Origin of the sequence: Anaeromyxobacter terrae (assembly GCF_022690685.1) — a bacterium.
Lineage (GTDB): Bacteria > Myxococcota > Myxococcia > Myxococcales > Anaeromyxobacteraceae > Anaeromyxobacter > Anaeromyxobacter terrae.
The window spans coordinates 56,084-103,162 of the sequence record NZ_JALCYY010000015.1; the positions used below are offsets into that span (position 1 = coordinate 56,084).

The 47,079-nt window shown below is 73.5% G+C and carries 38 protein-coding genes (1 of these 38 running past the window's edge); 24 read left to right on the top strand and 14 right to left on the bottom strand.

Translation table 11 applies throughout. From position 1 onward, the window contains the following. Positions 1-266 carry the 3' portion of a TetR/AcrR family transcriptional regulator gene (locus MNY62_RS09045; RefSeq protein ID WP_242343826.1) on the top strand. 448 nt of this gene lie to the left of the window's left edge, so only the last 266 of its 714 coding nucleotides appear in the window; its start codon lies beyond the left edge, outside the window; its stop codon occupies positions 264-266. Between the two features lie 55 nt (positions 267-321). On the opposite strand, the gene MNY62_RS09050 is transcribed toward MNY62_RS09045, so the two are convergent. After that, positions 322-1,365 (bottom strand): AraC family transcriptional regulator, encoded by a 1,044-nt coding sequence (locus MNY62_RS09050; protein WP_242343827.1) that lies wholly within the window; start codon positions 1,363-1,365, stop codon positions 322-324. 169 nt (positions 1,366-1,534) lie between these two features. Between MNY62_RS09050 and MNY62_RS09055 the strand changes: the two genes are divergently transcribed. Beyond that, entirely contained in the window at positions 1,535-2,395 is an 861-nt protein-coding gene (locus MNY62_RS09055; RefSeq protein WP_242343828.1) for a class I SAM-dependent methyltransferase, read from the top strand. Positions 2,396-2,406: 11 nt separating this feature from the next. Here MNY62_RS09055 and MNY62_RS09060 read toward each other — a convergent pair whose 3' ends face one another. Beyond that, positions 2,407-3,348 (bottom strand): class I SAM-dependent methyltransferase, encoded by a 942-nt coding sequence (locus MNY62_RS09060; protein ID WP_242343829.1) that lies wholly within the window; start codon positions 3,346-3,348, stop codon positions 2,407-2,409. Positions 3,349-3,636: 288 nt separating this feature from the next. Between MNY62_RS09060 and MNY62_RS09065 the strand changes: the two genes are divergently transcribed. Further along, the gene (locus tag MNY62_RS09065) at positions 3,637-4,173 is read left to right on the top strand and encodes a DUF4142 domain-containing protein (protein WP_242343830.1); all 537 of its coding nucleotides are present in this window, start codon (positions 3,637-3,639) and stop codon (positions 4,171-4,173) included. A gap of 112 nt (positions 4,174-4,285) precedes the next feature. On the opposite strand, the gene MNY62_RS09070 is transcribed toward MNY62_RS09065, so the two are convergent. Further along, a complete protein-coding gene (locus tag MNY62_RS09070; protein WP_242343831.1) occupies positions 4,286-4,792 on the bottom strand; it encodes a helix-turn-helix domain-containing protein in 507 nt (168 codons plus the stop codon). 384 nt (positions 4,793-5,176) lie between these two features. On the opposite strand from MNY62_RS09070, the gene MNY62_RS09075 reads away from it, so the two are divergent. Further along, positions 5,177-6,049, top strand: coding sequence for an alpha/beta fold hydrolase (locus MNY62_RS09075; RefSeq protein ID WP_242343832.1), 873 nt, complete (start codon positions 5,177-5,179; stop codon positions 6,047-6,049). A gap of 455 nt (positions 6,050-6,504) precedes the next feature. Further along, positions 6,505-6,819, top strand: coding sequence for a TIGR04563 family protein (locus MNY62_RS09080; protein ID WP_242343833.1), 315 nt, complete (start codon positions 6,505-6,507; stop codon positions 6,817-6,819). 45 nt (positions 6,820-6,864) lie between these two features. On the opposite strand, the gene pgaD is transcribed toward MNY62_RS09080, so the two are convergent. The 3 genes from pgaD to pgaB are packed head-to-tail and all read right to left on the bottom strand — an operon-like array spanning position 6,865 to position 10,561. Then, entirely contained in the window at positions 6,865-7,296 is a 432-nt protein-coding gene (pgaD, locus tag MNY62_RS09085; protein ID WP_242343834.1) for a poly-beta-1,6-N-acetyl-D-glucosamine biosynthesis protein PgaD, read from the bottom strand. Between the two features lie 19 nt (positions 7,297-7,315). Continuing rightward, positions 7,316-8,578: a poly-beta-1,6-N-acetyl-D-glucosamine synthase gene (pgaC, locus tag MNY62_RS09090; protein WP_242343835.1), complete on the bottom strand. Its 1,263-nt coding sequence runs from the start codon at positions 8,576-8,578 to the stop codon at positions 7,316-7,318. Between the two features lie 12 nt (positions 8,579-8,590). Beyond that, positions 8,591-10,561 (bottom strand): poly-beta-1,6-N-acetyl-D-glucosamine N-deacetylase PgaB, encoded by a 1,971-nt coding sequence (gene pgaB / locus MNY62_RS09095; RefSeq protein ID WP_242343836.1) that lies wholly within the window; start codon positions 10,559-10,561, stop codon positions 8,591-8,593. Positions 10,562-11,036: 475 nt separating this feature from the next. Here pgaB and MNY62_RS09100 point away from each other — a divergent pair, with 475 nt between their 5' ends. Continuing rightward, complete coding sequence (locus MNY62_RS09100; protein WP_242343837.1) at positions 11,037-12,383, top strand: M48 family metalloprotease; 1,347 nt, start codon at positions 11,037-11,039, stop codon at positions 12,381-12,383. 310 nt (positions 12,384-12,693) lie between these two features. Here MNY62_RS09100 and MNY62_RS09105 read toward each other — a convergent pair whose 3' ends face one another. After that, entirely contained in the window at positions 12,694-13,560 is an 867-nt protein-coding gene (locus tag MNY62_RS09105; protein WP_242343838.1) for a ChaN family lipoprotein, read from the bottom strand. Between the two features lie 309 nt (positions 13,561-13,869). Between MNY62_RS09105 and MNY62_RS09110 the strand changes: the two genes are divergently transcribed. The 3 genes from MNY62_RS09110 to MNY62_RS09120 all read left to right on the top strand — a co-directional run bounded on the left by MNY62_RS09110 (position 13,870) and on the right by MNY62_RS09120 (position 18,557). Further along, positions 13,870-14,523 carry an SOS response-associated peptidase gene (locus MNY62_RS09110; protein ID WP_242343839.1) on the top strand — a complete coding sequence of 218 codons (654 nt, stop codon included), beginning with the start codon at positions 13,870-13,872 and terminating at the stop codon, positions 14,521-14,523. A gap of 172 nt (positions 14,524-14,695) precedes the next feature. Then, entirely contained in the window at positions 14,696-17,335 is a 2,640-nt protein-coding gene (locus MNY62_RS09115; protein WP_242343840.1) for a DUF5916 domain-containing protein, read from the top strand. A 76-nt stretch (positions 17,336-17,411) separates the two neighbouring features. Then, positions 17,412-18,557, top strand: a complete 1,146-nt coding sequence (locus MNY62_RS09120; RefSeq protein ID WP_242343841.1) for a glycosyltransferase — start codon at positions 17,412-17,414, stop codon at positions 18,555-18,557. On the opposite strand, the gene MNY62_RS09125 is transcribed toward MNY62_RS09120, so the two are convergent. Further along, positions 18,518-20,830: an efflux RND transporter permease subunit gene (locus MNY62_RS09125; protein ID WP_242343842.1), complete on the bottom strand. Its 2,313-nt coding sequence runs from the start codon at positions 20,828-20,830 to the stop codon at positions 18,518-18,520. The two genes, MNY62_RS09120 and MNY62_RS09125, sit on opposite strands and share 40 nt — an antisense overlap. Positions 20,831-20,969: 139 nt before the next feature. Here MNY62_RS09125 and MNY62_RS09130 point away from each other — a divergent pair, with 139 nt between their 5' ends. From MNY62_RS09130 to MNY62_RS09155, 6 genes are all read left to right on the top strand, one after another. Then, positions 20,970-21,827: a phosphate/phosphite/phosphonate ABC transporter substrate-binding protein gene (locus MNY62_RS09130; protein WP_242343843.1), complete on the top strand. Its 858-nt coding sequence runs from the start codon at positions 20,970-20,972 to the stop codon at positions 21,825-21,827. After that, on the top strand, positions 21,824-22,486 hold the full coding sequence (locus tag MNY62_RS09135; protein WP_242343844.1) for a hypothetical protein: 663 nt from the start codon (positions 21,824-21,826) through the stop codon (positions 22,484-22,486). Before MNY62_RS09130 ends, MNY62_RS09135 begins: the two co-directional genes overlap by 4 nt. Further along, a complete protein-coding gene (locus tag MNY62_RS09140; RefSeq protein ID WP_242343845.1) occupies positions 22,483-23,496 on the top strand; it encodes a hypothetical protein in 1,014 nt (337 codons plus the stop codon). The genes MNY62_RS09135 and MNY62_RS09140 overlap by 4 nt, the downstream gene beginning before the upstream one ends. An 86-nt stretch (positions 23,497-23,582) precedes the next feature. After that, positions 23,583-24,236 (top strand): hypothetical protein, encoded by a 654-nt coding sequence (locus MNY62_RS09145; RefSeq protein WP_242343846.1) that lies wholly within the window; start codon positions 23,583-23,585, stop codon positions 24,234-24,236. A 137-nt stretch (positions 24,237-24,373) separates the two neighbouring features. Then, the gene (locus MNY62_RS09150; RefSeq protein ID WP_242343847.1) at positions 24,374-24,727 is read left to right on the top strand and encodes a DUF2277 domain-containing protein; all 354 of its coding nucleotides are present in this window, start codon (positions 24,374-24,376) and stop codon (positions 24,725-24,727) included. 9 nt (positions 24,728-24,736) lie between these two features. Beyond that, the gene (locus MNY62_RS09155; protein ID WP_242343848.1) at positions 24,737-25,972 is read left to right on the top strand and encodes a DNA glycosylase AlkZ-like family protein; all 1,236 of its coding nucleotides are present in this window, start codon (positions 24,737-24,739) and stop codon (positions 25,970-25,972) included. 149 nt (positions 25,973-26,121) lie between these two features. Here MNY62_RS09155 and MNY62_RS09160 read toward each other — a convergent pair whose 3' ends face one another. After that, positions 26,122-28,017: a L,D-transpeptidase family protein gene (locus MNY62_RS09160; RefSeq protein WP_242343849.1), complete on the bottom strand. Its 1,896-nt coding sequence runs from the start codon at positions 28,015-28,017 to the stop codon at positions 26,122-26,124. A 211-nt stretch (positions 28,018-28,228) separates the two neighbouring features. Here MNY62_RS09160 and MNY62_RS09165 point away from each other — a divergent pair, with 211 nt between their 5' ends. From MNY62_RS09165 to MNY62_RS09175, 3 genes are read left to right on the top strand one after another with little or no spacing between them, the layout of a single operon-like run. Next, positions 28,229-29,842 (top strand): vitamin K epoxide reductase/DsbA family protein, encoded by a 1,614-nt coding sequence (locus tag MNY62_RS09165; protein WP_242343850.1) that lies wholly within the window; start codon positions 28,229-28,231, stop codon positions 29,840-29,842. Then, complete coding sequence (locus tag MNY62_RS09170) at positions 29,839-30,531, top strand: OmpA family protein (protein WP_242343851.1); 693 nt, start codon at positions 29,839-29,841, stop codon at positions 30,529-30,531. Before MNY62_RS09165 ends, MNY62_RS09170 begins: the two co-directional genes overlap by 4 nt. Further along, positions 30,521-31,165: a TlpA family protein disulfide reductase gene (locus MNY62_RS09175; RefSeq protein ID WP_242343852.1), complete on the top strand. Its 645-nt coding sequence runs from the start codon at positions 30,521-30,523 to the stop codon at positions 31,163-31,165. Before MNY62_RS09170 ends, MNY62_RS09175 begins: the two co-directional genes overlap by 11 nt. A 99-nt stretch (positions 31,166-31,264) precedes the next feature. On the opposite strand, the gene MNY62_RS09180 is transcribed toward MNY62_RS09175, so the two are convergent. Continuing rightward, complete coding sequence (locus tag MNY62_RS09180; RefSeq protein WP_242343853.1) at positions 31,265-34,336, bottom strand: Ig-like domain-containing protein; 3,072 nt, start codon at positions 34,334-34,336, stop codon at positions 31,265-31,267. Between the two features lie 102 nt (positions 34,337-34,438). Next, positions 34,439-35,593, bottom strand: a complete 1,155-nt coding sequence (locus tag MNY62_RS09185; protein ID WP_242343854.1) for a TIGR03118 family protein — start codon at positions 35,591-35,593, stop codon at positions 34,439-34,441. A gap of 378 nt (positions 35,594-35,971) precedes the next feature. Here MNY62_RS09185 and MNY62_RS09190 point away from each other — a divergent pair, with 378 nt between their 5' ends. Next, positions 35,972-38,200 carry a hypothetical protein gene (locus MNY62_RS09190; RefSeq protein WP_242343855.1) on the top strand — a complete coding sequence of 743 codons (2,229 nt, stop codon included), beginning with the start codon at positions 35,972-35,974 and terminating at the stop codon, positions 38,198-38,200. Between the two features lie 27 nt (positions 38,201-38,227). Here MNY62_RS09190 and MNY62_RS09195 read toward each other — a convergent pair whose 3' ends face one another. Continuing rightward, positions 38,228-40,153 (bottom strand): hybrid sensor histidine kinase/response regulator, encoded by a 1,926-nt coding sequence (locus MNY62_RS09195; RefSeq protein WP_242343856.1) that lies wholly within the window; start codon positions 40,151-40,153, stop codon positions 38,228-38,230. A gap of 251 nt (positions 40,154-40,404) precedes the next feature. Here MNY62_RS09195 and MNY62_RS09200 point away from each other — a divergent pair, with 251 nt between their 5' ends. Continuing rightward, complete coding sequence (locus tag MNY62_RS09200; protein WP_242343857.1) at positions 40,405-41,181, top strand: OmpA family protein; 777 nt, start codon at positions 40,405-40,407, stop codon at positions 41,179-41,181. 224 nt (positions 41,182-41,405) lie between these two features. Next, positions 41,406-41,939 carry a hypothetical protein gene (locus tag MNY62_RS09205; protein WP_242343858.1) on the top strand — a complete coding sequence of 178 codons (534 nt, stop codon included), beginning with the start codon at positions 41,406-41,408 and terminating at the stop codon, positions 41,937-41,939. Between the two features lie 127 nt (positions 41,940-42,066). Here the strand turns inward: MNY62_RS09205 and MNY62_RS09210 are convergent, their stop codons facing one another. Then, positions 42,067-43,386 (bottom strand): WS/DGAT domain-containing protein, encoded by a 1,320-nt coding sequence (locus MNY62_RS09210; RefSeq protein WP_242343859.1) that lies wholly within the window; start codon positions 43,384-43,386, stop codon positions 42,067-42,069. A gap of 324 nt (positions 43,387-43,710) precedes the next feature. Here MNY62_RS09210 and MNY62_RS09215 point away from each other — a divergent pair, with 324 nt between their 5' ends. After that, positions 43,711-44,181, top strand: coding sequence for a phosphate-starvation-inducible PsiE family protein (locus MNY62_RS09215; protein WP_242343860.1), 471 nt, complete (start codon positions 43,711-43,713; stop codon positions 44,179-44,181). 18 nt (positions 44,182-44,199) lie between these two features. Here the strand turns inward: MNY62_RS09215 and MNY62_RS09220 are convergent, their stop codons facing one another. Continuing rightward, complete coding sequence (locus tag MNY62_RS09220; RefSeq protein ID WP_242343861.1) at positions 44,200-45,021, bottom strand: SAM-dependent methyltransferase; 822 nt, start codon at positions 45,019-45,021, stop codon at positions 44,200-44,202. A 135-nt stretch (positions 45,022-45,156) separates the two neighbouring features. On the opposite strand from MNY62_RS09220, the gene MNY62_RS09225 reads away from it, so the two are divergent. Beyond that, positions 45,157-46,317: a M20/M25/M40 family metallo-hydrolase gene (locus tag MNY62_RS09225; protein WP_279426344.1), complete on the top strand. Its 1,161-nt coding sequence runs from the start codon at positions 45,157-45,159 to the stop codon at positions 46,315-46,317. Then, positions 46,311-46,973, top strand: a complete 663-nt coding sequence (locus MNY62_RS25550; RefSeq protein WP_279426345.1) for a M28 family peptidase — start codon at positions 46,311-46,313, stop codon at positions 46,971-46,973. The genes MNY62_RS09225 and MNY62_RS25550 overlap by 7 nt, the downstream gene beginning before the upstream one ends. Positions 46,974-47,079 lie beyond the last annotated feature (106 nt).

Consider the following 47,079-nt stretch of genomic DNA (forward strand, 5'->3'; position numbering starts at 1 on the left):
GTCAGCTCGACGCGCAAGGGCGCGGCACGGTCTCATCCGCGCTCACGGGCTGGATCACCCTGGCGGCGGACCGAGGGGCTCTGCCGGTCCCGGACGTGCAGCGCGCCGCGGGAAGCTTCATGGCGTTGCTCATGGGCGAGCTTCCGACACGCCTCATGCTCGGTGCGGTCGCCACGCCCCCGGACGGCGAGATACGACGGCGCGCGGCGCTCGCGACGGCGGCCTTCACGCGCCTCTGGCTCTCGTCCGCGCAGCCTGCGGACTGATGCTCCCGCGACTCATGCAACCCTCCCTGCCAGCGAAGTCCCCCGGCCCTTCACCCTAGGTTCCTATGGGGCTGGCTGCAGCCTGAGGGCCAGGGGTCACCACTCGGGCGGCCGGGGCCGGTTGGCGCTCCGCAGCGCGTCGCCTCCGCCACCTCGCAGGCGGCACCCCCACGAGCTTCTTGAACGCGCGGTTGAAAGCGGCCTCCGAGGCATAGCCGACCCGCGCCGCGATCCCCGCCACGCCGTCGTGGCTCGTCGCGATCAGGCCCGCGGCCACCTGCATCCGCCAGCGCGTCAGGTACTGCATGGGCGGCTCGCCGATGAGCGCGGCGAAGCGCTCCGCCAGCGACGAGCGGGCGAGGCCGGCCGCCCGCGCGAGCTGCTCCACGGTCCAGGGATCACCCGGGCTCGCGTGCAGCGCCGCCAGGGCCCGCCCGACGTGCGGGTCGCACAGGCCGGCGAGCCATCCGGAGCGGTTCGGCGCGAGGCCCTCCACGTGGCGACGCACCAGCTCGACGAACATGAGCTCCGAGACCCGGCTCAGCACGCTCTCGCCCCCGAGTCCCGGGGTTCGCGACTCCGCCTCGGCCACCTCGACGAACCGGGACAGCCAGCCGCGACGCGGGCCGTCGCGGTCGCTCGCCCGCAGCACGCGCGGGAGCGCGGCGAGGAGCGGGTTGAAGGGCCGCGCGTCGCATCCGAGGAATCCGCACACCAGCTCCACGTCCGCCGGCCCGGTTCCCCACTTCACCCGGAACGGCAACGCCGAATCGGCGGTCCTCGCGTAGGCGGCGAGATCGGGGGGCGCGGCCCGCAGGCCGGGAGCGCTCGCGAGGACATGAGGATCGCCATGCGGGAAGCAGATGACGTCGCCGGCCTCGAGCGCGAGCGGCGGCTCGCCGAGGATGCCACCCAGGCAACGGCCCCGCGTGACCGCATGGAACTCGATGACATGGTCCACGCCGGGCATCACCTGGCCGGCGATGACGCTGGAGGGCGGCGCCTCGGCCACCCAGGGCGCGGCGCACTCCATGCGGAAGAAGACGGAGCCGGTGAGCCGGACCGAGGCGAGCACGTCGGCAAGCGGATCGGCGCTCATCGGACCTCCGGTCCCGGACGGCCGGGCAAGGCTGGCGGACTCCCGGGCAACCGCCACCAGCGCACGGACGGCAGGGCAACGAAGACGGCGCGTCGAGCAGGTCCCGGCCGGCAGCACTCTCCTACATTCGACGCGGCGATCACGCCACCCAACCCGAAGGGGAACGACCATGAGCAGCCTCGACACCGCCACGCTCGCGCCCGAGCCCATCGCCGCTACACCGGCCCAGCTCGATCTCGCAACCATCAAGACCAAGCAGCAGACCACCTGGGGCACCGGCGACTACTCCGTGATCGGCACGACGCTGCAGATCGTCGGCGAGACGCTCTGCGAGACGGCGGACCTCTCCGCAGGCGAGCGCGTGCTCGACGTCGCGTGCGGCAACGGCAACGCCGCCCTGGCGGCGGCCCGCCGCTTCGCGCTCGTGACCGGCGTCGACTACGTGCCGTCGCTGCTCGACCGGGCGCGCGCCCGTGCCGCCGCCGACGGGCTCGCGCTCGAGCTGCGGGATGGCGACGCCGAGGCGTTGCCGTTCGCGGACGGCGCGTTCGACGTCGTGCTCTCCACGTTCGGCGTCATGTTCACGCCCGACCAGCCGCGCGCCGCTCGCGAGCTGCTGCGGGTGTGCCGCCACGGCGGCCGCATCGCGCTCGCGAGCTGGACCGCCGACGGCTTCATCGGAGAGGTCTTCAAGACGATCGGCGCCCACGTGCCGCCGCCGTCGGGCCTACGGTCCCCGATGGCGTGGGGCACGGAGCCGCGTCTCGCCGAGCTGTTCGGAGGCGAGGCACGGGCGATCAGGACGCAGCGGCGCGACTTCCTCTTCCGCTATCGCTCGCCGGCGCACTGGCTCGAGGTGTTCCGCACCTGGTACGGACCGATTCACCGGGCGTTCCTGTCCCTGACTCCCGGCGCCGGGGCGGCGCTGGAGCGCGACCTCACGACGCTGCTCGAGGCGATGAACGTCGCGCGCGACGGCACGCTCACCGTGCCCGGCACGTACCTCGAGGCGGTGATCACCCGCGCCTGAGCGCCGCCCGCTCATGGGCGGAGCGTCAGGACGGCCACGAGCTGGTCTCCGCGGCCTTCCGCGTTCAGCCGGCGCACTCGTCGCCCGAGCGCTGCACGCTCGCGCGCAGGCAGGACGCGCGCGTCCCAGGGGGCGCCGGGGCGAACGAGCGGTATGCCGCGCCTCGCCTGCTCCGAGCCCCAGAACTGGAACTCCGTGGAGTCGTACTCGATGCGCTGCAGAGAGAACCCGGTCGCGTCTGCGAGCGCGCGAAGGCTCTCCACGCTGTGCAGGTACAGGTGACGGGGGGCGTCTATCTGGATCCAATGCTCCCGGTAGTGCTCCCAGGCGGCCGAGGACACGGTCGGGATGCGCAGGAGCAGCACGCCCTCCGGCGACAACCGGTCGCGCGCAGCGTTCAGGGTCCCGTGCTGATCGGGCAAGTGCTCGAGCACGTGATGGAGCATGATCAGCTTGTACGCGCCGGTGACTGCGTCGAGCGTCTTCTTGTGCGCGATGACGCGACCCTCGACGACCACATCCGCCGGCAAGAAGGCGTCGATACCTTCCGCTCGGGTGAACCCCGCTCGGACGAGATCCAGCACACGCTGTCCGTTGCCGCACCCGACATCCAGCACCGGATCGTCGCGCCGGACTCGAAGGTCACGGAACCGGCGGAGATCGGCGTTCGGGTGATGCGCATACAGGAGGCGTCCGATCGGGCCGCCACGGCCTTCGTAAGCCCATCGATCCACGAGGGCTCGACGGATGCTCCGCTTGCGAAGCTTCGGTGCCGCGAAGCTGTAATACGCACCCGTGTAGTGGCGGCTCAGATCCTCCGGGATCTGCCCGATCTGCAGGCACCCGCAGGACCGGCACTGGAAGTAGTCATACGACTCCCGCGTGCCGAACATCACCTCCGGAACACGGTAGACAGCTCCGCCCTCTCCGCTGCAGATCCGGCACACGTTCATCGTCGCGACATCGTAGCCGAGATGAGGCTCCTCTGGCGGCCGGCCTGACCCGGCTCGTCGCCGCCGCAACCCACGGCGGCGGACGTGCTGCCGCGGGGGCGGCGGTCAGGCCCCAGCGGACGCCGGGACCGACGGCGACCTCGCAGCGCTCACGAACGAGGCCGTCGACGATCACCTCCGGGTGCCCGGGGGAACCCTTCGCGCCCGCGGGCGTCGTGGAGGGTGACGATCGCGCGAGCGGTGCGATCGGGGCGGTTGGACGCGGACGCGTCCTCGCGAGGAGAGCACATGCGGATCTCGGGCTGGAGTCATGCGGGAGTCTGCGCCGCGCTGCTGCTGGCCGCGGGCGGCGCACGGGCGCAGGCGTCGGCGCCTCGGCAGGCGGAGCGGACGGATCGGATCTTCCTCGAGCGGGCCCTCGGCGTGAACGAGCTGGAGCTCCGGCTCGGACGCCTCGCCTCCGAGCGGGCGGCGAGCCCCGACGTGAAGGCGATGGGTGAGAAGATGATCGAGAACCATGGCGCGCTGAAGCGGCGGCTGGCCGAGCTCGCGCGGGCTGCCGGCGCCTCGGGCGACGCCACCCTGACCGCGGAGCAGCAGCAGACGTTCGCGCGGGTCGAGGCGCAGACGGGCGCCGCGTTCGACGACGCGTTCCGGAAGACCGTCGACGCCGGCCACGTCGGCGAGCTCGCGATGTACCGGGACGAGGTGACCCGGGCGGCGAGCCCGCAGCTGCGCGCGTTCGCCGAGGAGCGCGTCGGGAAGCTCGAGCAGGCGGTCGCGAAGCAGCAGCAGCCCGCGAGCGCGATGTCGCAGGAGAGGTAGGCGCACGAGCCACGCTTCGGGAGCACCTTCGGCTCCCTGTCCGGGAGCGAGCCTCGGGTCGGCCAGCGACGATTCGACGTGCCCGAGCCCCCCCCGAGCGTCGGCTCCGCGTTCAGCGATCGAGTCCGGCGGAGTGGAGGCCGCCGCCCGGCGCCCCGACGACCTCGAAGAAGGTGCTCTCCGCGGCGCGCCGCCGGCACGCGCGCGCGAAGCCGCTCGGCGAGCTGCCCACGAGTCGCCGGAACGTGCGCGTGAAGTGACTCTGGTCGGCGAAGCCGAGCGCGGCGGCCACACCGCCGATCGTCGTGCCGCCGCCCTCCAGCAGCTGCTTCGCCCGCTCGACTCGCGACCGGAGCACGTACGCCATCGGGCTCTCCCCGGTCCTCAGGCGGAACTGCCGGGCGAAGTGGAACCGGCTGACTCCGGCGACGGCGGCGAGCTGGCCGAGTGACAGGTGCTGCCCGACGTTCTCCTCGATGAAGGCCGTCACTCGCCCGAACGCAGGCTCGCCGAGGCCGCCGGGCCGGGGGACGTCGCGGGCGCAGGTGTGCCGAGCGAGCAGGCGGAGCGCGACCGCGTTCGCCGCGCCCCCGACGATCTGCCGACCCTGCCTTTGCATGCGGCGGCCCCACCGGCGGCGGCACCGGACGAGCCCGATGCGGCAGGACGAGCAAGTCATCCGGCGACGGTCCCCCGTCAAGGCTCGTCAGGGCTCCGGCCAATTCCCATTTACGAGCCCCGGGCCCCTCGACTCCCCAGGCGCACGCGATCCACGTCGCAGCACGACGGTTCAAGACACGGCCCGGAGCAACGCACAGCATCCCCCACGGACGTCAGCGGAGGAGAGACATGAGCGCCATCTCGCCCCGCGAGCAGCGCGAGATCGCCCGGCGGTCGCCGAGGTCGCGCTCGCGTTCGTGAAGCAGCACCACCCGGCGCGCTCCTCGGTCGTGGAGCGCGTCTTCACTCGCGGGGACGCTGAGCCCCAGCAGGAGCCGAGGCCATGAGCAGGATCACGACGAGGGACGGCACCGAGATCTTCTACAAGGACTGGGGCTCCGGGCAGCCCGTGGTCTTCTCGCACGGCTGGCCCCTCACCGCCGACGCATGGGACGCCCAGATGATCTTCCTGGGCGAGCGTGGCCACCGCGTCGTCGCTCATGACCGGCGAGGACACGGGCGGTCGAGCCAGCCGTGGACCGGCAACGACATGGACACGTACGCGGACGATCTCGCCGAGCTCCTCGGCGCGCTCGACCTGCGGGAGGTCATCCTGGTCGGCCACTCCACCGGCGGTGGCGAGGTTGCCCGCTACGTCGGCCGCCACGGCACGGCGCGCGTCGCCAAGGTCGTGCTGCTCGGCGCCGTCCCGCCGCTGATGCTCGAGACGAAGGCCAACCCCGGTGGCCTGCCGATCCAGGCCTTCGACCAGATCCGCGCCGGCACGCTCAGGGACCGCTCGCAGTTCTTCAGGGATCTGGCGGTGCCGTTCTACGGCTACAACCGGAAGGGCGTGAAGCTCTCGCAGGGCGTCGTGGACGCGTTCTGGCTGCAGGGGATGCAGGGCGGCATCAAGGGCGAGCTCGACTGCATCAAGCAGTTCTCCGAGACGGACTTCACGGAGGACCTGAAGAAGTTCGACGTGCCGACGCTCATCGTGCACGGCGACGACGACCAGATCGTCCCGATCGCCGCCTCCGCGCTCCGGTCAGCGAAGCTCGTGAAGGGAGCGACGCTGAAGATCTACCCGGGCGGCCCGCACGGCATCGCCACCACGCTGGCGGACAGGTTCAACGCCGATCTGCTCGAGTTCATCCGGTCCGGAACGCAGTACGTCTCCATGCCTTCCGAAGGCACGCAGCCCCTGACGCACTAGCCCTCTCGACACTCTCCCGACCCAGGGCCGCAAATCGGCGATGCCGAGCCGCGGGGCCTATCGCGGTGCGTGGAATAGGCGCATGGTCGAGTGACGGCCAGCAGCCTGGGCCGAGAGGAGTAGGTCATGGCAAGCAACAATTCCTGGAGCTCCTGGTCCCTGACGACGAAGCTCACGGTCAGCGTCGGTCTCGCCCTCGCCGCCGTGCTCGTCGTCGCTCTCAACTTCGCTTAGCCACCGTATGCGCGCCCCGGTGAAACCGCCGGGGCGCCCGGTCGGCGTGCGCCCCGTTCACCGATGCGAAGGATCGAGCCGCCGATGCCACCGTGCTCGGCGCCCGGCCTTCCCCCGTTCGGGCGAAGCGTCGGTGCCGTTTTGCGCATCCGCAGGCCGCGGAATTGCCGAACGTGTCGACACGCGTACGATGCGAGGACCACTGCGGAGGGATTGCAGGGATGGCCGCAACCGAAAAGCAGAAGCAGTCGCTGTACTTCCCCGACGAGACGCTGCGCGAGATCATGAAGGAGTCGATCCGGCTCGACCGGTCGCTCTCCTGGACCGTTCAGCAGGCATGGCGCGTGGCGCGCGCGCAGGTCCAGAGCTTCCCGGCGGCGGACCGGCGCGACGAAGCCGCCCGCGAGCCGAGAGTTTCTCCCGTGCGCGAGCCGCAGGCCTCCAGCGAGCGCGTCGCCGATTTCGATCGGCGCCGACCCTCCGCTCAGGTCCGCGAGTTCCTCAGGGGGAAGTTCGACCGCGAGCTGACGAGCTAGCTGAGGCCGCGACCCGCGGCTCACAGCGTCGTTCGCACCGCGCTCTCAGGCCGCCCGGCGTTCCACCCGGATGATGCGGCCGCCGTCGTCGTGGTGCACCACGCACACGGCGGTGCCGCGGCCGGCCAGGATCTCGTCCTCCGACAGCTCGAAGTGCCGGGCGTAGTCGCTCACCGACTGCACCTCGGGGCTGCGCACCTTCAGCGCCGGCAGCCGGTTCCACAGGAGCAGGGTTCCGGAGGTCCCGACCAGCGCCATCGCGTACCCCTGGACGTCGGGGGTCGAGCCGGCGGACGCGAGCTTCATCAGCGCGAGCTGGGAGAGGACGTTCACGTCGGCCGCCCAGGAGAAGGACCGCATCACCGGGTACCACAGCTTCAGCCACGCCCCCCACATCAGGACGGTGGAGGCGTCGGAGCAGAGCCGCTGATGCCAGCGCAGGCGATCCCGCGCGTTGATGATGAGTGAACCGCTCATTTGTTCGATCTCTTCGACGTCAGCGAATGCCACGGTCCGGGCTGATCCAGCGAGCCCGCTTGCCCTGGCTGCGCAGGAGGACCTTCGGGTATGCCACGACGATTGACGCGGTGTTGATGATCCAGAACGCGAAGGGATACCAGATCATCCAGAACAGGTTCCGCCCGAGTCCGCGGTCGTAGCGGCTGTCCAGCCACTTACTGAACGCGAACTGCAACAGGCAGGTGGTGCCCAGGATGACGCCGCTTCCCTGCGGGCTCAGCGGGGAACCTATCACCGGCAGAGCGCCCCCGGGAAGCAGGATCCCCTGGAGCCACAGCACCGTCAGGAGCAGCATCGAGTAGCACCAGAACACACTCACGCACATCTCCACCAGCAGCGGCCACAGGAAGCTCTGGCTCGGATGACGCAGCACGTCGAGGTTCTTCAGCAGCACCTGGGCGCCGCCCATGGCCCAGCGCAGACGCTGCTTCCACAGCCCCTTCAGCGTCTCCGGCATCAGGATCCACGTGAGCGCATTCGGCTCGAAGCGCACGTCCCAGCCCGCGCGCTGAAGCTTCCAGGTGATGTCGATGTCCTCCGTGAGCATGTCGGCGCTCCAGTAGCCGACCTGGTGCACCGCCGACTTGCGGAACGCCGTGATGACCCCGCTGACCGTGAAGATCCGGCCGAAGCTGCGCTGCGCGCGCTTGATGATGCCGACCATCGAGGAGAACTCTCCGACCTGCAGGCGCCCGAGCAGCGTGGAGCGGTTGCGGATCCGGGGGTTGCCCGTCACGGCCCCCACCCACGCGCCCTCGACGAAGTGGCGGACGAACCAGTGCGCGGCGTGCTTGTCCAGCAGCGCGTCGCCGTCGATGCAGATCAGGATCTCGTGCTTCGCGAGCAGGCTGCCCGACTGCAGGGCGATGGCCTTGCCCTGGTTCTGCGCGAGGTGCACCACGCGCAGGCGGGGGTGCCGTGCCGCCATGCGCTCCAGCACCTCGCCCGTGCCGTCCTTGCTGCCATCGTTGATGGCGATGACCTCGAACTCCGGGTAGTCCAGCGCGAGCGCGTGGCTCAGCGTCTCTTCCGCGTTCTCGGCCTCGTTGTAGCAGGGGACGAGGATGCTCACCGGGGGCGCGCCCGGGGTCGCCGGCGGCCGGCCCCGCGCCGCGTCCGCTCGCTCGAAGCGCCAGTAGAACAGCGCCGCCCCGATCATCCACAGGAACGACATCAACAGCGGGTAATAGAAGACGAAGGCGAGCAACCCGTGCCACAGCGTCTCGAGTCGAGGCGTCACGGGGCGGCCCTCTCAGCGCGTCGCGGGCGCATTCGGCTTGACGTCGAGCACCGTCTTCATGACGCCGGTGGCGGGCTGATCCGTGAACAGGCCGTCGGGGTAGTAGCCGACGTGCTGCACCCCCATGCCGTACAGGCTGCGGATGTCGTCCGCGAGCTCCCTGCTGCCGATCGGACGATTGTCCTCGCGCCAGTCCACGGACTGGAGCTCGAAGACGACCTTCTTCATCGCCCCCGGGCGGTCGTTCACCGCGTTCACCAGGTCGTGGAAGAACGCGGCCGGATCGGCGGCCCTCTCCATGTAGGGCATGGCCATGATGGCGGTGAAGTCGTAGCGCGCGATCGAGTTGTCGAGCGACTGCGAGTACCAGACCTCGGCCTTCGGGTTCAGCACCACGCGCGCGTACAGGTTCCTCGCGACCTTCAGCGTGGGCTGCTGCTCGCGCACCACGTCGGCCAGCTCCATCGCGAGATCGTCCAGGGCGTTGATCTTGAGGATGGTCCAGCGTCCGATCAGGTCGTCGCTCTTGCGGATCTCCTGGACCGATCCGGGCAGCCCCCACGCCTGGTAGGTCTTGAGCGCGAACGGGCTCGCGTCCTCGTAGTCGGACAGCGTGACGTCGTCGTGGAAGAGCAGGCCGTCGAAGGGCGCCGACCGCGCGAGGTCCTCGTAGATCTCGCGGACGGCCTGCCGCGCGCGCGCCGAGAACGGCGAGAGCCGGAGATATCCCATGTTCACGCGCCCGGTCTTCTCCCCGGGCAGCGTCACGACCCTGTCCCCGGCGGCCGGGTTGCTCGCCGGCAGCTCCCAGGACAGCGCCGGCATCCACGCGTACAGCCGCCTCACCTGCGTGCGCGTGCGGATCTGCCAGGCCACGCGGTTGAACAGATCCGCGCGCATGGGCATGTGGCGGCTCGGGAAGTACACCGCGTCCGCCGAGCCGTTGCCGTCGGGATCGGAGAAGGCCTGCAGGTAGACCGCGTTCACGCCCATCCGGGCGATGCGGTCGAGCAGGTGGCTGAGGTTCCTCTCCTGCTGCGCGGGATCCGCGTCGTACACGTAGTCCAGATCCACGTGCATGATCTTCTGCGGGCGGTCGTTGTCGGAGAGGTTCTGGTTCCGGATGGTGACCTCGCGCTCGAGATCCCACAGCTTCATCCCGCGCTCGACCAGGATGCGGCGCAGCCCCCAGAGCGGCGTGTCGTGCATGTTGGCGCCGTCGTCCAGCGTGAGCCCGATGCGCATGCCGAGCCGCTCGGCGATCTCACGCGTGGTCTTGTTGTACCGGCCATAGGGCCACGCGATCACGCGCGGCGACTTGCCGGTGTGGCGGCGGATGAGCTCGCCGTTGCGCTCGAGATCCGCCTGCACGCGCTTCCGATACGCCGCCTCGTCCTCGTGGCGCTTCTCGTCCGGCAGGTAGCGGCGCGTCGTCGTCGCCGGCTGCATGTTGCCCTGCGGGTTGCCGAGGATGCCGCGGTGCAGGTCGAAGCTGTGGCTCCCGATCTCCACGAGCCCGCTCTCGCTCAGCTCGCGCAGCTCCTTCCAGGACAGCAGCTGCTCGCGGGGGAGCCTCTTCCCGTCGAAGTCCACCGTGCCCTTCTCTTCGAGCCAGCTCCCCACGACGTTGATGACGGCGGGGATGCGGAACATCTTCAAGACGGGCCAGGCGTGCTCGTAGACGGACTGGTAACCGTCGTCGAAGGTGATGAGCACCGCCTTGTCCGGGAGCGCCCTCCTGCCTTCGCGGCTGGCCAGCACTTCGCCGACGCTCACGAAGTGGTACCCGTGGTTGCGCAGCCAGTCCATCTGCCTCACGAAGTCGGTGGGCGTGACGGCGTACTGCGGCACCAGCGCCTGGGCCGGGTCGGCGACCTCGTGGTAGCTGAGCACGGTGAGCTCCTCTTCCGTGTCGGCCACGGTGCGCGCGGCCGGCAGCAGGAGGAGCAGCGCCCAGAGCAGGGGCAAGAGTCGCGTCGTCATCGGCGTCCGAACGTCCGTCGGGTCAGGAGTGGCAGAGGCTGCGAACGTGAGCGGGCGCCGCCACGGACAACCTGCGCTCGAAGTAGACGAGCGGCGCGGCATGATCTTCAAGTTGCCGGGGTGGCGTCAAGCCGCAGCCCGGCCATCCTGCCGTAGCGCCTGAAGGTTCGGGGCTGGACCCCGGCGTTCGGCCCGCCGCCGCCCACCGCCTCGACCCCGGGTGGCCGACGCTGTCCGCCGGTCACCTACATCGGGACCCCTCGCCCCCGAGACGTCCAGCCGGGACGGCGGGCCGGTGCGATGGCAGGTGGAACACCGGTCCAGGCGGCAGCGCCCCTCCCGACCTCGCGTCACGCACCACTCGAGCGCCGGCCGCAGCCTCCATCGCACGCCCGCGCCGTCCGTCCCACCCGCAGTCCGACGACGGCGTTCACCCTCCGTCTGCTATCTTGTGCCCTCCAGGCCAGGGGGGCCCATGTCACTCGACCCGCGTCTCGTCTCTCCCAAGGAGAAGCAGCTCTTCGTCGCCGGCGCGATCCTCTCCGGGATCGCGTGGCTCGGAGTCATCGTCTCGCTCGTCGGCATCCTGTACGCGCTCCTCGGCGCGCTGTTCTTCCTCGCCGCGCACGCGCTCTTCCTCGCGCACGCCCGGACCAACGGGATCCGGGTGGACGAGCGGCAGCTCCCGGACCTGCACGCGCGGGTGCGAGCCGCCGCCGTCCGGCTGGGGATCCAGGAGCTCCCGGAGATCTACGTCGTCCAGGGAGGCGGGCTGCTCAACGCGTTCGCGACGAAGCTCCTCTCCCGCCGCTACGTGATCCTGCTCTCCGACCTCGTGGACCACTGCGAGGATCCTCGCCAGCTCGACTTCGTCGTCGGACACGAGCTCGGCCACTTCGCCGCCGGGCACCTGAGGTGGAACCTCTTCCTGCTCCCGTACCGGCTCGTGCCGTGGCTCGGGGCCGCGTACTCCCGTGCGTGCGAGTACACCTGCGACCGCTTCGGCCTCGCGGCAGCGGGTGACCTCGAGCACGCGATGCGGGGCCTCGTGGTCCTCGCCGCGGGCGGCCGCATCGCCGCGCGGGTCGATCTCGCGGCCTTCACCTCGCAGCGCGACGAGGCCGGCGGCTTCTGGGCGACGGTCCTCGAGCTCACCTCGTCCCATCCGTTCCTCTGCAAGCGCGCCGCGGCGCTGCAGGAGCTGCACGCGCCCGGCACCGTCAAGCCGGTCCGGCGCAGCGTCGCCGGCAGGGTCCTCGCGCCGGCGCTCGGCGCGCTCGCAGGCGGACCGGGCGCCGCGCCCATGATGATGGTCGCGATCGTCGGGATGCTGGCGGCGATCGCGATCCCCAACTTCATCCGCTACCAGGTCAAGGCGAAGGACGCCGGGGCCAAGGCCGCGCTCGAGGCGCTCCACAAGGCGCAGGTCGCGCTCCACCAGCGGACCGGGAGCTTCCGCGAGCTCCAGGTCGGGGAGCAGCCGCCCACCGCGGCGCGGGTGACCTGGACCGACGCGGAGCTCGCGGCCGCGCGCGAGATCGGCTGGGAAGGCGCGGGCGCCGGGCACCACGTGTACACGGTCGCGGTCGGCGCGACGAAGGACGGGCGGCAGGCCCTCGCCGCGTGCGCCGAGAGCGATGCGGACGGCGACGGCGTGTACGCCGCCTGGATGATCTGGGAGCCGGTGAAGGACCGGAAGGGAAACCTCGTCGCGCCCGTGGCGCCCTGCCGGTTCCAGCCGAAGCTCGGCCGGGAGCCTGTGTTCTCGGCGAGCGACTCGCCCGGCGTCGCGGTCCGGGTGTCGCCCGACGACGTGTTCTAAACGACCGAGCATTCGGAAACAGACAACGAGCGAAGCGAACCCGCCGGGGCGACACCGCGATAGCGGCGAAGCCGCCCGCGGTGGCGCACGGGACCCGGCGAGCAGGGTGGGGCCCCGACGAGCTCTGCTCGGCGGGGCGGGGGCGCAGCCCCCGTCAGAACATGGCTAAACGACAGCGCGATGCGCGACACCGAAGGTGATCGCGAATCGCGGACTGTCGTTTAGAGTCCGATCAGGGCCTCACCCGGCTACGCCTCGCCGGGTGAGGTCTGCCCACCGGCCCGCCCGGTCCATTCCGGGGACGCCCTGCTCAGTTCGACGCCTGGCGCGTCCCGGCGCCGAGGTGGACCGCGAAGTCCGCCACCTCCCCGAGCCGCTCCGCTCCGGCGACCGGGACCTCGAGGACGAGGCCGAGGGGAAGCGCACCCGCCGGTCCGTGGAACGACACCGCGGCACCAGGCGGCCAGAGTCCCTCCCCCGGCGCCGCCCCGGTGAGCAGCCAGACCGCCGCGACCTCGTTCCGCGAGAAGCCCGCCTCCACGAGCCGGGCGCCCACCGGCCTGCGCGACGCGGAGTCGTAGAGGTACCGGCCCGCCATCAACGTGTGCGCCATGCCGCCGTAGGCGACGACGCGGGCCTCCGGGTACTCCCGCGCCGCCCGCGCGATGGCCGCGGCCATCGTGCCGTTCCGCGTGTCGGCCGCGAGCGCGCGCATGAGCGCCACCCGCGCCTCGTTCTCGTCGCTGGCCACGACGGCGCGGACCGCGGAAGGGTGCGCGCGCGCCCACCGCACGATGGGCAGGTACGGCAGCGCCCCCCGTGGCCACGCGCCCGCGAGCGCCGCGCCGTCGCCCCCGTCGCGGTACGCGTCCAGCGCGCCCTGGACCCGGGCCGGGAGCTCGAGCAGCAGGACCGCGGGGCGGCCGTCGCGAGCATGCAGCTCACCGAGCAGCTCGGTGAGCCTGGCCGGCGGCTCCGCGAGGAAGTGGCTCTCTCCGACGAGCAGGATCCGCCGCGCCGCCAGCGACCCGACGAGCCCCTCGCGATCCAGCACCGAGGCCTGGAGCGCCGCGCCGGCACGGGCGAGCGCAGGCGCATCCCGGGCCACCTCGGCGCGCGGGATCCGGCGCGGCGTGAGCGCGACCCGAACGCCACCCAGCACGGCGATCGCGGCCACGCTGGCGATCAGCGCGCGATGACGCAGCCTCGAGGTCTCCAGCATCAACCCTCCACTCCCAGTTGATACCCGCCTCGCCTCTCGGTCAAGCTCCGGTGTTCGGCGCGGGTGCCCCGGCGCGGTGCCGGAGGCCCGCCGCGCCCACGCGCGCGACGGGCTCGCGCCCTGGAGGCTCCCCCGCCCCTGCGACGAAACCCGGAGCGATTCCGGCAGGCGCGGCCGGGCCCACCCGCCTCCACCCGCCTCCACCCGCCTCCACCGGCCTCCGGCTCGCCGGGCGAGGCTCGCTTCCTCTATCCTTCCGCCCTCATGTGCGGCCGCTTCGCCCTCGCGACCCCCGGGATCGACGTCCTCGCCCACGAGCTCGGCGCCACCGTGAGCCGGGAACCCGCGCTCGCGTACCGCCCGCGCTGGAACATCGCCCCCACCCAGGACCACTGGATCGTGCGCCTCGTACACGGGCGCCGCACGCTGGTCAGCGCCCGCTTCGGGATCGAAGGACACAGCGGACGCCTCGTGTTCAACGCCCGCAGCGAGACGGCCGCCGAGCTGCGGACGTTCCGTGACGCGTTCCGCGGCGGGCGCTGCGTCGTCCCGGCGGACGGCTTCTTCGAGTGGCAGGGCGGGCGCGGAGCTCGGCGGCCGCTCTGGTTCCACGCTCCGGACGGCGGGCTGCTTCTCTTCGCCGCCCTCGCGCTCGAGCAGCGGGGGGCGCCTGCCTTCGTCATCCTCACCACCGCCGCGAACGACCTCGTCCGGCCCGTCCACGACCGGATGCCGGCGCTGCTCTCCCGCGACGCCGCGGAGGAGTGGCTCTCCCGTCCCGACGCGGCGCTGCTCCGTCCCGCTCCGGAGCGCTGTCTCGTCTCACGCGAGGTCTCGGAGGCGGTGAACGACGTCGCTAACGACGGGCCCGAGCTGCTCGAGCCGCCGGCGCCCCGGGCTCAGCTGAGGCTGCTGTAAGAAGTCGCTTGGCCCGCGGACCGAACGTGGACCCCGCGAGGACGCCGACCGCCTCGAGGCAGGCTCGCTGACCGCGCGACGGCGCTGAAATACCGGTCGGGGAGCGGCGTACGGGAGAGACGCCACCGTGGTTCGGTCACGGCGGCGGTCACCGGTCCTCCCTGGGATGCCCTTGAGACGAGCTCGACCGATTCCGAACCCCGTCGTCACACGCGCCGCCATCGCGGTCGCCTGTCTCTTCACCTCGTCCGGCGCCGCCGCGGCCTCGGACGCCATCGTCGCCCGGCGCACCTCCGGGCACCTCCACCTGGACGGCCGGCTCGACGAGGCCGCGTGGCGCGTCGCGCCTGCGTTCTCGGCCTTCGTCGAGAGCTTCCCGCGGCCCGGCGTCCCCGCGGATCCGCGCACCGAGGTGCGCGTCCTGTACGACGACGAGACGCTGTACGTCGGCGTCACCTGCTTCGATCCGCAGCCGTCGGCCATCGTGAGGCAGCTCGCGCGGCGGGACACGGACCTCACCTCCGACCGCGTCGAGGTCGCGATCGACGCGGACGCGGACGGCCGCACCGCCGTGGACTTCAGCGTGAACGCGGCGGGGGTCCTCCGGGATCAGCTCCTCTTCGCGGACGTGAACTCGACGGACAGCTGGGACGCCGTCTGGGACGCCGCCGCCTCGATCGGCGCGGACGGATGGTCGGCCGAGATCGCGATCCCGTTCCGACAGCTCCGCTTCTCGGAAGAGCGGGAGCAGAGCTGGGGCATCGTGGTCCGGCGCTTCATCCCCCGAACCCACCAGGTGCTCGACTCGACGCTCGTCCCGCGCGAGGCGAACCCGGTCAACGCCGGCGGGCTGGTCGTGTCGCGATTCGGCCGCCTCGAGGGGCTCGTCGAGCTCCAGCCGCGCCACGGGTTCGAGCTCCTGCCCTACGTCGCCACGCGAACGACTTTGCGCCCCCAGTTCTCGGACCCCGGCCGCCCCGGGCCGAGGCTCCTCGATCCGGCGCTGGACGTGGGGCTCGACTTCAAGACCGCGCTCGCGAGGCGGCTGACGCTGACGGGCGCGGTGAACCCCGACTTCGGCCAGGTGGAGACGGACAAGGTCATCCAGAACCTCCAGAACGCGGAGCCGTTCTTCCCGGAGAAGCGGCCGTTCTTCCTGGAGGGGCTCGACGTCTTCCAGCCGGTGGGGGCCGAGTACGGCTCCCCGCAGCAGCTCTTCTACTCCCGGCGGATCGGCCTCGACGCGCCCATCCTCGGCGCGGCCAAGGTGACCGGCGCCGCCACCTCTCGCCTCCAGATCGGCGTGCTCGACTCCCTCGTCATGGGAGCCGGGAACAGGTCGCTCGTGCCGGTCGGCTACACGAGCCCCGACTCCGCGACGCTCGCGCCGTACGAGGAGCGGCCGGACCGGCGCTGGCGCTTCCGCCTCGCCCAGCCGTTCCATCTCGGCCCGGAGGACGCGCTCCCCGGCGCGCACCCCGTCACGACCAACTACTTCGCAGCCATCGCACGACAGCGGCTCTCGGGCGGCTCGACGGCCGGCGCCACCTTCACCGCCGCGACGCCGCTCGAGCCGCGCTGCCTCCGGAGCGAGTTCCCGGGCGAGGCCGAGTACGCCGCCGCCGGCTGCGCCTCGCACGGCGCGAACGCGCTCGGGCTCGATCTCGACGTGCCCGGGGTCTGGGGCGGCTTCGCCCAGGTGGAGGCGTCGCAGGCCGTGGGCGGTCCGGCCGAGGGCCGCAAGCTCTGGGACGGCACGGTGCTGCGCGCGGGCGACCTCGGCTTCGGCGGTCACATGCGCGCCGGGAAGCTCGGCGGCGAGCCCTGGCGCTTCGACGTCACCTACGTCTACGAGGACCCGAAGCTCGACCTGAACGCGGTCGGCTTCCAGCCGCTGTCGAACTACCAGTGGGCCGATCTCGACCTCCACTACGTGCGCCCGAGCGGCCTCGGGCCGTTCCACGCCTTCCAGCTCGACTACAACCTCGACGTCAACTGGACCGCGGACGGCGAGTGGCTCCCGCGAGGCATCAACACGAACGTCTTCTCCAAGGTGCAGCTCCCCGGCTACCAGACGGTCGGCGTGCGCGTCGGCGTCGAGATCCCCCAGTACGACACGCGAGAGATCGCGGAGGCCGGCGTCCCGTTCGAGCGCATGGGCGACGTCTTCGCCTCGCTCGTCCTCGGCTCGGATCCCAGCCGGGAGCTCCAGGCGAGCGGCGACGTCTTCGCGTACCGGGCGATGCGCCAGGGCGCGTTCGAGCCGATGACGGGGTGGGGCTGGGATCTCTCGATGAGCTGGCGGCCGCACCACCGGCTCGAGACCCGCCTCGACGGAGCGTTCGGCCACAAGCCCCAGGGCCCGCGCTGGGTCGAGACCCTCCCCGACGGCACCGCGATCTTCGGCCTCCAGGACCCGATCTTCCTCTCGCTGACGCTCCGCCAGCAGCTCGTGTTCACCCCCCGCCTCTCCGCCCAGCTGTATGCGCAGCTCTTCACCTCCGCCGTCCGCTACGGCCGGGACTTCTACGGCGCCTCGCTCCAGGGACGGTCGCGCCTGCCGCTCTCGGAGCTCGGGCCGACGCCCTACTCAGGCTCGCCCGACTCGCACGACGCCGTCGTGAACGTGAACGCGGTCGTCCGCTGGGAGTACCGGCTCGGCTCGACGCTCTTCTTCGTCTTCACCCGCTCGCAGAGCGAGCTCCCCTTCCGCGACGGGTCGGTCCCCTCCGGCATGGCCGCGCCCCAGCTGTTCCGGGGGCGGACGACCGAGTCGGTGCTCGTGAAGTGGTCGTACTGGTGGGACGCCTGAGCCCGACCCAGAGTTCCGCGCCGCACCAGCGGAGACCGCTCCCCGCGGGCGCCCGACCGGTTATCGTCCCAATCCGATGCCCCCCGTCCGCCGCCTCCGCATCGCCTTTGTCGCGGACACGTTCGACTCCGCCATCGCCGGCGGGGTCCGCTCGGCGCTGCGGTTCGTGGAGGCGCTCCGCGAGCGGCACGAGGTGACGGTCGTCGCCGCGGGCGCTCCCGGCGAGGGGATCGTCGCGCTGTCCGCGTTCTACCTGCCGCTCGTCGGCAGGATCATGCGGGAGAACGGCTTCGTCTTCGCGGTCCCCCGGCGCCGGACGCTCGAGGCGCTGTTCCGGCGCGTGGACGTGGTCCACGTGCAGTTCCCCTTCTGGCTCGGGCTCCGCGCGGCCGGGATCGCGAACGCGGTGGGGACGCCGCTCGTGTCCGCCTTCCACGTGCAGCCCGAGAACCTGCTCTACAACATCGGCCTCCGCTCCCCGCGGCTCGTCGACTGGACGTACCGGCTGTTCCTGCGCCGGCTGTACGATCGCTCGGCGGCGGTGGTGTGTCCGAGCCGCTTCGCGCTCGAGGAGCTGCGCGCCCACGGGCTCCGGGCGCCCGCCGAGGTGATCTCGAACGGAATCCCGCCGGGCTTCGGGCCCGCGCCGCTCGAGCGGCACGAGCGCCACCGCGGGAAGCTCCTCGTCGTCGCCGCGGGCCGGCTCGCGCGCGAGAAGCGGCTCGACGTCACGATCGAGGGCGTGCGGCGCTCTCGCCACGCCGGCCGGATCCAGCTCGTCATCACCGGACGCGGGCCGGAGGAGGAGGCGCTCCGGCGCCGGGCAGCGACGCTCCCCGTCCCCGCCGAGGTCGGGTTCGTGAGCGAGGACGAGCTCCGTCGCCTCCTCGTCACCGCCGACCTCCTCGTCCACTCCTCGGAGGTGGAGCTGGAGGGGATGGCCGTCCTCGAGGCGCTGGCCTGCGGGACGCCCGCGCTCGTCGCCCGGGCCCCGTACAGCGCCGCCCGCCAGTTCGCCCTCTCGGAGGACTTCCTGTTCGAGCCGGGCGACGCCTCCGACCTGGCGCGCCGCCTCGACCTGCTCCTCGACGCGCCGGAGCGGCTGCGCGAGGCGCGCGCGCGGTGCCTCGCGCTCGCGGAAGCCTTCCGGTTCGAGGACTCGGTCCGCGAGCTCGAGGCGCTCTACCTGCGCGTGGCGCGCGGAAGCGCCGCGGCGGGCTGATCGCGCTCGGCCCGAGGCCGCTCGCGCCGCGCGATCCAGAGCGCGGCCGGCAGCGCGCTGAAGTCCGCGAGCATCGCGAGCAGGAACGCCGCGGCCGTCACCACCCCGAACTGGCGGATGGGCGGGAAGGTCGAGAACGAGAGGCCGAGGAACCCGGCCGCGTTGATGAGCGTCGCGAACGCGATCGGCCGCCCCGACACGCGGAGCGCGTGGCGGAGCGCGCCATCGAGTCCCCCCTCGCCCTCGCCTTCGTGCAGGTGGTGGAAGAAGTGGATCTGGTCGTTCTCGGTCGTCCCGAGCACGGTGGTGGCGATGAGGATGGTCGCGACGTTGAGCGGCGTGCCGGTGAGCCGCATCCCCAGGAACGTGACGAGGATCGCGAAGACGGACGGGATCATCGCCATGAGCCGCGCCGAGGCGCTGCGGAACACGAACAGGAACACCACGAAGATGAGCGCGGCGGTGATGGCGAAGCTCTCGGCGAGCGTGGGCACGAGGCTCGCCCCGACCTTCGCCTGGAGCAGCGACTCTCCGACGATGCGCATCGACGCCCCCTCGAGGGCCGGCGTCCCGGCCGCGGCCCGCGCCCAGTCGGCGCGCAGCGCCGACTCGAGCGCCCGGAAGTCCCGCTCCTCGGTGCCGCGGAACACCACCGTGAGCTGCGCGTTCGAGAGGGAGCCCGCGTCGATGAACGCGCGGAGCTCCGGCTCGGAGAGCAGGAGCTGCTCGACGTCGCCGGCGAGCGCCGCGAACGCCTGCGGATCCGCGGGGAGCGTGTCGTCCCCCGTCGCGAGGTAGCGGCGCATCCGCAGGAACGTCGAGGGGCCGACGACCGAGGTGACGTCCGGCTCGCGCTCGACCGCCGCCGCGAAACGGTCGACGGCGTGCAGCACCTCGGGGTCCGTGATCGCGCCGCGGGTGCGCACCCACACCCGCGCGACGTTCAGCCCGCCGACGTGGTCGCGGTAGTAGACGATGTCCCGGTGGATCGGGAGCGAGGAGTCCACGTAGTCGAGGGAGTCCACGCCCACCTTCATCGGCGGGAGCCGCCCCGGCACGCCGGCGATCGCCACGAGCCCCACCGCCGCGAGCACGAGCGCTCCCGGGACGAGCACCCATCGCAGCCGCCAGGTGAAGGTCGGGACCGCCGCAGCGAGCCGATCGTAGAGCCGGGTGCGCACCGGGACGGCGCGGCCGGTGGGCGTCCGGAGCGCCTTCTGGAGCGCGGGGAAGAGGGTGAACACCGTCACCCACGAGAGCGCGAGCCCGGCGGCGGTCCACAGGCCCATCTCGCGGATGGGTCGGATCCTCGAGACGGAGAGCGCGGCGAACCCGAGCACGGCCGCGAGCGTCGAGGCGGTGACGGGGAGGAACTTGTTCGCGAGGGCGAAGACCTGGTGCGCGTCGACGTCGGCGCCCTCGGGCTGATCGACGAACCGCGACTGCACGTAGACGAGGTTCGCGAGCGTCGTCACCATCACCGTGAGCGGGACGAGCGCCGAGACCACCGTGAACGTGAACCCGAGGAGCCTCCCCGCCGCGACGCCGAGGGCGACGGCGGTGCCGAGGGCGACGACGATGGCGACGAGCGTCCGCCAGGAGCGGTACAGGAACAGCACGAGCGCGACGACGAAGAGGCCGAACACCGGGAACCACCGGACCGACGCCTCGCGCGACGCCCGCTCGATCCAGGCCTCCACGTAAGGCGCGCCGACCCGGCGGACGCCGCGCACCGCGTCGTGCGGCGCGCGGGCGATGGCGGCGTCCAGCGCGGCGAGGAGCGCGTCGCGCCGGGCCGGATCGCTCGCGTCGAGCGCGACGGCCATCCCCTGGAAGCGATCGCCCACGAGCCCCTGGCGGCGGAAGAACGAGGTCCCGGTCGCGAAGGCGCGGAACGCCGCTGCGCCCTCCCGGGTCGGGGCGAAGCCGGGATGGGCGCGGCGGTAGACGTCGAGCGCCGAGTACGGCGACACCCCGGGGATCGCGCGGAGCGCGGCCTCGAGCGCCTCGGTCTCAGCGAGCACCTCCGGCCGCCAGGGGTCGTCCGCCTCCAGGAGCAGGATCACGATGGGGCGCTCGGGGAAGATCGCCTCGAAGTCTCGCGTCGCGACGTAGTCGGGATCCGAGGGAACGATGAGCCCGGAGATGCCGGCGTCCGATCGGATCCCGACCGCCAGCGCGACCGCCGCGACGAGCAGGAGCGCGTACGCCGCGAGGATCGGCGCGCGCAGCGCGACGATCCGGCTGAACGCCCGGAGCAGCCGTGGGCTCATCGCCTCGCCGCCACCTGGAGTGAACGCCTGGTCAGCCGGACGACCTGGCACATGTTCCTTCCATAGCGGACCCGGACGGAACGACCGAGGATACTCTTGGGCCCCGGCTCGCCCCGTGCAGGTGCGCTAGGTTCACGGCGTGAGCTTCGGACGTCACGGGTACCTGGCGGCTGCGCTCGCGGCCTCCGTCGCCGGCGCGACCGCGCTGGCGGCGGCGCCTGCGCCGGTGATCGTCGTCTGCGCGCCAGGGTCGCCCGGGACGACCGAGGAGGCGCGGGGCGCGATGGACGCCTTCGCCGCCGCGCTCGCCGCGAAGGCGGGGCTCCCGGCCGGCGGGCTCGGCGCGACGTACACGCCGACCGAGGACGGCGGGATCGCGCGCCTGCGCGCCGGCGACGCCGCGGCGGCGATCGTGTCCCTGCCGTTCTTCCTGAAGCACGAGAAGGCGCTCGCGCTCCGGGCCGAGCTCCAGCCGGTCCCGCAGGGCGGAGCGGGGCTCGAGCGCTGGAGCCTGGTGGTCAAGAAGGGGCGGGGCGCGACCCCCGCGGCCCTCGACGGCTTCACCATCCTGTCCGCCGCCGGGTTCTCGCCGGGGTTCGTGAGCGGACCGGCGCTCGGCGCCTGGGGCCGGCTGCCCGCGAGCGTGCGGATCGTGCAGTCGGCCGCGGTGCTGTCGGCGCTGCGGCGCGCGGCGGCGGGAGAGCCCGTCGCCGTCCTCCTCGACGGCACCCAGGCTGCGGCGCTCCCGAGCCTCCCGCTCGCGTCGGAGCTGGAGGTCATCGCACGCTCTCCCCCGCTGCCGGTGGGGATCGTCGCCACGGCGGACAGGCGCATGCCGCCGGCGCGCTGGGCGAAGGTCCGCGCCGCGCTCCAGGCGCTCGCGGCGGATCCCGCGGGCGCGGAGGCGCTCGCCGGGATCCGGATGTCGCGCTTCGAGGCGCTCGACGCGAAGGCGCTCTCCGCCGCGCGACAGGCGTACGCGGAGGCAGGCCGGTGAGGAGGGGCGGCGCGTCCGGCACCCTCGCCCTCGCGCTGGCGGGAGCGCTCGGCGCGGCCGCCCCCGCCGTCGCGGAGGCGGCTGCCGCGGGGCGTGACGCCGACGAGCCCCTCGGAGAGCACGACGGATCGCGCCACGCGCTCGCCGTCGGACCTCACGCGACCACCTTCTTCAGCGAGGAAGGGAGCCAGTACACCTTCCTCTCCGGGAGCGTCGGCTACCTCGGGTCGCTCGGGGCCCGCGGCCCGTTCGTCCACGTGTTCGCGCTCCTCCCGCTCCAGGCGCGCCAGGACGGCCGCGTGTACGCGACCGGCGACTACTACCGGCGCCGGTCCGGGGGAGACCTCCTCCTCGGCTGGCAGTGGCGCTGGTCGGTGCGCCCCGATCTCGAGGCGGAGGCCGGCCCCGGGCTGCACGGGACCCTGGTCTACCTCCCGGGCAAGCCCGGCTACCGCGACTTCTCCGCCCTGCCGCTCGGCGTCGGCGGAGGAGCGGTCCTGCGGTGGAGACGGGGCGACCACGGCTTCTCGCAGCCCATCACGATCGGCGCGTACTGCGCCGCGGCGTACGACCTGTACGACCCGCTACGAGCGGACGACCTGGCGCATGGCTTCACGTTCAGTACAGGGTTCGTCCTCGGCCTGGGGGTCTCCCGGTGACTCCGGCTGGCCGCTTCCGGTCCCGCTCGGCGGTGGCCCTGCTCGCCCTCGCCCTCGGCGCCTGCGGCCCGTACGCCGAGGTCGCGCAGAAGCTCGACGTCACCGCGCGTGTGGCCGGGGACACCTGGATCGCCGCCGTCGGGCCGGAGGTCCGGGTCCTCCTCGTGGGGACGCCCTCGAGCGACGGCTCGGCCCCGTTCGCGTTCACCTCGATGCAGATGCCGATCTCGAGCGGCACCTCGGCGATGACGCTCCAGGGGACGTGGACGGAGGTCGGGACCGACGGGATCGCGACGCTGCGCGTCGAGCGGCAGTACACGCTCCCGGACGAGCGGTCCACGTCGCTCCTCAGCCGGCGCGGAGCGTGGCGCACGGACGAGCGGCGCACGATCCAGCTCAGGGTCACCCCGGACGGCGACCGGCTCGTCCTCGCCGGGGACGTCGCGCTCTCCGGGACGTACGCCGCGTTCGGCGGCGCGCTCGCCCGCCTCGGCACGGGGACGGCGCGCGACGCCGCCTGCGCGTTCCAGATCGCGAACCTCGGCATCCGCAGCTCCGAGGTCCGCATCATCGGGTTCGGCGGGCCCGGAATGACCCAGTACCAGCGGGCCGAGACCTACGTCGGGACGGTCGCCGGGAGCCTGCGGGTGTCCCAGAGCGGCTTCACGCACAACACGACCACCATCCGTTACTCCGCGTTCGAGGATCTCGGCGGCGCCCGGGTGGACGGGCCGCAGGTCACCGACGCCAACTCGGGAGGCGACGGCCACATGTCGGGCGTGCTGACCTTCGCCCTCCAGCCGCTCTCGCCGGACGGCTCGGCCGCCACCCCCATCACCGGCACGATCGACTACGGCGGCGCCGGCAACCCCGCCGATGCGATCCAGATCTCGAACGGGACCGCCAGCGGAGGGGTCTACGTCGTCTCGATCCAGGGCGGCGGCACCGCACGGGTGAGCCCGGAGACGCCTCCGTCACCCTCCGTGGCCGAATGCCTCGGTCTCCCGTGAGCCCTGGCGGTTTCCGCCGCAGCCCGTACATTTCCGACCGGCGCGCCGGATCGCGACGCGACGTGCTCGCCCTCGAGAGGTGATCCATGCGCAAGCTCTTCCTCGTCTCGGCGTTCCTGCTGGCGTGCGGCGGCAGCTCCAGCGACGGCGGCGGCGGCCTCTCCGGCACGATCGGCGGCCGCTCCTTCACTCCCCGCGAGGTGAGGGCGATCCCGGCCGGGACCGGCACGACGCCCTGCACGGTGCCGGTGCTCGGCGCCGTCGGCGTCAAGGCGCTCGCGATCGACTTCGCGTCCTACGCCGACGCCTGCGGCGACTACGCGACGAGCCAGTGCAGGCTCCACGCTGATGCACAGAACGTCACCCTGCTCTTCGCGAAGCTCGATCCGTCGGGCGCGGAGCCCCCGCTGAAGGCCGGGACGTACACGGTGTACGGGAGCGCCACGACGGCCGTCCCGGACGGAACGGGCCTCCTCACGGTCGCGTTCGCCGAGTCCCTCGCGACGGGCGCAGCCCCGACCTGCGCGGGCACGCCGAGCCCTTCGGTGCAGGGAGGCACGCTCCGGCTCGACCAGGTCACCGGGTCGACCGTCACCGGACACGTGTCCCTCACCTTCCAGGACGGGAGCTCGCTCCAGGGCGACTTCTCGGCGCCGGTCTGCCCCGGGCAAGGTCCTGACATCTGCATGCTCGCGACCGCGCAGGCGCTCTGCACGATGCCCGCGGTCTGCGTGCCGTAGCGCTGCGCGCCCCTCGGCATCCCTCCCCCGGCCAGGACGAGCGCCTCGCGGGTCCGCGCGTCGAGCGTCGACGTGCAGGAACGAGGTGAACCCGAGCGGACCGGGGATTACGACAGGGGCGTGCCTCGGAGGAGCCCATGTGCCGCAACATCCGCGTCCTCTACCACTTCGAGCCGCCCACGACGGCCGAGGAGGTCCGCGCCGCCGCCCTCCAGTACGTGCGGAAGGTGAGCGGTCTCCGGGAACCGTCGGCGGCAGACGCCGGGACGTTCGAGCGGGCCGTGATCGAGATCGCCTCGAGCACGGAGCGACTCCTCGGCTCGCTCCAGGCCCGCACGACCGTGAGGACCCGCGAGCACGAGCAGGAGAAGGCGCGCGCTCGCGGGGCGAAGCGCGAGGCTCGGGCTCGCGAGGCTCCGGCCCAGGGAGAGCACGCGGCCGAGGCGCGGGTCGCCGTCGCCGGGCTGGCCCGCCGCCGGCCCAGGCGATAAGACGTCGCCATGCCCGCCTCCGCGCCCCGGCGCGCTCGCCCGGGCCCCTCGGCGACCGCGCTCACGCCGGCCGAGGCCCGGGCGTTCCTCGTCGGCCACCACGCCCTCGCGGCGCCCGAGCTGCCGCAGGGCCCCGCGGGAGTCCGCGCGCTCCTCGCGCGGCTCCGCTGCATCCAGCTCGATCCGCTCGATCCGCTCGGCACGAACGCCGACCTCGTGGCGCTCGCCCGCATGGACGGGATCGCCAAGGGCGACGTCTACCGCCACCTCCTGCCCGGCCACGCGTTCGAGCACTTCGCGAAGGAGCGCTGCCTGCTGCCGGCGAGCGCGTTTCCCTGGTACCGGGCCGAGCTCGCGATCGAGGCGCCGTGGTGGTCGCACGCCGAGCGGCTGCGCCGGCTTCCCGCCGGTGTGGTCGAGAAGGTGCTCGACGAGGTCCGCGAGCGCGGGCCGGTCGCCGCCGACGACCTCGCCGATCACGGGCGCGTCGAGCCGCTCGACTGGAGCGGCTGGCGCGGCACGCCGCGCGCCGCCAAGATGGCGCTCGAGGTGCTCCAGACGCGCTGCGAGGTCGTGGTCTCCGGGCGCGGTCCGAGCGGAAAGCTCTACGACGTGCCGGAGCGCGCCCTGCCGGCAGCGGCCCGCGCGCGCGTCCACCCGTCGGACCGGACCACGGAGGATCGCGTGGAGGCCTTCCGGCGCTGGGCGCTCCTCGAGCGCGTCGAGGCCGCCGGGCTCCTCTCCCGCGCCGGAGGCGCGACCTGGTCGATGCTCGATCCTGCCCGCCGGGCGGGGATCCCCGAGGCGCTCCTCGCGGAGGGCGCCATCGAGGAGGTCCACGTGCTGGGCTCGACGCGCACGTACCTCGCTCCGCGCGGGTTCGCCGAACGCCGTCACCCGGCTCCCGACGGCAGGATCCGGCTCCTCGGCCCGCTCGACCCGCTCATCTGGGATCGCGCCCTCGTCAGCGCGGCGTTCGGCTTCGAGTACAGCTGGGAGGTCTACCGGCCGGCCCACCTGCGCCGGTTCGGCTGGTACGTCTGCCCGCTCCTCCGCGGCGACGCGCTCGTCGGGCGGCTGGACGGCGCCCTCGCACGGGGCGCGCTCCGGATCCGCGCGGTCTGGGCGGAGCCCGGCGGCGAGCTCGACCGCGCCGCGCTGCTCGCGTGCCTCGAGCGCCACGCGGCCGCGTGCGGCGTGGACCGGGTGGTCCTGCCGCGGCGCATCCGCGTGAACCGCGGCTGAGGGCTCGCGCATCAGGGCGCTGATCGCTCGAGTCGACCCCGCTCACCGCTCGCCCTTCACACGGGCTCAGGGCGAGCGGTCTTTGGTCCGCCCGGCCGCTCATCGTCGCAGCACGAGCCGGGGAAGATCGACGCAAGCGGCCACGGCCCTCAGGGTACCGCGGGGTCCGCGGCGTCGACGGGGACGGCCGGCGGCGCCGCCCCGGGAGCCTGCACCTTCGGCCGGGGCCGGCTCAGGCTCACGAGGCGCTGCGGCACGCGGCGGATCTTGCCGCGCACCGTCCCCTCGAGCACCTCCACCTCCACGGGAGGCGTCAGCTCCCAGCGGTAGCCACGGTGCGGGATCGGGTGCCTGAGCTTCATGCCGCGCCAGGTGAACTCGTGCACGAAGGGTCGGGTGATGAGGCCGTGGCGGACGTGCTCGCGGTGCTGTAGCAGGAACGACGCGAGCTGCACCGCGGCGTGATTGAACAGGCGGTGACAGCCGTGGCTCTCGCTGCCCAGGATTGACTGATAGTTCACGGAGCCGTGGGTTCGGATGCCGTTGTCGTACCAGAGCGTGGCGTCCGCGGCCTCCACCGGCCGGAGATGCGGGAGCATCACCAGCCCGTACGCGGACGCGTAGCCCGGACCGAGGAGGTCGGTCTCGGGCAACCATCTCTTCGATCCCTGCGCCCGGTGCACCAGCGCGCGGGCCGGGGTCTGCGGCGGCGGCAGCCACGCCGGCGACGCCACGACGAAGCGCCACAGCCGCTTGCCCACGTCGGAGTTCTTGTAGCGGAGCCCGACCCGCCCCCGGGGCCCCACCTCCTTCTTCCATCCTCCGATGGTGGTCGGCCAGCGGACGAGCGCGATCTCCTCCCCGTCGCCCGTGCGTGCGTAGAGCGTGAGCGTGGGCCGGTGCGCGATCCTCCCGCGCCACGTCGGGAGCTCGTACCAGACGTCCCCGCGATCGATCTCCGCCCGCAGCTCCATGTGCTCGGCGTGGTACGCGGGGACGGGTGGAAGCCGCACGGCGACGACGAGCCGGCGCGTGGCGCCGAGCCCGCGCACGCGAAAGAACCCAGCGGCCGCGGCGGGATCGGTCCACCCCAGGGCCTGCGCCGCCGCCTCCGTCGCCGGAGACACCAGGTCCGGCGCCCCGGCCTCCAGCGCGTCGTACGGGTCGGCGGGGAAGAACGCGTCCCCATCGATGCGCCGCGACAGGACGGCGCCGCGCGCCGCCGCCGCGCTGCCGTCCTCGATGAGGCCCGTGGCGTCGACCACGCGCGCGCGCAGGGACCGCAGCAGCGCCCTGAAGTCCAGCTCGCGGCTGTCCTCCGCGAGCGCCCGGCGCGTCTCGGGATCGAGCGCGCCGCGGGAGACGATGGTGTGCTTGCGCTGGTAGGCCTCGAGCGCCTCCTGCAACCGCCATCGCGGCGTCCGCCTCGCGGGGGGCAGGAGCCGCTCGCACTGGAGCCGCTGCTCGAGCGCCGCGAGCGCGCCCTTCACGTCGGCCGCGCTGGCTGCCGCGGACGGCCGCGGCGACCCCTCGAGCGCCTGGATCGCAATCCCGTCGACCGCGGCGTGGCAGAGGTGGCGCTCCTCGTCGAGGAGGCGGGCCGACAGCACACGAAAGCTCGGAAAGATCCCGTAGAGCTCCAGGAACGCGTCGCGGCGCGCCCGCTCCCCGTCGGGCCCGGACGGGAACTCTTCGTTCGCGAGCGCGACGTAGGTCGCGCGGTACGGCTGCGGCAGCTGCACCAGGTTCTCTGGATCCCGGAACAGCAGCGGCACCCAGTCGTCGGACAGGTCCAGCAGCGTGAGGCCCTGCCGCCGCGCGTCCGCAGGGCAGGCGCTCCCGACCTGCCGGCCCTGCTCGAGCACCGGGACAGGGGCGTCGCACTCCTGCGCCGTCGCGTCTTCCGGGGTCGCGCGTTGCTCGACGTCCGCTGCGGGCGCGGGCTCGGGAGGCGCGGGCGCGCGGACCGGGACGGGCGGCGGCGGCGGCGCGCACAGGCATCCGCCGAGGATCGTCAGGACGAGGGGTGAAACGAGCCAGGACACCCGCGATCCTGGCGAAGGGCCGGCTGCAACGCGTCGTCGCCGCACGATCGCGACTGTAGAGCGGCAGCGCTCGGCGACTCGATGTGTTCCTGGGCGTACATCGAGGAGAAGCGGCCGTGCACGCTCGGTGCCGGCTCCTGTGTGCCTTGGGAGCAGAACCGCGCAGCGGCGGCCCTTGACCGACCCGACCGTAGCTTGCTTTGTGATCCAAATGACCACGCACGACCCGGCGTTCACGGAGCACCTGCACGGCGAGCCGCCTGGGCTCGAAGGGCCGCGCGGAGGTCACGCGCCTCCGCCACGGCGGGCCCCCTTCCCGAGCGCGGCCGTCGCCCTCGCGCTCGTGGGAGCCCTCCTCGGCGCGCTGTTCGCCGCGCTCAGCACGAGCGACTTCATGCAGCACCTCGATCGGCAGGTGCACGCCATCCACTGCTCGTTCCTGCCTGGGGCCGCGAAGGACATCTCGGCGAGCGGCTGCAGGACGGTGATGATGAGCCCGTACAGCTCGTTCCTCCGCGAGCGCCTGTGGGGCGGAGTGCCGGTGAGCGTCTGGGCGCTGGCGGTCTTCGCGTTCCTGGCCTACCGGACCGCCCTCATGCTGTGGCGGCGGCGGGCCTCCTCCGGCGACACGAAGGTGCTGCTCGCGGCGGCCGCGCTGCCGGTCGCGATGTCCATCCTGTTCGGCGCGGTGTCGATCTACGTGCTGGACGCGGTCTGCAAGGTCTGCATCGGCATCTACTCCGCGAGCGCGCTCTGCTTCGCGGGCGCGCTCCTCGCGCACCGCGCGCTGCGCGCAGCGCCGGGCGAGGCGCGGTTCGTGCCGGCGCTGCTGGAGGGCACCGCGCTCGTCGCCGCGGTGACGCTGGCCTACGTCGCCTTCGTGCCGAGGCCGGATCCCCGCACCTCCATGCTGGGGTGCGGATCCCTCGTCCACGCCGAGGACAGCGCCGGGGTGATGATCCCGCTCACCTCGAGCGCAGGCGGGACCCCTTCGATCGAGGTGCTCGATCCGCTCTGCGCGTCCTGCAAGGCCTTCGACGCGCGGCTCGCGGCGAGCTCGCTCGGCGAGCGCCTCGAGCTCGCGGGCGTGCTGTTCCCGCTCGACTCGAAGTGCAACTGGATGGTGACGGAGGCGATCCACCCCGGCGCCTGCGCGGTCAGCGAGGCGGTCCTCTGCGCCGCGGGCGTCGGCCCCGGGCCGAAGAACGCGGCCGCCGCGGGAGCCGTGCTCCGGTGGGCCTTCGCCCGCCAGACGGAGCTCCGCGAGCTCGGCGCCCGCGACGAGGCCGCGCTGCGGGTCGAGATCGAGCGGGAGTTCCCCGCGGTCGCAGGCTGCCTGGGCGGCGCCCTCGTGAGGAGCAAGCTCACGAAGAGCCTGCGCTGGGCGGTCGCGAACGCGATCCCGGTGCTGACGCCTCAGCTGTTCGTGGGCGACCGCAGGATGTGCGACGAGGACACCGACCTCGGCCTCGAGTACACGCTCGGCCGCATGCTCTCGCCCGAGGCCGCGCAGGAGCGCGCGCTGAGGCGCGCCGCCGAGCCGCCGCGCCCTCCGCCCCCGCCGGCGCGCGCGGACCTGCAGGCGAGCGCGACCGTGAAGCCGCCCGAGGAGGTCGCGACCGGGACGCGGACGCCTGCCGCCCGCGCGGCGGCGGAGCCGACCGCGGCGGGCGGGGTGGCGGATCCCCCGCCCGCGCCGAGCCCGGTGGAGGCCGTGCCGGACGAGGCGCGCGCGGAGCCCACGCCCGAGCCGACCCCACCCCCGTCCGACGCCGAGGCGCCGGCCATGTCCCCGAAGCCCTCGCACGAGGAGACCGAGCGATGAACGACACCTCCAGGCGCTGGATCCTGCTCGTCGCGGCGCTCGCGATCCCGGTGGGGCTCGTCGTCTCCTGGGCCCGGTCCGCCCAGGCGCGGCTCGACGCCACGCAGGGCGCCGCCCGCGAGGTCGCGACGGCGAGCGTGTCGAACGACGCCTACTGCACGCCGGAGCTGAAGGCGATCGTCCGCCGCGTGGCGGGGGCGTGCGGGCTGCTCGACGGCGGCGGCGGCGGTGGACGCGGCTGCCAGCCCCTCCAGGCGAGGAAGATCGCCGCGCTGTCCGGCAGCGACTTCAACGCGATCTTCCAGCCGCTCGCGCGCCGCGCGCACATCGTCCAGTTCGACGCCACGCGGGCGGAGCTCGATCCCGCCGCTCGCGCCCTCGTGGAGAAGGCGTGGAGCGATCAGCGCGGCGCCAGCTTCTTCTTCGTCGTCTCGCGCGCCAGCCCCGACGGCGACGAGCAGTACAACGAGGCGCTGAGCCGCGACCGCGCGAAGGCCGTCCTGGACCACCTCGACGCGACGTTCCACGACGAGGATCTCAGGAAGCAGGTGGGCCTCCTGTGGCTGGGCGAGGAGTTCGCGCAGCTGCCGACCGAGTTCTGCAGCTGGGAGCGGTCCCGCTCCGGGACCTGCACCCGCTCCGACATCAACCGCAGCGCCTTCATCGCCTGGATCGACTGTGCCATCTGACCGGCGCGCGCTCGCGGCCGCCGCACTCCTCTCCCTCGCGCTCGCGCCCGGCTGCCGGGAGCGCCCGGGCGCTCCAGAGGAGGCCGTCCCGGAGCGCTTCGCCGGCGTGCGGAAGCAGGCTGCCTCCGCCGCGGAGACGCAGGCCTCTTTCTGCGAGCGCAGCTATCCCGCCGGCGGCGAGGGCGCCCGCCGCTACGCGACTCCCCCGCTCCGGCCGCTGCCCGGCTCGAACGCCGGCGGCGGCCAGGACGGCGCGACCGGGAAGGCCTGGACGTGGGTCAACCTCTGGGCCACCTGGTGTACGCCGTGCGTCGACGAGCTGGAGCTGCTCCGTCGCTGGCGGGACGGGTTCGCGCGCGACGGCGTGGAGGTCCGCCTCGAGCTCGTCAGCGTGGACGCCCCGGACCGGGAGAAGGAGCTCCTCGCCTGGCGCGCGAAGGGGCTGCCGGGCCGGCTGGCCTGGCTCCGCTCCGAGGGAGACCTCGGGCCGCTGCTCGACTCGCTCGGAGTGGAGCGGGACGCGATGATCCCGGTCCACGCGCTCGTGGACGGAGCGGGCTGGCTCCGCTGCGTCCGGGTCGGCGCGGTGCACGAGCAGGATTACGCCGCGGTGAAGGGGCTCCTCGCGCGCTGAGCGACGAGCCCGCTCGCGGAGTCACGAGCGCGGACGCGGCGCCCTCGTCCTGGTCCCGCGGAGGGATCCCCGCGGTGAGGCCTCGAGTCCCTCTCCGCTTCACGGAACGTAGACGGCGGTGCGCGGAAAGGAGAGCCCCTCCGTTCGCCACGTCACCGTGGCGCCGCCGTCCGTCGAGATCCCGAGCCCGGAACCCGCGCCGAAGTACAGGGGCGCGCCGGCCTCCGCGTCGACCGACTTGACGTAGACCCCGGCAGGCATGCTCGCCGGCTGCGTGAACGTGACGCCACCGTCCGTGGAGACGTGCGCGCCGGCGTTCGACGCGATCCAGATCGCGCCCGCCGGCGAGACCGCCACGTCGTAGAGTGAGAGGTAGGAGCCCGGCGGCGGCACGAGCCCGGCCGCGCTGCCGCGCTCGGTGAACGTCGTGCCGCCGTCGCTGGAGACCCAGACCGTGGACGACTCGGCGAGGACGACGGTGGAGCCCCGCACCGCCACCGCCGCCGTCGCGTTGAGCCAGTCGCTCGAGCCCGCCCCCGGCAGCTGTCGCGTGTAGCTCTTGCCCGAGTCCGGCGAGCGGTACAGGGCCGTCGACGCGCCCGCGAAGACGGTGCTCCCCTCGGCCGCGACGCACTGCGGCGGGTTCACGAACGTCGTGTACGGCACGGTGAACGTCATCCCGCCGTCGGTCGAGACGGAGAGGCCCCAGGACGTCGCCGCGTAGACCGTGCTCCCGGCGACGGCGAGGTCGCGCACGTCGCGGTCGCGGAGCCCGTGGGCCGTCGTGCGGAGGGTGAAGCTCCGGAAACCGTCCGAAGAGACGGCGAGCCCGTCGCTCGTCGCGGCGAGAACCTTCCCCCCCGAGCTGGCGACGTCCGCGACCCCTACCGGCAGCTCCATCTGCGCGAAGGACGCACCGCCGTCCGTGGACAGGTACCAGCCCGGCGGGTAGCCGACGTAGACCCGAGCGCCCTCCGTGTGGACGGTCGAGGCGACCTCGTTCGGGCGATCCGCCGCCACGAACCACCTCGGCGCGAAGGAGGTCCCCTGGTCCGTCGAGACGCAGAAGGCGTCGGTGGAGCCCGTGACGAAGCGCTCACCGGTGACGAGGTAGACGCTCGCGCCCGAGACCGCGACCTCGAGCACGGAGGTGTCGCCGTTCGCGCACGGCCTCGCGAGCGTGCGCGCCGAGGTGGGCGCGCCGGTGGGGCCGCGGTCCATCCGGACGTAGCCCGCGGCGGTGGCGACGTGGACGTACTGGGCGGTGACCGCGACCGAGCGCACCTCGCTCGACGGCAGCGCCGGCGTGGTCGCGGTGGTCCAGGTCGAGAAGGTCTCGCCGCGGTCGGTCGAGTGCTCGAGCCCGGCCGACGACGCCGCGTACACCTGCCCGGTCGCCGCGTCGAAGTCCACGTCGTCGTAGCGGGTCCCGAAGCCTCGCCAGGTGAAGGACCTGCTGCCGTCGTGCGAGGTCGCGAGCCCGAGCGTCGTCGCGACGAAGACGTCCTTCCCGGCGCCGTCGACGTCCAGCACCTGGGCGACGTCGTAGCCCGAGGTGACCCGGAGCGCGATCTGCCACGAGAGCCCGCCGTCGTGCGAGCGGTAGAGCCCTTCGTGCGTTCCCGCCAGCACGAGGCTCCCGTGCGCCCAGACCGAGGACGCCGCGAGCCGGCTGCTATACGAGTCGACCAGGGCGGCGCCCTCGGTCCAGGAGATGTCGTCGTCCGAGAAGGCGACGCCCCGCGATGTCGCCCGCCAGAGCCTGCCGTTCGTGGGGTCGCGGAAGAACCCGTACGTCGGGCCATAGGTCGGGATCGTCACGAAGCGCGCGGGGACCGGACCCGCACCGCGCGCGAGGCCACCGCTCGTCGCGACGTAGGTGAAGCCCGTCGAGGACACCGCGTACCGCTCCTCCCGCACCGGCTCCCGGTTCCCGGCCCGATCCACGCCGAAGAACCGGAGCACGGTGTCGCCCTCACCGATCGCGATCGGGCCGGCGCTCGTGCCCTCCACGACCGTCCCGTGCGAGCGGGTCGGGACCGAGCCGTCGGTCGTGTAGACGATGCGGGCGCACCCCGAGCCCGCGCCGTCGTCGCAGGTGAGGGTCACGGCCTGGGGGGCGGCGTACACGCCGTCCTGCACGTTCGCGGTGGTGACGGGCTCCGCGCAGTCGCCGTCGGTGGTGAAGCTCCAGGTGAAGGGACCGGGGAGCGCGTTCCCGGCGACGTCCCGGGCGCCGCCGTCGTAGCTCACCGTGTAGGTGGTGGCGCAGTCGAGGAGTCCGTCGGGCAGGTAGCTCGCGGTGAAGGTCGCCGGGTCGTAGGCGGAGAGGGTGTCGACCCGGGGCACGAAGGCGATCCGGCTCGAGCCGAGCGTCGCGGCGTCCATCGCCTCGTCGAAGGTGACGGCGGGGACCGCGTCGAGCGCGACCCCCGTCGCCCCGTCCGGCGGGAACACCGACGCGACGCCAGGCGGATCGACGTCGATGACGTAGCTCTCGCTCCGGGGCGACTCCCAGTTCCCCTCCCCGTCGACCGAGGCGAAGCGGAGCGTCGTCGTGGTGGTGATCGCGAGCGGCCCGACGTAGCGCGCCGACGAGAGGCCCGGGGCCCTCCCGTCCGTCGTGTAGTAGGTGCCCGCGCAGCCGGTGCCGCCCGGATCGTCGGCGCAGGCGAGCGTGACGTCGAGCGCGTGGTTGTACCGGCCGCCCGCCGGCGTGGCGGTGGTCGCGGGCGGGATGAGCTCGGGGGTGGCGCGCGTCCGGAAGCTCCCGGCCCAGCCGGTCGAGGCTTCGCCCCGGACGCCGCGGAGCGTCGGGAGGATCGAGACGTAGTACGTCGTCGAGTAGTCGAGCGGAGCGTCGGGGACGAGGGTGAGCGTCGCCGTCACGGGGTCGTACGCGACGTGGAACGCGACCGGCCCGGCGCCGCGCTGGAACGAGATGGCCCCGATCGACGACGGGTCGATGCAGGTGTTGAACCGCAGGCTGACCGAGGCGTGGATGGAGACCCCGGTCGCGCCCTGGGCCGGGATCGCCTCGACGACGGTCAGCGCGGTCGCGGGTGGCAGCGCGCAGCCCGGGCCGGGCGTCCCCCCGCCACCGCCGCTGCTCGAGCAGGCGGTGAGCACGAGGGCGAGTGCGGCGGGCGCTGCGAGGCGGACGATCGTCATTCTCCCTCCCGGATTCGGGAGGGAGAGTGTACCCGGGGAGCGAGCGCCGAGCTTGCTCCCCGGGTGAAGAACCGGTGGGCGGATGTGCGTCGCGCGCCCGGACTAGTCGCCACCCCCGGCGAAGTCGATGCGGCCGAAGAGGCCGTCGGACTCGCCGTTCGGCCCGGCGGCGAAGAAGAGCGTGTTCACCGGCCCGGCCGCGGCACCGTTGCCGAAGTCGATGCCCCACAGGCCGTCGATGGTGATCCGGCCCCCCCTGCCGGTGAGGTAGGCGCCACCGCCCTCCGAGGAGTCCCTGCCGTCGAGCGAGAAGCCGACGATGTGCCCGTCGCCGAAGTTTCCGACGAGGAGCTTGCCTCCGAACCGGCCGAACCCGGAGGCGGGAGCCAGCGCGAGGCCCCACGGAGAGTCGAGCTTCCCTCCCGACGCGACGCGACCGAGGAGCTCGCCGTCCGGGGTGAAGGCGTTCACGAAGCCGTGGTGCTTGCCAGGGACGTCGTCGTGCCTGTCCGCGTCCTGGAGCGCATACGTGACGTAGATCGTTCCCCCGATCGCCCGGATGCCGAAGGGCGCGTAGCCGGCGGGGAGGCTCGGGTCGAGGAAGCCCGAGTCGGGGACGAGCGCGAACTTGTCGTCGAACACCCGGACCACGCCGTTGTGGAAGTCGGTGGCGTAGAGCCGGTCGCCGACGAGGGTGAGTCCCTTGAACACGGCGCCGCGCGACGACTCGTCCACCATCACCACCGTCGTCGTGGAGCGCGTGGCCGGCGCCACCGGCTTGGGCACGTTCGGATTCCAGCCGCTGATCGTCCCGTCCTCGCTCGCGAAGATGAAGAACGCCGGGCCCTGGTCGCCGCCGCTCGAGACCACGAAGCTCGACCCGAGGTTGCCGACCACGCCGGTGGGAGCGCCGGAGCCGCCGTTCGCGCCGGCGATGCTCACCACGAACGGCGGAGTCCCGAACTGAGCGATCCCTTCGCCGTCGTAGAGCGTCGACACGCCTGCCCCGTTGTCGGAGACCCACCACGGGCTCGCGCCCCGATGCGTGATGCCCCAGGCGTTCACCAGGTTCGAGTCGACGTGCTCGGCAGAGATGGCGCCGTCCGAGACCAGGTTCCGCTGCACGTAGAGCCCTCCCTGCGCCTCGTTCCCGGGAGGCGCAGCGCGGCCGGCCGTGCCGGCGGAGAGAGAGAGAACGCACGCCACCAGCGCGACCCGGAAGCTCGACGGCTTCGAGATGCGGAGCTGCTCCTTCATGGATTCCTCCCGCCGAGGCGCGTTCACTCGCCGCGTTCGAGAAGCACGATGCGGCGCGTGCCTCGGGCTCGGTGAAGACTGATGCTCCGCCGAGCGATCGGTTATCGCCCGTGGAGCGAGACTGTGGGTCCACTCGACGTGGGCGCCCACTTCGAAACGCGGTCGCCCACGCGTTCCGGGAGGCGCCTGGCCCCGGAGCGCCGCGTACACGCGCGCCCGCACGGACGCTCGGCCCCTCTCGGCTGAGCCCCGCCGCCTGCCGGCGTCACTGCGGCGGCCGTAAACGCCGTGAACCTTCGATCTCGGCGCGGCGACCGGACCCACGCTCCCTCGGTCGCCCCATGGCCGCCCGCCGGCGGTCGCGGTAAGTTCGCGTCCATGCGCCAAGCGACCCCCGCCGCCGAGCTCTCCCAGGCTCCGGCCGACCGTCCCGACGCCGCTCCGTCCGCCGGGCGCAACCACCGCCTCAGGTTCCACCGCGCCGGCGGCCTCGATCAGCTCGCGCTCGAGAGCGGCGCAGATCTCCTCGCGCTCGAGGGGCTCGACCAGAAGCTCTGGATCGCCCTCTCCTGCCCGACCCGCGGGCTCGAGCTCGACCCCCGCACCCTCGATCTCCTCGACCTCGACCGGGACGGGCGGGTCCGGGCGCCCGAGATCCTCGCCGCGATCCGCTTCTGCGCGGAGCGGCTGCGCGACGTGGGGCTCATCCTCTTCGGCGCCGACGCGCTCGCGCTCGACGCGCTCCGGGACGACACCCCCGAGGGGAAGGCCGCCCTCGGCGCGGCCCGGCAACTGCTCGCGCACGTCGGCCGTGCGGACGCGACGGCGATCCGCGCCGTGGACGTGGCGGACACGACGAAGGTGTTCGAGCACACGCTCTTCAACGGCGACGGCGTGGTGCCGCCCGAGTCGGCGCCGGACGCCGAGACGCGCCAGACGCTCCTCGACGTCCTCGCCACGATGGGCGGCCTCGCGGACCGGAGCGGAAAGCTCGGCGTCGATCGGGCCCGGGTGGACGCGTTCTACGCGGAGGCGGGGGCGTACGCGGAGTTCTGGCGCCGCGGCGAGGCGAGCGCGGACGTGATGGCGCTCGGCGAGCGCACGGCGGCCGCGCACGCGGCGGTCCAGGCGGTGCGCGCGAAGGTGGACGACTTCTTCGTCCGCTGCGGCCTCGCCGCCATGGAGCCGCGCTCCGCGCTCGCCCTGAACCGGACCGAGCCCGAGTTCGCCGCCCTCGCGGCGAAGGACCTCGCCGCCGCCGGGGCCGAGGTGGCCGCGTTCCCCCTTGCCCGCGTCGAGCCCGGACGGGCGCTCCCGCTCGCGGCGGGCGTGAACCCGGCCTGGGCGGCGGCGATGGCCGCCCTCCGGCGCGACGCGGTCGTCCCGCTCCACGGGGCGGGCAAGGACGCGCTCACGCTCGAGGAGTGGACGGACCTCGTCGCGCGCTTCGCGCCCCACGAGAGGTGGCTCGGGACGAAGGCCGGCGCGAAGGTCGAGCCGCTCGGGATCGCCCGGGTCCGCGAGATCGTCGCTGCGGGCCGGGCTCGCGTCGACGCGCTGCTCGCGGAGGACGAGGCCCGCGCCGCCGAGGCGGCAGCCATCGGCGACGTCGTCCGCCTCGTCCACTACAGCCGGGATCTCGGGACGCTGCTCAAGAACTTCGTGTCGTTCGCGGACTTCTACGACCCGCTCCGCCCCGCGGTGTTCCAGGCCGGGACGCTCTTCCTCGACGCGCGCAGCTGCGAGCTCTGCATCCGGGTGGACGACCCCGGCGCGCACGCCTCGATCGCCTCGCTGTCGCGGATGTACCTCGCCTACTGCGACTGCCGCCGTCCCGCCGGCGAGGCGATGAAGATCGTCGCCTGCTTCACGCAGGGTGACTCGGACTACCTCATGGTGGGCCGCAACGGCGTGTTCTACGACCGCAAGGGCCGGGACTGGGACGCGACGATCGTGAAGATCGTCGAGAACCCGATCAGCATCCGCCAGGCGTTCTGGGCCCCGTACAAGAAGGCGCTGCGATTCATCGAGGAGCAGGTCGCGCGCTTCGCCCACGCGAAGCAGAAGGCCGCGGACGAGCACGTCCAGGCGACGGCGACGCACGTGGCCGACGCCGCCATCGGGGAGAAGGCCGCCCCGCCCCCGCCCGTCGACATCGGCAAGATGGTCGGCATCATCGCCGCCCTCGGCGTCGGCATCGGCGCCCTCGGCACGCTGCTCGGCGGGTTCGTGACCGGGTTCATGGACCTCCAGCCCTGGTGGGCGAAGGTCATCGCCGTGGCGGCGATGGTCCTCGTCGTCTCGGGCCCGTCGGTGCTCATCTCCTGGCTCAAGCTCCGGCACCGGACGCTCGGTCCCATCCTCGACGCCAACGGCTGGGCGGTGAACGGCCGCGTGCGGATCAACCTGCCGCTCGGGACCGCGCTGACCGACCGGGCGGCGCTGCCCGCCAATGCGCGCCGGACGCTCGACGACCCGTACGCGGACGACGAGGCGAAGCGCCGGCGCCGCCTGCTCTGGCTCGCCGCCGCCGCCGCCGCGCTCGCCCTCGGCGCCGCGCGGTACCTCCACCAGTGGCCGTTCGGCCCGCCGTTCTGGCGGGGATAGCCGGGCGCTCGCGAGCGGACGGCGCGATCAGCCCCGCCGCGCGACGAGCGCGGTCAGCTCGTCGAGGTGCGCCGGCTTCCCGAGGTGTGCCTCGAAGCCGGCCTCCTTCGCGCGCGCCTTGTCCTCCGGCTGCGCGTAGCCGCTGAGGGCGATGAGGCGCATCCCGCGGAGCGACGCGTCCGCGCGCAGCTCGCGGGCGACCTCGTACCCGTCCACGTCGGGGAGGCCGATGTCGCAGAGGACGAGCTCCGGCCTGAGCTCGCGCGCCTTCGCGATCCCCGACAGGCCGTCGGTCGCGACGTGCACGCGGTGACCCTCCATCTGCAGCACCTCGGCGATGGTCTGCGCCGCGTCCACGTTGTCCTCGATGACGAGGATGTCGACGCTCCGCACGTTCGCCCGCACCGCGGGGTGCAGCGGGGGCTCCGGCGGACCGGGCGCCACCGGAAGCGTCACGACGAACTCCGACCCTCGGCCGGCGCCCTCGCTGTCCGCGCGCACGCCGCCCCCGTGCAGCTCGACGAGCCCCCTCACGAGCGCGAGCCCGAGGCCGAGGCCGCCGCGCGTCCGGGCGAGCCCCTCGTCCGCCTGCACGAACGGCTCGAAGATGCGCGGCAGGAGCTCGGCGGGGACGCCGACGCCGTCGTCGCGCACGCGGATCTCGGCCCGCCCGCCCTCGGTGGCGACGCCCACCGCCACCGCCACCGCCCCGCCCTCCCGGCTGAACTTCGCGGCGTTCTGGAGCAGGTTCCCGACGACCTGCGCGATCCGCGTGGCGTCCGCCTCGATCCACACCGGGCCGGCGAGCTCGACCCGCAGCTCGATGTGACGTCCGTCGAAGAGCGTCCGGTGGTCGTCGCAGGTCCGCGCCACCACCTCGCGCAGGTCGACGCGCGAGCGCTGCAGCTCGATCTTCCCGCGCGAGATGCGCGTCACGTCGAGCAGGTCGTCCACGAGCCGCGTGAGGTGCTCCGTCTGCCGGCGGATGACCTCCTTCGCTCGCGCCGCCTTTTCGCTGCCCGGCGGCGCGCGCTCGAGGAGGTAGATGCTGTTGCGGATGGGGGCGAGGGGGTTGCGCAGCTCGTGCGAGAGGACGCCGAGGAACTCGGTCTTGAGCCGATCGGCCTCGCGCAGCGCCTCCTCCGCGCGCTTGCGCTCGGTGACGTCCATGACGTAGCCGTGCCAGATGAGGCTCCCGTCCGGCTCCGCGGCCGGCACCGACCAGCCCTCGAGCCAGCGCACTCCCTTCGCCGGGTGCCGGTAGCGGAACACGTCGTGCCAGCGCGACCTCGCGCGCGCGGCCTCCCCGAGGACCTCGACCACGCGCTGCCGGTCCTCCGGGTGCACGTTCGCCATGAGCGGGCCGAAGTCCTCCGCGAGCACCTCCCGCGGGATCCCGTAGAGGTCCTCGGCCGCCGGGGTGGTGAACGGCATGCACGCGGTGCCGTCGGGCCGGAGCCGGTAGGAGCAGACGACACCGGGCACGCTCGCCGCGACCTTGGCGAGCTGATCCCGGAGCGCGCGCTGCTCCTCCGCGATCTCGTCGAGGCGCCGGGTCTCCGCGTCGAGGCCCGCCGGCGCCTGTCGCTGCTCGGCGGCGTCACGCATCGTGAACAGGATGCCGGTGCCCGTCTCCATCGGCACCGGCGAGAGCTGCCCCTCCCACCAGACCTCGCGGCCGAGCACCCGCTCTCCATGCCGCGGGACGCTCACGGTCTCGCCGCGCTGGACGCGCTCGTAGAACGAGAGGGCCAGCTCGCGCGTGTCGGGGAACACCGCGAGGATGTCCTCCCCCTCGATGCGCTCGGCGGCGTACCCGCTCCAGCGCAGCCACTCCGCGTTCGCGCGCAGCACCGTCAGGTTGGGCGCGACGAAGCAGAGCCCGACTCCGGCGCGGGCGAACAGGAGCCCCAGCACCTCGGCCGAGATCGCCGCCTGCTGCTGGATCGCCACGGGCGCCTCCGCGGCGCGAGCGCGAACCCTGCGCGCGTGCCCAGCGGCAGATTAGCGCACCCCGCCCGCCGAAGGGCGGCGACGGCGAGGCCTTCCCTCGCCGGCACGGCTCCGCCTCGCGCGCTCGGCGACCGTGCGCACTCGGGGATTCCGGGCCGAGCGTCCTCTGCGCACATCGGAGCCGAACGCCCTCCTTTGCGTGTCCCTCGGCCTCAGTACAATGCTGCTCTCCCCTTCACTGGAGGTCCGTGATGCGCACCGTCGTCGTCGTCGCCCTCGTCGGGCTCACGTCCGCCTGCGTCTCGGCGGGGAAGTTCCGCAACAAGGCCGCCGAGGCCGACGAGCTCCGGGCGCACGGGGCGGAGCTCGAGGCCGCGCTCGCGCGGACCAACGGCGAGCTCGAGAAGCGGAGCGAGGAGGCCCGGGCGCTCCAGGCGCAGGTCGCCGAGCTCTCGACATCGCGCGGCACGCTCGAGGCGCGGGTGAACGAGCTCTCCACGTCCAAGAGCAAGCTCGAGACCGTCAAGGCGGAGCTGGAGAAGAAGAGCTCGGAGTACGAGAAGATGGCGAACGCGCTGCGCGGCGAGATCGACGCCGGCCGCGTCGAGCTCACCGAGCTCCGCGGCAAGATGACGGTCAAGATGAAGGACAAGATCCTCTTCTCGTCGGGCTCCGCGACGCTCGGCAAGCCGGGCAAGGGCGCGCTCGCCGCGGTCGCGGAGGTGCTGCGCGGCGTCGACGGCAAGGTCATCCGCGTCGAGGGGCACACCGACAACGTTCCGCTCGGCCGGGGCGGGTTCGTGTCGAACTGGGATCTGTCGGTCGCGCGCGCCCTCGCGGTCGTGAGGTTCCTGCAGGAGGCGGGCGTCGAGCCGACGCGCCTCGCCGCCGCCGGCTACGGCGAGTACCAGCCCATCGCCCCGAACGACACGCCCGAGGGGCGCAGCCAGAACCGACGCATCGAGATCGTCCTCGCGCCGGGTGAGGCTCTCGCCCCCGCTCCGGCACCCGCTCCCGCGGGGATGTGAGCTCGATCCCTCGACGTCGTTCGGGTTCAGTGGCCGCGGATACGTCGCTCATGGCTCGACCGGTCGTGTGGGCCCGCGAGGGGACCTCACTTCCGGCCAACACATCGTGACGGAGAAGGGATCTTCCGTGGAGGTGCCGGACGCATAGATGTTCCGAGGTCGACGGGCCATGGCGGTCCGCCCTCGAGCTCGGAGGAGGTCCGGGGATGACTCTGCATGGAGGCGTGACTTCTCATTCGGCGAAGTACTGGCAGCGCGCGGGCACGCTGCTCGCGGCGGTGGGCGGCGCCATCGTCTTGACCATTCCGAGCCTGGCGGCCGCGCATCTGCCGCCGAGCTGCCCGGAGTCCTGGAACCCGCCCGCCGTGATCATCCCGCCCGCGGGCTACAAGACCGAGCCCGGCACGAACCCCAACAGCGGCCAGAATCCCGACGGCTTCTTCGAGCTCAACTCGTCGGACGGGCATGACCTCCGCTGCTTCGATGGGTGTCCCGCCGGCTTCGGTGGCGCAGAGCCGGCGGAGGACGGCGGCACCGGCTTCGAGTTCGGGACGTTCGCCGACGGCACGCACGTCAAGTACACCGAGGCGAATGGCAAGGATCCGGCCGTCCAGAAGATGGCCGGCAACAATGGCGGGGGCAATGGCCGTGCTGTGGAGGTCGACTGGCACTTCTGGGGCCAGGGTGACCTGTGGATCTGCGACGCCGTGGATCCCTCGATCTGCACTTGCTGCCGCGTCTCGCCGCCCCCGAGATAGGGCCCGCATCGAGGCGAACCGTCGAGGCCGCTCCGCCGGGGCGGCCTCGCGTGTCTTCACGAGGCCCCGTCACGAGGTCGCGGTGGGCCAGGGCGAGGCGGGAGCCGATCACCGGCCGACCACGGCGTCACCCGGCTCGCCGCCCTGCGGTCCGGCGCCGACCGACGGAGCGCGGGCTCCGGCGCACGCCGAGCGCCGCCGCCTCCGACTCGATCCGGGCGACCAGCTCCGCGGGCTCGGCGAGGACCGCCGCGTCGGAGCGCACCCCGACCCGCACCTCGCCCGCGTAGCTCAGGACGCTCACGCCGAGCCCGAGGTTCGCGGGGTGCGGCACCCAGAACATTGCGCTCGCCAGCGGCCGGCCGGCGAGGTGGACGGGCGCCCTCGGCCCCGGGAGGTTGGTGAGCACGAGCGAGGCCTTCCGCGCGAAGAAGCGCGTGAGCGCGTGCTGCACCACGTCCGGCGCGTAGCCCGCGAGCGCGAGCACGTCGTGGGCCACGAGGGCGCCCGCCCCTGCGCGGAGCGCGGCGACGCGCGCGCGGACCGCCTCGAGCCGCGCGGCGGGCGCCGCGAGCTCGATGGGCAGATCGAGGAAGACGAGCCCGAAGCGATTCCCCAGCGAGGCGTCGGTGCCGAGATCCGGGCGGGCCGGCCGGAAGTTCACCGGGATGAACGCGCGCACCGGGCGCAAGGGCGCCCCACGCGCCGCGAGCAGCGACCGGAGCGCGCCGGCGATGGCGGCCACCACGACGTCGTTCACCGTGGCGCTCCGGCGGCGGCCTGCCTCGCGGATCGCGTCGAGGGGGACGTCCTCGGACCACGCCACCCTGCGCACGCCGGAGAGCTCCACCGCGGAGAGGGCCGGCGGATCGCTCGACATCGCGGCGAGCCGCGCGAGCGTGATCCCGAACGCGGCGGCATCGCGCGCGGCGGCGAGCTGCGCGCTCCCGAGCCACGGGTGCCCCGCGTGCACCGGCTCGACATGGGCGCGCGGGGCCTCCTCGGCGGCGTGCTCGTCCGCGAGGGCGAGGAGCAGCGCCACGAGCGCGAACCCGTCGCCGAGCGCGTGGTGGAGCTTCGCGACGATCGCCCCGCCGCGCCCGCGCTCCCGCACGACGTGGACGCGCCAGAGCGGGTGCGCCGGGTCGAGCGAGGACGAGGCCACCTCGCCGATGAAGTCGGGGAGCGTGCCGGGCGCGATCTCCACCGGGAGGAGGTGTCGCCGGAGCGAGAACCCGGGATCCGGCTCCCAGCCCGGCGCGCCCAGGAAGCAGGGCACGGGTCGCTGCCGGAAGCGCTCGACCGCGAGCAGCCGCTCCTCGACGAGCCGCCGGACGCGCGCGAGCTCGACCGGACCTCGGAACGAGAGGAGCGCGACGACGTCGACCTCGTTCCTCGGCCGATCCATGCGGTACCAGGCCGCATCGCCCGCCGTCATCCGCTGCATCGCCGGCCCTCCCGGCCCTGCCTGCGCTGACGCGCCGCCGGAGCTCTCGCGCCGCGACCAGCGTACGCCGGCGCCCTCGCGCAGGCGACGCGCCCCGGAGGTCCCCCCGCCAAGCGCCGGTCGGCCGGCGCCCGTACGCGCGCTCGCCCGCTCGGACGCATGATCACGATCCGTCAACTCGACGAGCATTCACGCTCCGGCCGGCACGCCCCGCGGGGCGCGCCCGCGCTCCGAAGGCTCCCGGCCACGCCTGGGGCCCGCCCGGGAGAGCTCGGTGCTGGTATGGATCCGGCGAGCGCGCGAGGCGGCGCGGGAGGGTGATCCTTGGAGCGCGAGCCCCGAAGCCGGACGCGCGGCTTCATCTCGACCGCGTTCACGCGGGCCCAGGACGTGGTGTACGTCGCGCTCGGCGTGCTCCTCGCGCTGAGCGCCGCCGCGATCGTCATCCACGGCGGGATCGATCTCGTCCACGCGGTGTTCGGGGGCGTGGACGTCCGCGCGATCGTGACGCTGCTCGACCGGATCCTGCTCGCCCTGATGGTGGTCGAGCTGCTCTACACGGTGCAGGTGTCGTTCCGCGAGCACACCCTCGTGCCGGAGCCGTTCCTGCTCGTCGCCCTCATCGCCGCGGTCCGCCGGATCCTCGTCATCACCGCAGAGTTCGGCGCGCAGACCCGGCCCGACGACAAGCTGTTCCGGCAGGTGATGTCGGAGCTCGGGCTCCTCACCGTGCTCATCGTGGTGCTCGTCGTGGCGCTCGTGATCCTCCGCAAGCAGCCGACCGCGGCGGAGTGAAGGCCGCCTCGCCGCGCGTCAGCCCAGAGGCCGGCGGCCCACCACGTAGGCGATCCACCCGGCCTGGTTCCGCGCGCTGCCGCGCGGCAGGTAGCGAGCCGCCGCGCCGGGCCCCGCGTCCCACAGCACCTCGATCGCGTCGAACCCCGCCTCGCGGAGGAGCTCCGTCAGCTCGGGGAGGCTCCAGAGCCGCCAGTCGTACTGGAACGCGCGGCGCATCGGCCGGCCTCCCGCGAGCTCGAAGTGGATGGTGCAGCGGATCCGGTGCGTGATGGGATCGAACCCCTCCTGCTCCCATACGTAGGTCACGCCGCGCCCGATCCGCCTGCGCTCGACGAGCGCCCGCTGCGCGTCCCACCCGCCGAAGGCGTCGAGCACGAGGGCGCCACCCGGCGCGAGCGCGCCCAGCGCGGAGCGCAGGTACCCGCCGAGCGCCTCGCGCGTGCGGAACACCGCGTAGCTGAAGTTGAGGGCGACGACCGCGTCGAACCCCTCGCCGTTCGGCTCGCGGACGTCGCCGGTGACGAGGTCGAGCCGCGAGGCCGCGGCCCCGAGCGCGGGGACCCGGTAGGTCCGGGCCCACGCGTGCACGGAGGGCTCGAGATCGACCGCGACCGCCGTCCGCCGTGGCCCCTTCTCCACCCACCTCGCGGCGAGCGCCGCCGTGCCGCTGAAGTCCTCCCGGAGCCGCTGCGCCGGACGGCGTCCGCGGAGGACCCGCTCGATGATGGCGATGTCCGCGTCCGGGTCCTGGACCGCGCGCTCGTAGAGGCGGTGGGGGTCGCGGGGGCCGGGCTTCGGAGCGGGAGCGCTTCGGGGGACGCGGTTCGCGGGGCGCATTCGGGCGCCCTCCATACCCCTCCCCCCGCCGCCCGGCAACTCGCGCGCGCCCGCGCTGGGGGGCGCGGCGGCTCGCCCGGGTGCGCCCCGGCCTCCACGCTGCCCGGAGCGCGCCGGCCGTCTATGGGGCGACGCATGCGCCCGCTCCGGAGGCTCGCCCCGCTCGCGCTCGCCCTGGCCGCCTGCAGCCACCGCGGCGCGGGCCACGCCGCGCCGGAGCCGGCGATCGACCCCGCCCGCGCGCTCGCGGAGGTGGCCTGGCTCGCCGATCCCGCGCGCGAGGGGCGCGGCGTGGGAACGGCGGGCGGCGACGAGGCGGCCCGCTGGATCGCCGAGCGGTTCCGCGAGGCGGGCCTCGCGCCCGCGCTGGGCGGCGGCTACCTCCAGGAGTTCCAGGCGCCCTTCCGCGCCACGCTCGAGGCCCGGAACGCGCTCGCGATCGGCGAGGCGCCGCTCGCGCTCGGCGAGGACTTCCTCCCCTTCGGCTTCAGCGACGACGGCGCGGTCGAGGCGGAGGTCGTCTTCGCGGGACATGGCATCACCGCGCTCGACCTCGGGTACGACGACTACGCCGGCCTCGACGTGAAGGGGAAGATCGTCCTCGTCGCGCAGGACTTCCCGCGCGAGTCCGACCCGGCCTCGCCGTTCCGCGACCCGCGCCAGTACCGCTTCTCCGAGTGGCGCTACAAGGCGATGAACGCGCGCGACCACGGCGCGGTGGGGCTCCTCGGCGTGCGCGACGTGTGGGCCCACGAGGCTCCGGACGACCTCCCGCCCTGGCGCGGGCAGGTGGCCTCGCGGGCCGGCGTCGTCGCCGCACGGGTCACGGCGGCGGCCCTCGCCCGCGCGGGCATCGACGTGCCCGCGCTGGCCGCGCCGGGCGGTGCGGACGGGAGGCCCCACTCCCGGCCGCTCGGGATCCACGCGCGCCTCTCGGTGGAGGTGCTCCACGAGCGCGCCGCGACCGCCAACGTCGTCGCGATCCTCCCCGGCCGCGATCCCGCGGTGGCGGACGAGTGCGTCGTGGTGGGCGCGCACCACGATCACCTCGGCCTCGGCGGCGACGCCTCGCTCGCCCCCGACCGGCTCGGCACGATCCACCCCGGCGCGGACGACAACGCGAGCGGGGTCGCAGCGCTCCTCGCCGTCGCCCGCGCGTTCGCCGCCGAGGGCCCGCCGAGGCGCACGGTCCTCTTCGCCGCGTTCGCCGCGGAGGAGCTCGGCATCCTCGGCTCCTCCGAGCTCGTGAGGCACCGCCGGCGCGGTGCCCCGTCGAGAAGATGCAGCTCATGGTGAACCTCGACATGGTCGGCCGCCCGCGCGGAGGGAAGGTCTACGTCGACGGCGCGGGCACGGCGAAGGGGCTGCGGGAGCTCGTGGAGGCGCTCGGCGGGCGCGCGCCGCGCCTGCCGCTCCGGATCGCGTTCGGCGGCGGCGACGGGTACGGCCCCTCGGATCACACGAGCTTCTTCGCGCGGGGCGTCCCGGTCCTGTTCCTCTTCACCGGGCCGCACGCCGACTACCACCGCCCGTCCGACACCGCGGACAAGATCGACGCTGGCGGGCTCGCCGCGGTGGCGCGGCTCGCCTATCGCGCCGCGCGCGAGGCCGCCGAGCGCGACGGGCGGCTGGAGGTCGTCCGCGCGGCGGCGCCGCCCCCGCGCGAGCGCGGGGAGCGGAGCTACGGCACCTACCTCGGCGCGATCCCGGACTTCGCCGAGCGGGCCGAGCCGGGCGTGGCGCTCACCGGCGTGCGCCCGGGCAGCCCCGCCGAGCGGGCCGGCCTCGGCGAGGGCGATGTCCTCCTGCGGCTGGGCACGACGAAGGTGCTGAGCCTGCAGGACCTCGCGTTCGCCCTCCGTTCGCACCGCCCGGGCGACGAGGTCGAGCTCGAGTGGGCGCACGGGGCGGAGCGCCGGACCGCGAAGGTGAAGCTGGAGGAGCGCAGATGACCCGAACCCGAATCCCCTCGATCGCCGCCGCCCTCCTCGCCGCCGCCTGCGCGGCGCCCAGGGCCCCGCCCGCCCCGGCCGCCCCGGCCGCTCCCGCCGCGCCGCC

Excerpts from the sequence above, each read along its gene's own strand:
- pgaD (WP_242343834.1), bottom strand. The coding sequence starts at position 7,296 with ATGAGCGGTTCACTCATCATCAACGCGCGGGATCGCCTGCGCTGGCAT.
- MNY62_RS09185 (WP_242343854.1), bottom strand. The coding sequence starts at position 35,593 with ATGAAGGAGCAGCTCCGCATCTCGAAGCCGTCGAGCTTCCGGGTCGCG.
- MNY62_RS09210 (WP_242343859.1), bottom strand. The coding sequence starts at position 43,386 with ATGCAGCGGATGACGGCGGGCGATGCGGCCTGGTACCGCATGGATCGG.
- MNY62_RS09190 (WP_242343855.1), top strand. The coding sequence starts at position 35,972 with ATGCGCCAAGCGACCCCCGCCGCCGAGCTCTCCCAGGCTCCGGCCGAC.
- MNY62_RS09200 (WP_242343857.1), top strand. The coding sequence starts at position 40,405 with ATGCGCACCGTCGTCGTCGTCGCCCTCGTCGGGCTCACGTCCGCCTGC.
- MNY62_RS09120 (WP_242343841.1), top strand. The coding sequence starts at position 17,412 with ATGCCCCCCGTCCGCCGCCTCCGCATCGCCTTTGTCGCGGACACGTTC.
- MNY62_RS09110 (WP_242343839.1), top strand. The coding sequence starts at position 13,870 with ATGTGCGGCCGCTTCGCCCTCGCGACCCCCGGGATCGACGTCCTCGCC.
- pgaB (WP_242343836.1), bottom strand. The coding sequence starts at position 10,561 with ATGACGACGCGACTCTTGCCCCTGCTCTGGGCGCTGCTCCTCCTGCTG.
- MNY62_RS09180 (WP_242343853.1), bottom strand. The coding sequence starts at position 34,336 with ATGACGATCGTCCGCCTCGCAGCGCCCGCCGCACTCGCCCTCGTGCTC.
- MNY62_RS09145 (WP_242343846.1), top strand. The coding sequence starts at position 23,583 with ATGCGCAAGCTCTTCCTCGTCTCGGCGTTCCTGCTGGCGTGCGGCGGC.
- MNY62_RS09220 (WP_242343861.1), bottom strand. The coding sequence starts at position 45,021 with ATGCGCCCCGCGAACCGCGTCCCCCGAAGCGCTCCCGCTCCGAAGCCC.
- MNY62_RS09075 (WP_242343832.1), top strand. The coding sequence starts at position 5,177 with ATGAGCAGGATCACGACGAGGGACGGCACCGAGATCTTCTACAAGGAC.
- MNY62_RS09065 (WP_242343830.1), top strand. The coding sequence starts at position 3,637 with ATGCGGATCTCGGGCTGGAGTCATGCGGGAGTCTGCGCCGCGCTGCTG.
- MNY62_RS09125 (WP_242343842.1), bottom strand. The coding sequence starts at position 20,830 with ATGAGCCCACGGCTGCTCCGGGCGTTCAGCCGGATCGTCGCGCTGCGC.
- MNY62_RS09225 (WP_279426344.1), top strand. The coding sequence starts at position 45,157 with ATGCGCCCGCTCCGGAGGCTCGCCCCGCTCGCGCTCGCCCTGGCCGCC.
- MNY62_RS09165 (WP_242343850.1), top strand. The coding sequence starts at position 28,229 with ATGACCACGCACGACCCGGCGTTCACGGAGCACCTGCACGGCGAGCCG.
- MNY62_RS09055 (WP_242343828.1), top strand. The coding sequence starts at position 1,535 with ATGAGCAGCCTCGACACCGCCACGCTCGCGCCCGAGCCCATCGCCGCT.
- MNY62_RS09100 (WP_242343837.1), top strand. The coding sequence starts at position 11,037 with ATGTCACTCGACCCGCGTCTCGTCTCTCCCAAGGAGAAGCAGCTCTTC.
- MNY62_RS09070 (WP_242343831.1), bottom strand. The coding sequence starts at position 4,792 with ATGCAAAGGCAGGGTCGGCAGATCGTCGGGGGCGCGGCGAACGCGGTC.
- MNY62_RS09080 (WP_242343833.1), top strand. The coding sequence starts at position 6,505 with ATGGCCGCAACCGAAAAGCAGAAGCAGTCGCTGTACTTCCCCGACGAG.
- MNY62_RS25550 (WP_279426345.1), top strand. The coding sequence starts at position 46,311 with ATGGTGAACCTCGACATGGTCGGCCGCCCGCGCGGAGGGAAGGTCTAC.
- MNY62_RS09150 (WP_242343847.1), top strand. The coding sequence starts at position 24,374 with ATGTGCCGCAACATCCGCGTCCTCTACCACTTCGAGCCGCCCACGACG.
- MNY62_RS09155 (WP_242343848.1), top strand. The coding sequence starts at position 24,737 with ATGCCCGCCTCCGCGCCCCGGCGCGCTCGCCCGGGCCCCTCGGCGACC.
- MNY62_RS09050 (WP_242343827.1), bottom strand. The coding sequence starts at position 1,365 with ATGAGCGCCGATCCGCTTGCCGACGTGCTCGCCTCGGTCCGGCTCACC.
- MNY62_RS09170 (WP_242343851.1), top strand. The coding sequence starts at position 29,839 with ATGAACGACACCTCCAGGCGCTGGATCCTGCTCGTCGCGGCGCTCGCG.
- MNY62_RS09060 (WP_242343829.1), bottom strand. The coding sequence starts at position 3,348 with ATGAACGTGTGCCGGATCTGCAGCGGAGAGGGCGGAGCTGTCTACCGT.